This window comes from Picosynechococcus sp. NKBG042902, from assembly GCF_963864045.1.
Classification (GTDB): domain Bacteria; phylum Cyanobacteriota; class Cyanobacteriia; order Cyanobacteriales; family MRBY01; genus MRBY01.
In genome coordinates, this window is record NZ_CAWLTV010000068.1 from 1 (window position 1) to 57,671 (window position 57,671).

The following is a 57,671-nucleotide window of genomic DNA, read 5'->3' on the forward strand; positions in this document are numbered from 1 at the left end:
TTATAAAATTTTTACAGAATCAACTCGTTTGTTTGTGCCGCTCACTGTCATCCTAGAGTTGGAATGGGTGCTGCGAGCGTTTTATGGTTTCCAACGGGAAGATTTTGCCCGGGTCATTCGACATTTATTAGGATTAGAGCATGTGATCGTCGAGAGTTGGGAACGTGTTGATCTGGCTTTGCAGTGGCATTTACAAGGGCTGGATTTTGCTGATGCTCTCCATCTTGCGGCTAGTCGGGAGTGCCAGAGTTTTGTGAGCTTTGATGATAAACGTTTTGCGAAACGTGTCCAACGACTGGGTCTTCAGCCTTCTGTTGCGGTTCCAAAAAAACTTTGATCGTCGCTGTTTTCTGGTACTGACAGAGGCGATCGCCTACTATCGTTGTTAGCCTAAAATATCGCTTATTGTCTAAATCCCCCGACAAAACTCACCTTTCATTTATGCAGTAGTCTTTTGGTTGAGGATCTGTTGGTAGAGTTCAATATAGCGTTGGGCTTGCAGTTCAATAGGATATTCAGTTTCGGCAATGCGGCGACAATTTTGCGCCATCTTTTCCCTTAAGGCGTTGTCTTCGAGCAGTTGCACAATGCCATTGCAAAGGTCTTGGGGATCTTCGGGTTGGGCGAGATAACCAGTCACACCGGGACGCACTAAATCAGGCACACCACCAATATCAAAGGAGACTAAAGGTGTACCGCAGGCCATTGCTTCTTGTAAAACTAAACCAAAAATGTCAGCACGAGTAGGACAAATAAACAGATCAACAGCGGCGTAAAAAATTGCTTTCAGAGCGTCACCTTCAACATAACCGAGACTCAGGGCAGGAATATCAATATTTTGTAAAAAGCTTGTGGACTGGTTACCTAGAGTGAGAATTTGAAGGTTCTTTTTAAGGGATTGAGGTAGTTTTTGGAGAGCTTTTTGAAGTAGATCCGAGCCTTTACGAGGATCATTTAGATTTTGAGCAGCAAAGCCAATGATATATTTATCTTGGGGTAAGTCTAGTATAGTGCGACATAGTTTTGAATCTAAAGGTTTATAGAGTTGTATATCAAGACCATGAGGAATAAGGTGGATTTTTTTAGCTTTAAAAATACTTTTTTCGGCCTGTTGTTTTAGCCATTGGCTGGGGGTGACAATTGTTAGATTTGATTTGTCATAAACCCACTTTTTCAGTCGCCATTCGAGTTGAGTATTATCGATTTTAACGGCAGGATAGGTACTTAAATTTGGGCAGGAACCACAACCAAATTGCCATTTTTCACAGGTAAAACTATAGGCACAGTGTCCGGTAAAGCTCCACATATCATGGAGAGTATAGACGGCGGGAATATTTTCGGTTAATGCGGACAGGGCCAGATAATTAAAATATTCACCGTGGAGGTTGTGGAGATTCAGAATGTCAGCGGTTTGGTAGAAGGGGTGTTTTTTGATCTGCCAGGTATCGGCAATGGTCAGGTAGTGGAGACCAAAGCTTGCGCTAATACGGGAAAGGGCTTTATTAACATAGCGACGTTTGCTGATCTGATCTACATGGCGATCGCCACTTTGTTTGTTTCCGACTAAGATTTTGGAACCAATGCCTGCTTGACGTAAGCCTTGGTGGAGTCGATATGCGGCAATGGAAGCCCCACCGGAAATATCACTGGTACTAATTTGGAGAATTTTCATTCAAAAAGCTTTTTAATTTATCTTGGATTTTTATAATGCCTTTCTGGGGGTTTTTGATAAAATTTATTGTTTTTCTCAACCAACGATAAAAGTATTTTTCTTTGATCTGGTTGAGCTGGAAGTTTTGTCGTGATTTTTCTTCTTGCTCCCGGATTTTATCCCAGTCAAAAGGTTTGTTGGAAATTTTTTGATAAATAGTCGCATGACTACCTTCGCACAGTCCAATTTTTCTTAAACCCATCTGACGAGCAAAAGAGTCAAAAGTATAACGAAAATGAAAGGTAGAAGGTAAATGACATTTAATACAAGGATAAAAATGGTTAGCAATCAAAAGGTATCCATCTAACTTCACTGCTTCAATCATTTCTCCAAAGCTCTTTAGGGGGTCAGGAATATGCTCAAGAACATCTGTGGCAATGAGGCAATCATAGTTAGAATGGAGGTGATCAACAAATCGGATATTGTTAAAGCTTTGAAGTCTTTTGATAGCATACTGACTGGGTGTTGGTTCATAAAGATCAATATTCATCTCCGGGGCAACCTGCGTAATCATAATTGCCAAGTTTCCCATCCCTCCACCAAAGTCAAGGATGTTATCAAAATCGTTTTCTGCAATCCATTGGGCAATAGAAGATCGATGTTGCAAAGATGTTGGATCTTGCTCAATAAACAAGGAATTTAAAATCCAAACCGGATGTTGATAATATAGAGACAGCTTTTGCCAGTCAATATTTTCACTATCACAGTTTAATTCATCCCATACTTGATCCATCGCTTGCCAAATATCTTCAAGTTTAGGTGAATTGTTATCGGCATCTTTTAAAAGTCTTTTAATTTCCGAAAATTCATATTCAGAAAGGTCAACTTTAGATAACATCATGCTTTATTTAAAACCAAGTGTCGATTTTACTTTCTTTGGGATACGCTTTACTTTACTTGCCCAAGAGTTGTTATAAAAACAGCTTTTAAAAGTATATAAGTCCGCTTCCTGATGTCTAACAATAAATGGGGGATGAAGAATTTTCCAGATATCCTGAGTAGGGAGGTTAGCTACTAAGCTTTCCGAACCGTGAGTATGAGTAGCATCAGACCTAAAACCGATATTAGAGACTAAGTTGTGATTGGGCAAGATACTTAATCCCCCCTGTGCCCAGCAAGCAAAAGTCCAGGCATAATCCCAGGAATTGGGTTTCCCTTCGAGAAAGAGGCGATCAAAAATTTGCTGCCAATATTTTGTTTCTACTGAGTCCTCGAAAAGCTGTTCTAGTAATCTCTCTTGCTTAAATTTCAACCATTTTTCTGCATGAAAATCATAATATTTCCACGCTCTTTTCCAAGTTGCCCAACCCCAACAGTGATTATATCGAGAAAAATAGTAGCTGTAGCTTGTGCGTTGAATGCCATTTTGAAAGTTATTACCACTGATCACCATAATTCGTTCATCATGGTGATAGTAATCTAATAAGGTTTCACAAAACGAAAAAAAGAAGGGGCAGGCACACAGTCATCTTCCAAAATAATGGCTTCTTCAACCTGCTCAAAAACCCAGGTAATACCGCTGGAAACTCTTTCTCGGCAACCCAAATTCACATCGGCATAATTACAAAAAACTTCGCAATCCCAATCCACTTGTTTAATGACATCCCGTGCCGCTTGACATTTTTCTTGTTCTTCTGGGGTGCGCGGCCCATCAGCGATGACAAAAAGTTGCTTTGGCTGTGCTTTTCGGATCTCATTAAACACAATCTGCGTCAGATCCGGACGATTAAAGATAATGAAAGCAACGGGGGTTTTGAGCATCGTTATGGAGTAGGGAGTCTGTGACCATCGGGAATGGGCTGCACTATAAAAGTATAAACCTGAGTGACCAAGGCGATCGCCTTTTTTACTTCCCCCTAAAGTCAGAACAAAGTTATTATAATATTTCTGGCGAGGCTAGGCGATCGCCTTTCATTCAAGTAAATATCGCTATTGCCCAATTTGAGAGATTTGCGTCACACTTAAACTCAGTTCAGGAAAAAGATTTGACCGTAGGGTATCTTGACCCTGAAACAAGGCAAAAGTGTATTCTCCCTCTACTAGATGATAAATAGAAACGGTCGGCTGCTTGGGACTGCCAATATAACGTCTACCACCCAATCCTAAGTAGTCCACAATCCAATATTCAGCAATGCCTAACTTTTCGTATTCTCCTAATTTCATTAAATAATCATCTTGCCAGTTGGTACTGACGACCTCGATTGCTAACCGAACGGTTTCTCCCTGGGTAATGGTTGACCGCTTTTTCCACATTGGCTCCTTGTCTTGTATAGCAGCACTATCTAACACCATCACATCAGGAATATAGGCGGTTTTGTCGGTATCTATCGCTTTAATTAAGCCTTGGCGCGGAATACACAAGGGTAAGCCTAACCGTTTAATTTCAAACCCAATTTCCATTGCCAAAAAACCAGCAACCTGCTCATGGGTTCCAGTAGGCTGCATTTTGACAATCACTCCATTATGTAATTCAAATCGGCCCTCATAACCATCGGGATACCAATCCCAAAATTCCTCTAAGGTCAGTAACCTTGATTCTTGTGGCAAGTCAATATCAATTTTTTCTTTGATAAACATATTTTTGACCTCGGTATAGAGTGCCACAATCTATTTACTACTCTTTCCTAATTATAGGCGATCGCCTTTTCTATTCTCTAAATATAGAACGCAACTATTACACTTGCTGCGAGTTACTCAGGTGAGGTGATCGCTTATCTATAGACAACAGAAGTCAAGTGACTTCATATGTGTTTTTCGAAGGTTATCAAGAACAGTTCTTGAGTTTAAATTAATTAAAAACAGAGAAAATATCAGTCATAAAAGCCTTCGATTGAAGCTTAAAAATCGGACGAGTCGCTGGTGTTAATCCATTACTCAGGTATGAAGCAATTGCTTGTGAAATGACAGTTGCCGAGGCTGCCCCTATAGCCGCATAGGATGGGATCAGTAAATAATTTAAAAGTAAATTAATTAATGCCCCTAAAAATGTTCTTACAAAAGACAAGTGCGTTAAGTTTTCCGCAATAAACCAAGGTGAGCTAGCCACTCCCATAAAGACGAATACTGCAGCCCAAATATGAATAGCTAGTATTATTCCCGCACCAATATACGCTTGTCCATAAATCAATGCAACGATCCACATAGATAAAATAGAAATTGGGATGGCAAAAACCAAAGATATCTGCACTAAAAAACGAATTAATTTCTTGACTTTAGCATAATAAAGAGACTGATCATTTTTTTTGGCTGCATAAATCGAAGGAGCAACAGAAGCAGTGATCGCTGTTGGGATAAAATACCAAATCTCAGAAAGCTTAGTCGCTGCTGCATATAGGCCTACGGCCTTGTCACTTACCATTTCTCCAAGCATGATTAGATCAATTTTCATATAGATCATGATGCTTAAGCCCGACAGAATTAACGGCCAGCTTTCCTTTAAAAGTTGGTTTGCTACTTCTAGGCTCCATACTAATGAAAAACGACAACCTCGAAAACGGTACATCATCAACAAGGTGAACGCCCCTAAACCAGCCTCTGCAAACATCACCCAAGCAAAAGTGACCAGCGGTGCCTGCCATAAAACCAGCAGCACTTTAATCCCTGTGACCAATAGGAAGACACTATTCTTGGCAATAACTGTAAACTTAGATTGAACCTGGGAACGAAACCAAAAATCAACAACATCAAACGCTTGAAAAATACTTGCTGTTGCCAATATTGCTACCACTCGCAAAGTCACTGCATCCCCAGAGCGGACTTGAAAAATCACTCCCATAATCAAACCACAACACAGCAGAGAAGCCACCAACTTTAGCCAAAATGTTGTCCCTAAAATCTGATCTTTTAATTCCGGCTCATGGACAATCGAGCGAATCACCAACGAATCTAAACCAAGACCTGCTAAAGGACTAAACAAACCAATAAAGGCTGTGGCATAACTTAAAATTCCAAATTGTCCAGCACCAAGATAGCGGGCAACCCAAGCCCCGACGAAAAGGCCAAACACCATTCGAGAAATATGCTCAAAAAATAACCAAGCAACATTCTGAAAAATGTTTCCTCGCTCACCACTAATATATTGCCGAGCAACTTCCTTCGCTTGTTGGTACTTACTGAGCATTAGAGCTTCCCGTCTCCCTGTTGCCCCTGGTGGCCGATGATGTACTTTTTCTCTAAATTTTCAACCCGGATAATGGTGTCCGACATAAACACGAAACAAAACCAATGCTTACATAGCCTACCCGATCAGAGCCCCCAGGCGATCACTCCCGACAAACCGTTACCCCGAGCACTACTGGGGAATCGCAGAGAGAATTGCTCTCAAAGCTTTATTTACTGATTCGGAAGTCGTAAAAACTTGCGCGACATCAGGCTCTAACACAACCGTAACCCCGCTTTTGCGTTGTTTTGCCACGAAACGATTAGGGTGCGCCTTACTGTAATCAAAGTTGTACTCAGGAAGTAAGTCATCATCAGGCATCATTTTAGAATTTTTGGTCTCGTTCATAATCTTTTCTTTCTTTGATAGTTGCAGGACGGGCACTAATCAATCGTATCCTCTGATCACGTTCAGTAAAACTGATGACGAGAAGAGTACCCTGGGCATTATAACCATGGAGAATTTTGATCCGAAAATCTCCCCCAGACTGGGGGCCAGGGGGCTCTATAAATCAGCTCTAATGATCAAATTTTAGGGAGCCAATTCGGGTCGAGGATTTGCTCAATACTGTAGGGACAACTGATGGGAAAGGTTTCGGGAGAAAGCCGGGACTTGCGAATCGCGCTTTTCCGCGCCTTTTGGTAGTCTTTTTCTAAGACTGTCTCTAAATAATTAGATAAGACTTTCGATTCTAGAAGTAAATCCAATTCCAAGCGAAAGTTATCGATTTCTTTCTCCCAACCTCTGCCCGACCATTCTCTTTCGGTATGCCAATGTTGATAGAGCAGTAAATGGATTAAAAGTCGAAGTAGATAGCTCTCGACTTTGCGGCGTTGTTCCCGTCCCAATGCTTCAATTTCCTCGGTCAGATTTTGCCAATCAAGATGATCTAGATCATGTTTTTTGAGTTGCTCTAGGGTGATATCTAACCAAGCAACATAATCATCATCGTAAAGTGTCGGACTAAGAGAGATAGCCATGAAAGTATCGATTTTAGAAAATTAGAAAAATATAGAGATTTCCGAATCCCCTAATCCACCTGCGCCAAAAATCCATCCAAATCAGCCACCGCCGCAAAATCCAATAGCGCCTCTCCCAGTTCCTCCAGTTGCCGCACAGATAAACACCGGATTTTTTTGCTCTGTGACTCCGATAGTTCCCCAAAGCGCCGTTTTAACTGACGAATTACCAAATTTGCTGCTTCCTCCTGGCGACCTTCCTGGCGGCCTTCTTGAAGACCTTTGGTCATGATCTCTTGGTAAAAGCGAGAACGAGTAATATCTGTCTGTTTCAGATCGAGAATTTCCATAATCATCTTCTGGGTCAAATCTGGGTATTTATTTGTCAGTATAGTCTCAATAACCTTGCTGCATTTTACGGGTTTACACAATCATCAGGCGATCGCCACGCTAATTTAGATTGCTGATTCAGGGCGTGGGCCTTGACGAATTGTTAGGATTGGATTTTTGTCAGATGGCAGCCAGTTTTACCCTTAAGTTTGGGATGCCCAAGAGAATGTAGGCAAGACCCAGGATCTTTGGTAGGCTTAGTATCGCTTTAAAACTCTATGCTTTAACTATATATACTAACTATGCGTACTCATTACTGCGGGGATTTGCGCTCCGAGCACATTGACCAGACCGTAACCCTGTATGGCTGGGTCGATCGCCGTCGGGATCATGGTGGCGTAATTTTTATTGATCTACGCGATCGCACGGGCATTGTCCAGATTGTCAGTGACCCCCAGCGAACCCCAGATTCCTACAATGATGCCGATGCTAGCCGTAGTGAGTACGTCGTAAAAATTGTTGGGAAAGTCAGCGCCCGCCAAGAAGGGGCGAAAAACCCCAAATTGCCCACTGGCGAAGTGGAGATCTACGCTGACACCATCGAGATCCTAAATGGCGTCCATAAACAGCTGCCGATCCTCGTTTCTAGTAGTGCCGACGGCGATCAAGTCAAAGAAGACCTCCGACTAAAATATCGCTACCTCGACCTGCGCCGGGAAACCATGGCGAAAAACCTCCAACTGCGCCACACCGTCGTCAAATCAATGCGCCGCTTCCTGGAAGACGATGAAAATTTCATGGAGGTGGAAACGCCAATCTTGACTCGGTCTACCCCCGAAGGGGCGCGGGATTATCTGGTGCCGTCCCGGGTGAACCCAGGCGATTGGTATGCCCTGCCCCAGTCGCCCCAGCTCTTTAAACAATTGCTGATGGTGGCCGGCTGCGATCGCTACTATCAAATTGCCCGCTGCTTCCGGGACGAAGACCTCCGGGCCGACCGTCAACCGGAGTTTACCCAGTTGGATATGGAAATGAGCTTCATGTCCTTCGACGAAATCATTGACCTCAACGAACGCCTAATTTGCCGGATTTTCCAGGAGGCCCAGGGCATTGAACTAGAGCGCCCCTTCCCCCGCATCACCTACGCCGAGTCTATGGAAAAATACGGCTGCGATCGCCCCGATACGCGCTTTGGCCTGGAGCTGGTCAACGTCTCTGATATTGTTGCGGACATGGGCTTTAAAGTCTTTTCTGGCGCGGTTAAGAGCGGTGGCCAAGTGAAAGTCCTCCCGATTCCCAACGGAAACGATGCTATTTCCAATGTACGGATCAAGCCCGGTGGCGATCTGTTTAATGCCGCCGTCGAAATGGGAGCCAAAGGGCTTGCCTTTATTCGGGTGCGGGAAGACGGGGCGATCGATACCATCGGCGCGATCAAGGACAACCTCAGTGACGCCCAAAAACAAGAACTTCTCAGTCGTACTGGGGCTGAAGCGGGCACGCTCCTCCTCTTTGGGGCCGGGGCGACGGATATTGTCAATAAGTCCCTAGACCGAGTGCGACAGTTGGTCGGTGCCGAGATGGGCTTGATCAATGAAAATCAGCTCAATTTTGTTTGGGTTACAGATTTTCCGATGTTTGAATATAATAGCGACGAAAAACGCCTCGAAGCCTTACACCATCCCTTTACTGCACCGAATCCAGAAGATCTAGAGGATCTGGCAACGGCCCGCGCCCTCGCCTACGACATCGTCTTAAATGGCATTGAAATCGGTGGCGGCAGTCTACGGATTTACCAGCGGGAAGTCCAAGAAAAAGTCTTCCAGACCATTGGCTTATCAGAAACCGAGGCCCAAGAAAAATTTGGTTTTCTGCTCGAAGCCTTTGAATATGGCACCCCGCCCCATGGTGGTATTGCCTATGGTTTAGATCGTTTGGTGATGCTTATGGCCCAGGAGGATTCCATTCGCGATGTGATTGCCTTCCCGAAAACACAACAGGCAAGCTGCCTGTTAACCGATGCACCGGCGGGAGTCGATCAAAAGCAATTGAAGGAACTTTTTGTCGCTTCTACGGCCCCAGAAAAAGACTAGGCCATTGGCTTTCGAGACAACTGAAATTGTTTTCAAAAAGAATAATGGGGGATGATCGTGCAATTTCGGCGATCGCCCCTGTTTTTTTATGCTCTAAATCGTTTGGGAAAGGGCGGCTGTTTTCGGCTTCAGGAAAGAGAATGATCTTTGGGGCCAAACATCATGTGAATCGCCATGGTGGGTTTGCCCCGTTGGTGATATTTTTTCGCCCAGTGCCGCATTAATTCATGCAGTTCTGTCTGGGCCTCGGACAAATCGGCGGGGGCAATATCAAGGGATTCAAAAATGCGCATGACGTTGTGTTGTTGCTTTGTCCAGGCATGGCTGAGACGAAGAAAGTGGGCGGCGTCTTCGAGGAGGGAATGGGGGGCTTTTGTTGGGCTGTCGGGGCCGCCATAGGTAGAACTCAAAAGGATGTAATAGGGCATTCCCCAGGGGTTATCGAGGCGCATAACCGTTTCGGCGTGGAGCAAACGGCGTTTGATATGTTCGGCGAGGGCTTCACTGAGGGGCAATGGGCGATCGCCTGGGGCTTTTTCCTGGGCCTGTTGGTGTAAAAAAGCAATGAGATCGGCAAATTCGGCGGAGGAGATCCCCTGGGCCGCTGGTAGATCTGGGGGCAGTTTCGCCTCGAGGTAAGTCTGTTGGTCTTCGCTGAGGCGATCGCCCGTTAACCGGGGTTGGGAGCGATGCCAGGGATACTGCCCTAACCAAACCTGGGGCAATTCAGTGAGGTAAGTGGGTTCCTGGAACGCACCATGCTGCAGCCGTTGGCCCGCCTGGAGACCCTGCTCAATTTCTTGGACAATGGCCTTGACCCGTTTTGGTTCGATATGGTGCAAATGCCCAGTCATGCGTAGATTTCCCCCCTGCTCCACATAGGTGGTATAGACTGCACATTTGGCCGCCGTTGCCGCCGCATCCAAAAAAGCCCCATGGCGATAACTGCTTTGCCGGAGCGCAAAAAAAGCCAAGGACAACAACACTTGATCAAAGGCACTTGGATTTAGGGCTTGGAGCAGTTCTAGTTCCGGTTGTGCCATCGATGAAAAAGCCCCAGAGGAATTGGTCAATTTTCAGAGTTCCCCAAACGAATCAACTGGCAAGTTAAACAAGAATAATGAAGTTTCGATGATCCCTTTAGGGGCTAAATTCTACTTGGCTTTTGGCCATTGGCTATGGTTTGTCCCCTGAAAATAGGGAAAATCTGACATTTGGCTGAGTTTAATAACCCGTTTTGGCGACGAATCGGCCCCACGAAAATTTAATGGTTATTGACAGGCTAAATGCATCCGCCAATATGCGCAAAGATCAAAATCAAGTTTCCCAAAGACGACGGCGCGGTTTTCCGTTCAAGCGCTGGTGGGCCTCCTGGAGCAGTTGGGGGATGGGCAGTTGGCTGGGGCAACGGGGTAAACAGTCGCCACATTCTGTACAGGCATTGCCTTTTTTGCCTGGGAACCAATGACCCGCATTTTCGAGCATCTGATAGCGGTATTCGCCGTAACTTTGCATATCGTAGGCGATCGCCAAATTTCTGAGGCGGAGAATTTCGGGGATTGCAATCGCTTCAGGGCAGGGTAAGCAGTCGTAACATTGGTGGCATTCTGTCCCCTGGAGGCGTTGGTGTTGGTGCTGACTCAGGTTCGTGAGGCGCTGTTGTTCCTGGGGGGTGAGGGGTTGATCTTGGTCAACGAGGGGCCCCAAAATAGCCAATTCAGCGGGATTGGCTGCCCCAAAACTGAGGGTCGTAATCCGGCGATCGCCCAACAAAAAACGGTAGGTGAGTGCTAGGGGCGTGTCTGGTTGGCAGAGGGTCTGGAGGGTCTGGGGTGGGGTAAACAGTTGGCCTCCTTTATCGCCAGGGGAAATGATAAAAATCCCTAAATCTCGTGCCGCAGCGAGGGCGATCACCTCGGCATTACGCTGAAAAAAATAATAGTAATGGAGGTTAACAAATTCAAAATAGCCCGTTTCGATGGCCGTGAGAATTAAAGGCAGGGGGCCGTGGGTCGAAAAACCAAGGTGGCGAAATTTGCCTTGCCGTTGCAATTGTTGGAGCGGCCCCAGACCCGTTTCTAAAAACCACTGGAGATGTTCCGCTGTATTAATCCCGTGGATCGCCAGACAATCTAAATAATCGATACCTAAATTTTCGAGGGAAACCGTGATGGTCTGCTCAATTTCCGCCGCTGTCCCCTTGGGTAATAGTTTGCTCGTGAGAAAAAAATTTGACCGGGGGAGACCCAATTTGCAAAAAGCTTGCCCCAACAAACGCTCGCTCACCCCGTAGCTCGGCGCTGTTTCAAAATGATTAATCCCCAACTGCCAAGCCCGCTGCACCGTTGCCGTCATGGTTGCGCTGCTTTCTAAGGCTCGCATTGTCCCCAGGGAAAAAATTGAGATGTCTAATTCTGTTTTCCCAAACCGTCGGTAACGCATGGTGATCGTGACTGGTGCGGTGCCTAACCCTCTTCGATGGCCGCCATGAGAGATTCCGTAATATTAACCCCCCGGCGATCGCCCCGTTGTTGGTAGAGATCCCGCGCCATTTTCAGAGCTTCGAGGGCTTCGCGGGAACGCCGCCGCCCCTGGAGGGCCACCGCAAAATTGTAAAAGGCCGCCGGATCTGTGGGGGACAATTCCGTCAGGGCGCGGTAGGCAATAATGGCGTTGATATAATCCTCGGTCTTCATCGCCGCCGATCCGTACAAGGCAAAGGCTTCGCGGGATTGGGGATCGACAAAACTAGCCTGTTCATAGGCGGCGATCGCCTGGGGTAATAAATTTTGGGTTTCGTAGATCTTGCCGACCCGAATTTGCATCGCACTGTCGCGGGTGCTGAGGCGGCGGGCTTCTTCCAAGAAGGCGATCGCCTGGTCACGATCATTGAGGCCAAACCACGTCACCGCTGCTTTAATGCGGAGTTCCGCGTCATTGGGCCGTTGGCGCAGCAAATCAGGAAACAGCACTGCCGCCTCTTGGTTCCGTCCCAATTGCAACAAACTGGTTAAACTATTTTGCAGCGCTATGGTGTTGTTGCTGTCTTTAGCCAAAACTTTACGGTACGCGACCAGAGCTTGATCGTAGTCCCCGGCCCGAAATTGCACGGTCGCTAAACCCAGACTGTAGGCCAGGTTATTCGGCTGCAGTTGGGTGGCTCGCTGGTAGGCGTTGATGGCACTGCGGTTATCGCCACTTTGGGCCAAATTAAAACCCAGGGCATTGAAAAACTCTGCATTGTCATCTTCTAATTCCGTAGCCCGGCGGTAGGCCGTCACCGCTTCTGAATAATTGCCCAGTTGAGAGAGGGCATAACCGAGGGCACCATGGATCCGGGCGTTGTTGGCTTCTAGGGTGAGAGCCTGGCGATAATGCTGCACTGCTTGGGCAAAATTCCGATTGGTCAGCTGTTCATTTCCCTGTTCGAGGAGGGCATTGAGTTGGGGATTAGCCCAAGTGACTGAAGGGGACAATACACCGAAGGCGATCGCCACACCGCAACCCACTAACCAACGAGAGAAACGAATACCCATAGTGAACGTAACGTTTTTTTCAAAATGACGCATCCGATTCTAGCACGCCGCAAATTATGCTGTTGTCTGGTGTCTGTTCCCCTAACTTTCAAGAAACTCAAGAAAAAAGAGGCTTAAATTCGCCCCTTGTCTCACCAGCTTGCATTGGATCAGGAATATTTGCTGCCACGGAAACGCTTATTCTTCTTCGGTGGTGTGGTGCTCATCCCCGAAACCCATGGAACTCATATCCAGATTTTCCCGGACTTTTTGGGTGACGATCGCCGCAACGTCCGGATTTTCCTCTAGATACTTCACGGCATTATCGCGACCCTGGGCAATGTTATCCCCTTCGTAGCTGTACCAGGCACCTTTACGGGTAATAACCCCCGTTTGTTCAGCGAGGTCTAGCATACAGCCCACACGAGAGATTCCTTTCCCAAAGATGATGTCAAATTCGGCAATGCGGAACGGTGGGGCAACTTTATTTTTGGCTACCTTAACCTTGGCGCGGATGCCAAATTCCCCTTCGCTCCCTTTCTTGAGGGTTTGGATGCGTCGGATATCGAGGCGCACGGAAGCATAGAATTTGAGGGCTGTCCCGCCAGTCGTCACTTCTGGATTACCGTAACTAATGCCAATTTTTTGGCGCAATTGATTGAGGAAGATTACTGTACAACCCGAACGCCCCATATTCCCGGCAATTTTACGGAGGGCTTTACTCATGAGACGGGCCTGGAGACCCACCTGCACATCGCCCATTTCTCCTTCAATCTCTGCCCTGGGCACGAGGGCCGCCACCGAGTCAATCACGATTAGATCCACAGCCGCCGAGCGAACCAATTGGTCGGCAATTTCTAAAGCAGATTCGCCGTTATCGGGTTGGGCCACCAGCAGGTTTTCAATATCAACTCCCAAGGCGGCGGAATAGGTGGGATCCAGGGCATGTTCAGCGTCAATAAAAGCAGCGACGCCACCCGCTTTTTGGACTTCGGCGATCGCATGGAGAGCAACCGTCGTTTTCCCAGAACTCTCCGGGCCGTAGATTTCCACAATTCGCCCACGTGGGAACCCACCCCCCATCGCCTGATCTAGGGTCAAAGCCCCACTGGGGATTGTTTCGACCTTCATCTGGGCGGCATCCCCCAACCGCATAATTGCCCCTTTACCGAAGTTGCGCTCGATTTGGTTGAGTACTAGGTTTAGGGCTTTTTCTTTGTCGGGATTATTGGTGATGGCTGACATGGTTACCTCGATCGCCGTGGCGTAATGGGTCAAAGGTGATTGGATTTCTGAGTTCAATCGTACTTATGGTATCGCAATTTTTCCGGAAAGCGACCAGAGGATTTTTACAATCCGACAAAAGGCAGATCCAGGCGAGATTTCGGCGACAAACAACCCTCACCGGGATGATTATTTGGGCTGCTGGAAGTGGTAGATAGTCTGGGTTTTGACAGGGGCCGCTTGGATAAAGGTGGGTAGCTGGAGCCAGGTCAAAAATTCACGGTCGAGTTGAATTTGTAACCCCGTCATCGGGTCATCCCCTGTGGCAATCATAAACTCCAATTCCGTGAGATCGTCCCATTGGGCAATGTCACCAAGGAGGGAGGCGATCGCCTGGAGATAAGGATGTTGCGTATCGGTGTACCAATCTGCGCGGGCTAACTTGGCCTGGTCGAAGCCTAGATGAACGATTAAGGGTGCATTGGAAAAGACCGCACTAGCGACCGGACGGGCTTCCTCCCGCACGAGTAAATGTTGTTTTTGGGTCAAGTGGCGGAGCCGTTCTAAATGTTCATAGCGCTGGGTGACATTATCTTTCCCTTGCCAACGGAGGGCAATGGTCGCCAGGTGGGTTTGCAGGAGCATATGTCCCAACTTTTGGGCCTTGGTATTGAGATAACGGGTATTAAAATCATTACTCTCAATCAGAAGCGGCACCCGATCGACTACCTCTAGGCCGTAGCCCTTCAGGCCCGCAATTTTGCGGGGATTATTGGTAATTAGACGAATCGCATGGACGCCCAGGTCATTGAGCATTTGCGCCCCCATGCCGTAGTCCCGGAGATCCGCCGGAAAGCCGAGCCGTTCGTTAGCTTCTACTGTATCCAAACCCATATCCTGCAAGGAATAGGCCTTGAGTTTATTAATCAAGCCAATGCCGCGCCCTTCCTGACGTAGATAGACCACCACCCCTTGACCGGCATTTTCGATCATCTTGAGGGCGGCAATCAGTTGCATCCGACAATCACAGCGCAGGGAACCGAGGGCATCCCCCGTCAAGCATTCTGAGTGAACGCGCACCATCACAGGCTGGTCGGCAAAATTCTTCGGATCACCTTTCACAATGGCCACGTGCTCCGTGCCGTCCATGGTGTTGCGGTAGGCATAGATTTCAAACTGACCAAACTCCGTAGGGAGCTTTGTCACGGTCTCACGGTAAACAAAGCGGTCATTTTCGAGGCGATAGGAAATCAAGTCGGCAATGCTAATAATTTTGAGGTCAAACTTTCGGGCATATTCAATCAGTTCCGGCAGCCGCGCCATGGAGCCATCGTTATTTTGAATTTCGCAAATGACCCCCGCTGGGTATAAACCCGCCAAACGGGACAGATCCACCGCAGCTTCGGTGTGGCCAGCGCGCTTGAGGACACCACCGCTCCGGGCTCGGAGGGGGAAAATATGGCCGGGGCGATTGAGGTCTTCGGGGCGGGAGGTGGGGTCAATGGCTACCTGGATCGTGCGGGAACGGTCTTCGGCAGAAATCCCCGTGGTAACGCCCAGGCGGGGATGGGCATCAATGCTGATCGTAAAGGCGGTTTGGTTGCTGTCGGTATTTTTGTGAACCATCAAAGGCAGATCTAAGGCATCGAGGCGATCGCCAGTCATGGCCAAACAAATCAAGCCCCGTGCTTCCACGGCCATGAAGTTAATCATGTCTGGGGTGGCATGTTGGGCCGCACAGATGATGTCCCCCTCATTTTCACGATTTTCATCGTCTACGACAACGATGGCCCGTCCGGCTTTGATGTCGCCCAATGCCGCTTCAATCGAATCAAACTGCCAAGCTGTATCCACGTATTTTCCGGTCTGCTAAATGTAATGTTTCTTTAATATTTAGTCTCTATTGTAACGTTTTGCCGGGGTCGGTGCGGCCTAGATAATCACTTGGGGATCCTGGTGCTTGGGCTGTTTGAGCACGGGTTTTTGCTGGAGAAGTACCGAGAAAGTGACCGTTGATCCTAAGCCTTCGCCCATACTGTAGAAAGAGATTTTGCCGCCACAGGCTTCGACCAGTTTCTTGGAAATGGCGAGGCCCAACCCCGTACCGCCATATTTGCGGGTATGGCCACCCCGCACCTGGGAAAAGTTTTGAAAGAGCTTAGATTGCATATCCAAAGCCACGCCAATCCCGGTATCAATCACACTGATTTTGACCATCCCTGGAAACTGTTGATCGTCGTGGATGACGGGTTTGAAAACTAGCTCAACATTGATCGTAATACCACCAGCATTGGTGAATTTGATCGCATTGCCCACGAGGTTCAAGAGCACCTGAAAAAGACGCTGGTAGTCGCCGTAGAGGATGATATCGTCGTGGCTTTCGGGCACTAAAATTTCCCAGGTGAGATTTTTGGTTTGTAACTGGGGCCGGGCAAAGTTATTGAGGTTATCGAGCAGTTCCCCTAGGCTAATGGGCTGGAGATCGAGGTCGAGTTTGCCTGATTCAATTTTGGCAATGTCGAGGATATCGTTGATCAGGTTCAGCAGGTGGAGGGCGCTTTCGTGGGCGGCGGCAATGAAATCTAACTCTTCGGCGCGGCCGTCGGCCATTTCATCGAGGACGAGGGTCAGAAAACCGATGATGCCATTGAGGGGGGTGCGGAGTTCGTGGGTGGTATTGGCGAGGAAGTCGTTTTTGAGGCGGGCGGCTTCGGTGGCGGCTTGGTGGAGTTGTTCAAGTTCTTGGTAGAGGGTGGCATGGGCGATCGCCGTTCCCAGTTGTTCGGCGAGCTCCTGGGCAAATTCTTGCTCAACTTCCTGCCAAATCCTGGGGCGATCGCACTGTTGCAGACAGATAAAACCATTGACACTACCTTGGTAGAGGGTAGGCAAGATAAGCACCGCTTGACTGTCGGCCAGGGCCGGGCAAAGGGTTGTTAAAGATTGGGAAACTTGAGTTTGATAAATTTCTTCGAGGACTGGGCTATCGGGCGATCGCCAACTGGCCCCAAGACAGGAGGGAACCGAGCTGCAACGATATTCTGCTTCGACCTGAAATCGGCTTTGGGTTGCATCGGCGGTCAACAATAAACAACGACTCACCTGTAGAGTTTTACCTAGGCCATTCATCGCCTCTTGACGAATCACCGTCAGGTCAAAGGTATTGCGGATCTTGCGAGCAATGCGACTGAGGGCTTTTTGGGAGGACAGGGGAGAGAGGGAACTGGGGGCAACGGCCTGGGGGAAACCCACCACCAACAGTTGGCCCGCGCCGATGGCAGTGACCAAAAGCTTGAGGGGAAAAGTCTGATCGGCCCATTGAAAAGTACCGTCTAGGGTTTCGGGGAGGCCCCCCTGACCCACCCGTTGCAGGGCAGTTGTGTAGATGGCGTTGTCTACCGTGATCCATTGCTGAAAAATTTCTGTTGCCACCATCGCCTGGGGTTGGCAGCCAAAGGTTTCTGCCCATTGCCAAAAAAAAGCGGTACAAACCCCCATATTGTCCTGGAGCCAGATAATTTCTGCGTTGAGGGCTTGCCAATAGGCGAAGTGCTGCCGTTGATCTGCTGGTAGTTGAGGCGGAAAACAACCCATGGAGGCATTGAATGAATATTGTCGAGATTAAGTCCGGGTATTTGATGACTAGCCCAGGCGATCGCAACGAGATCCGCTGCGCGGTGCGCTTTTGAGAAAATCAAACCCTATTGGGGATTTTATTGGACTTTTTCTTGATGGCTGACAAAGGCCCATTATGACTAACAATTTTGGGGATAAAGGCCAGCTTAACAACAATATACTTACCTTTCTTAATCGTTCCATTCCCCCTTGGGCGGAACTGGCGGATTGCGCCGAAACCGTCGGGTCAGTTCATCATCGCGGACCCGTTCGCCCCGGAGCCACTGCTTAACGGCAGTTTCGATCACTTTGCTGGGGTCGTTAGTAAGATGTTTGATCTGATCGAGGACTTCTGGATCGATGTGAATCGAAATCTGGGTTTTTTCGGGCTGTCGTTGGGGGTCGGTGGGGTGATTTTCCATAGAAATGGCGGCCATTGGATGAGCTACATTCTATCAAAGGGCGTTTGCGTCTCTGTATCAAGGGGCTTGGGTAATTTCCCTAATCGAGGTTGTTATCTTTTGCGCCATCACAAGCTCTCTAAGAGGATGCTAAAGACTTTTAATGTAGGGTCTGCGGAGGCGATCGCCTTTGGTTAAGACCATGATGAAGGATTCATTTAGACAGCCAAAATTGTGACGGTTTCTTGATGGGACTGCCATTTTGTTGCCCAAAAACAAGGAACCCCTCTGGTCTGGGGGACATAGAGGGGCATCTAAACTTATTGAGTTATTCAGTAATAACTGGACTGCCGGAGAGGTTCAATTTCGCCCTGGAGCAGTCGTTAGATTATTTAGGCGATCGCCGCAGCCATGGAGGGCACCAAAATTTCTTTGGGGAAACCGCGATCAAATTCGGTCATTTTACATTCCGTTGCCTGTAGCGCCTGCTGGAGGAATTTCATGGCTTCAACGGGTTTGCCGCGACCACAAAAGAAAAGATCAGCCGCAAAGTACCCATATTCGGGCCAGGTATGAATGGCAATGTGGGACTCAGCAAGGGTTGCGGTGGCTGTTACACCGTGGGGACTGAATTGATGGACACAGAGATCAATTAGAGTCGCTTCTCCGGCGGCGATCGCTTCGATCATGGCCCGACGGATACCTTCGGGATCATTGAGGAGGTTCGCAGGGGAACCCCAACCATCCACCACAAGGTGAGTACCCAATTTTTTCATTCTTTTTATCCTTACACTCCGAGTAAAGGGGATAAACTTTGCGTTCATATCACAAAGAAGATCTCAGTTTCAATGATTTTCTGAGGAAAATAAATCCGTATTTTTACCTAAATTTGGATCGGGGAAATTTTCGCACCGCCCCCAAGGGACAATCAGCAACTTGTTATACTGTGCTGATAAAAACCGTTAACGCCAAAACAAACTACTGATGCAGCCCACTGATTCCAGCAAATTCACCGAACAAGCTTGGGATGCGATCGTCAAGTCACAGGAGATCGCCCGTCGCTACAGACACCAAAATCTTGAGGTGGAACATCTACTCTTGTCATTGCTAGAACAGGAGCAGGAACAGGGATTGGCCCAAACGATTTTGACCCAGACAGGTGTCGATGGGATCAGGCTCCAGCAACAGTTAGAACGGTTTGCCCAGCAACAGCCCAAACTAATGCGGGGCGATCAGCTCTATCTCGGTCAAGGTTTAGACGTGATGTTAGACCGGGCCGAAGCCTGTCGTAACAGTTGGCAGGATGATTTTATTTCTGTTGAGCATTTGCTGGTGGGCTTTGCGGAGGATGAGCGGATCGGGCGGCGATCGCTGAAAAGTTTTAACCTCGACCCCCAGGATCTCGAACTCAAGATCAAAGCCCTCAAAGGTAGCCAAAAGGTCACCGCCCAGAACCAAGAGGAAACTGGTAGCGCCTATGGCGGCAGTCCTCTAAGTAAATATGGCCGCGATCTCACCGAACAGGCAAAGGACGGTAAACTTGATCCGGTGATTGGGCGGGATGATGAGATTCGACGCGTGATTCAGGTACTTTCTCGGCGCTCGAAAAATAATCCAGTTTTGATCGGCGAACCAGGGGTTGGGAAAACGGCGATCGCCGAAGGTTTAGCCCAACGAATCGTCAATGGCGACGTGCCCGAATCCCTCAAAAATCGGCAGTTGATGTCCCTCGACATGGGTTCTCTAATCGCCGGGGCAAAATACAGAGGGGAATTCGAAGCCCGTCTGCGGTCTGTGCTTAAAGAAGTGACCCAGTCCGACGGACAAATTATTCTCTTTATTGATGAAGTCCACACCGTCGTCGGTGCAGGTTCCGCCAACGGTTCCATGGATGCCGGAAATCTCCTCAAACCGATGTTGGCACGGGGCGAATTGCGCTGTATTGGGGCGACCACCCTCGACGAATTCCGCAAACATATCGAAAAAGATCCTGCCCTCGAACGGCGTTTCCAGCAGGTACTTGTCCAACAGCCCACCGTGGAAGATACCGTTTCCATTCTGCGGGGCTTAAAAGAACGCTATGAACTACACCACGGCGTCAATATTACCGACTCCGCCCTCGTTGCCGCTGCCACTCTCTCCAACCGTTACATCACCGACCGTTTTCTCCCCGATAAGGCGATCGATCTAGTAGACGAAGCCGCCGCCAAACTGAAAATGGAGATTACCTCCAAACCCGTTGAACTCGAAGCGATTGATCGTCGCCTAATGCAGCTACAAATGGAGCAGCTTTCCCTCAAAGGTGAAGAACAACTCGGCGCGACTTCCCCGGCCTATCTCGCTTCCAAGGAACGCTTAGATCGGATCGACGAAGAAATTAAAAGCCTTGAAATCCAACAGAAAGACCTTTCTTCCCAGTGGCTCGCCGAGAAAAATCTCATCGATGAAATTAATTCCCTCAAGGAAGAGGAAGAACAACTGCGTCTCCAGGTGGAACAAGCCGAACGCGCCTATGACCTCAACAAAGCAGCCCAATTGAAATATGGCCGTCTCGAAGGTTTACAAGCAGAACTCAGTCAAAAAGAAGTCAAACTGCTGGAAATCCAAGCCGCCGGAGATGCCATGCTCCGGGAACAAGTTACGGAAGCTGACATTGCCGAAATTGTTGCCCGTTGGACAGGGATTCCCGTGAATCGCTTGATGGAATCCGAACGGCAAAAACTGCTGCAACTCGAAGGACATTTGCACGAGCGGGTGATCGGTCAGCAGGAAGCGGTGGAAGCGGTCTCCGCTGCCATTCGTCGCGCCCGGGCTGGGATGAAGGATCCCAGTCGTCCGATTGGCTCGTTTATGTTTATGGGGCCGACAGGGGTCGGAAAAACAGAATTAGCGCGGGCTTTGGCGGCTTTTCTTTTCGATAGCGAAGAGGCGATGGTGCGCATTGATATGTCCGAATACATGGAAAAACATGCGGTATCACGGCTCATTGGTGCGCCTCCAGGTTATGTGGGCTATGAGGAAGGGGGGCAACTGTCGGAGGCGGTGCGGCGGCGGCCCTATTCGGTGGTGCTGCTGGATGAAGTAGAAAAAGCCCATAAGGATGTGTTTAATATCCTGTTGCAGGTGCTGGATGATGGGCGGATCACCGATTCCCAAGGACGGGTCGTGGATTTCCGCAATACGATCATCGTGATGACGAGCAATATCGGCAGTGAATTTATCCTCAGTTTGTCGGGGGATGATGCGAACTATGACAAGATGCGGGACAAGGTGACGGGGGCGTTACGGAAAAATTTCCGCCCAGAATTTCTCAACCGGATTGATGAACTGATTATTTTCCATACTTTGAAACGGGATGAGTTGCGGGAAATTGTCAAACTGCAAATTCACCGCATCGAAAAGCTCCTGGCCGACCAAAAAATTACATTGTCGCTCACGGATGCGGCTCTCGATCATGTGGTGGAAGCGGGTTACGATCCGACCTTTGGGGCCAGACCTTTAAAACGGGCGATCCAACGGGAATTGGAAAACCCGATCGCCAATCGCATTTTAGAAACGGACTTTATGGAAGGCGATCGCATTTTAGTTGATTGCGTCGAGGGTGCCTTGGTTTTTGATCGGCAGCGACCTGAACGAGAAGTGCCAGAGGTGATTTCGGAAGAGGCGATCGCCCCAGCACCGGAAGAGCAACCCATAGAAACAGAAGAGGCATCTATAACAGAAGCAGAAATCCTTCCTGTCGTCGCACCGGATGAAATTGTGGTTGCAGAGGCTGAACTCGATGAACCCGATGATGATTGGGGTGAAGATGAGACGACTGTTTCCTTTGATGCCGAACAGCCCGATGATCAATGGTTTGGGACAGATGAGCCAGAGCAAACAGCTAATGGTTTAGAATCTCCGACCAGAGAAACAAATCCTCCAGCTTATGTTGGTGCTGATTCTGACTCAGAAGAAAATTGGTTAGATTCTATCTAGGTGTTGAGGCAAAAGGATAATGTCAAGCTTGAATTATTCTTGAGCGTTATGTACAAAGAAATACTTTGTAACTTGCTAAAGTTATCCTTTTAAAATTTATAAAACTTCAAAAAAACTGGTATCCATATAGGAGATAATGGGCGAAGAAACACAATGTTTTGAGTGCCGTGATTCCTGATCCCAGTTTATTTCGTAACGAAACAGAAGTCGAAAGTAAATTAATTGTCCATTACTTATTGCCAAAACTAGGTTATCCGCCTAACACTTGGTACCAAGAAGTTGCCTTTGGCAATATTCGTCTTGATTTTATGGCGTTTACCGCGACGGTAATGCCTTTCACTTGGGATAGTAGCTCTCCTCTAAATCTTATTATTGAAGCCAAAAGTCCGAGAGAAAATTTAGATCGTCATGTGCCTCGTCTAAGAACCTATTTGACCAGTTTAAAGTCCCCCTATGGAATATTAACGAATGGCAAAGATTTTCGTATTTACGAACGAGATGGCTCAAAAATAGATCTGTGTTTTCAATGCTCAGGATCAGAAATTAATGCTAACCTAGAAAAAATCAAGTTTTTAGTTGGTCGTGAAAGTTTAAAACCCGTTCCCAGTAGTCGAAAAAAGTCTGAAATTCAACCAGAAAAAAATTTAACCGCGCGAAAAAATCGTATGAAAATCATCGCTGTTTATCACAATAAAGGCGGAGTTGGCAAAACAACAACAGTAGTCAATCTCGCCGCCGCATTGCAGAAGCAAGGCAAACGGATTTTAATTGTTGATTTGGATAGCCAAGCAAATACGACTTATGCAACTGGTTTGGCAAAATTTCTTGATGAGAAAGACGATGACCTTAAAAATAACAATATTTTGCAACTCATTCAATCTAGAGAAAAATATCCAGTCAAAGCAGTTGCAAGACCCTCAACTTACGTATCCCAAGGTATTGATGTAATTCCATCTCATATTGAGATGATGAAATATGAATCGGAATTAACCCGGATTGAACCAGCCAAAACTCGACTATTATCTAAGCTAAAAGATGTCAAGAATGATTATGATATTGTTCTAATTGATACTCCTCCCTCACTTAATTTGTATGCTCGTATTGCTTTACTAAGTGCAGGTTATCTAATCATTCCTTCAGACCTTAAACCATTTGCTAATGAGGGTTTAAATAATGTCAAAGATTTTATCGCGGATATAAACGAAGCCAAAGATATGTTTGGTATGTCTCCTTTGAAAATTTTAGGTGTTTTACCGTCGAAGATTTCAACGAATGCTCGCTTTGTCCAGTATACATATCCCAAACGTCGCAGAATGGTCGAACAACGTTATGGTTTTCCCCTAATGTCTGCGGCAATTTATGAACGAGAAGATCTTGCCAAAGCGTTGGAAAATACCTTGGAGTATGGAGAAGAAGATATTCCGGATCCACTCTCTATTTTTGACTATAAATCAGATTCTGTATCAGCCCATGAATTTGCGATGCTAGCTAGTGAAGTATTAGAGAAAATCAATTAAATTATGCTAGAAAACCTTTTAAAAATTCAACTAATTGATATTCTATCTGTTGATAGCCCAGAACCCCGATCTGGTTTTTCTAAGGATAAAATTGAAACTTTGGCCAATAGTTTTTTAACAGTCGGTGGGAACTCTCAACCTATTCTTGTTCAACGCTTAGATTTTGATTCATTTACCGTTGTTTCTGGACATTTAGAATATTATGCAGCAGTCCGAGCCAGAGAAATCAATGATGATTTTGAGATGATTAACGCGATCATTATTACTCCTGAAAATGAAGCGCAGATCAAGCATCAATATGATTATTTAAATACTGTGCAAGAAAGTTCTGCGACTAACTCTTTGGAGCATAGTTTAAACAAAAATGAAATTGCTAATTTAGAAAAAAATCTTTTAGCTCACCTTCAAGATCAACTTAAATTTGAAGTTTCTCGCTTAGAAAATAATTTATCGAGAAATCTTGAGCAAAAATTTGATGGTGTCAAAATTCTTGTGCCTCGTGATGAGGATCACCTAGAAGCCTTTAATGCTTCTGATTTCAAAATTTTAGTCGATAAACTAGGTTCTGCTGGCTTTACTGGTAAGAAAGGTCAGAAAATGGCAACAGCAATTATTCAAGAGAGAAAAAAAAGTCGCTTTAGTTCTTTGGGAGAAATTATTAACAGAGTGCGGTTACAGAACAAAAATAGAGCTATTACTGAAACTTCAATGGTAAAAATTCTAGATGCTTGGAATCGATTTATTGATGTAGAAGAAACTAAATAAAAGAAAAAGCCTTTGGAATATTCCAAAAGCCTTTTTTTACGCTCATTTAAAGAATGGAGTTAAGCAGTTTGCAATAGACCACTATGGCGAAGCAAAGGTTCTGTTTGCGGTTCCCGACCCCGGAATTTCTTGAACACTTCCAATGGGTGGAGACTGCCGCCTAAACCGAGGATCGTTTCGCGGAATTTTTTGCCCACATCGGCGATCGCCACCGTATCTTCGAGACCAGCCTCTTCAAACGCCGCAAACGCATCCGCACTGAGCACTTCCGCCCACTTGTAGCTGTAATAGCCCGCCGCATAGCCCCCCGCAAAGATATGACCAAAGGCACAGAGGAACGAATCTTCTGGCAGCGGTTTCATGACGGTGGTGGTTTCAGCGAGGCGATCGCGCACCTGTTCCGGGGTTTCACCACTGGCCGGATCATATTTTGCGTGCAGTTCGATGTCGAGCAAACTAAAGTGCAACTGTCGTAACATTGCCGAGCCACTCATATAAGTGCGGGCAGCCAGGAGCTTTTGGTAATAGTGTTCTGGCAGCGTTTCTCCCGTTTCATAGTGCTTCGCCATGCCGAATAGCGTTTCCCGGTGGTAGCACCAATTTTCCATAAACTGGCTGGGCAATTCCACTGCATCCCACTCGACATTATTGATGCCTGCTGCCCCAGAGTAGTCAACATGGGTCAACATGTGCTGTAACCCATGGCCAAACTCATGAAACAGAGTTTCCACTTCCCCAAAGGTCATCAAACTGGGTTTACCGTCCACGGGAGGCGTCTGGTTACAAATCAGATAAGCCACAGGTAAACGGGTAACGGTGTGACCATTCACCACCAACTTCGCGCGACCGACGCAATCATTCATCCAAGCCCCACCGCGTTTTTCCGCCGGACGACTGTAGGGATCAAGGTAAAAACTGGCAATTTGTGCCCCAGACTCGTCGTTAATTTTGAAATAACGCACATCTTCATGCCATACGGGCGCGTCCCCATCGGCAGCGGTAATTTCGACGGAAAACAAGCGTTGCGCTAGGCCAAACAAACCCTCTAAGACCCGCCCTAGGGAAAAATAAGGGCGCAATTCTTCGGCGGTAAAGCCAAACTTTTCTTCCCGTTGTTTCTCCGACCAGTAAGCCACATCCCAATGGGCCAAGTCAGCCTGTCCCGAAAAGGTTTTCAGGGTCGCTAATTCTTGTTGAGCGGCCTCGAAACTCACTTGGCGCAACTCTTCCATAAGTTGTTCAACGGCGGCCACACTCGGGGCCATTTTCCGGGCTAGACTCAGTTCGGCGTAATTTTCAAAGCCTAAAATTTGGGCCTTTTGTTTACGCAACTCAAGGATGCGATCAATGTGGGGGTGATTATCAAATTCCCCAGAAGAAGCCTTCGAGACTGCTGCTTTGTAGACTTTTTCCCGCAGTTCCCGGTTTTCTGCATATTTCAAAAAGGGGAGGTAGCTGGGGTAATCAAGGGTAATGACCCAGGGGCCATTTTCTGGGGTCGCGTTTTCTTCCCCTTCACTGCGGGCGGTTTGGGCGGCGAGACTCAGGGCGCTATCGGGTAAACCGGCGATATCTTCTTTATCGGTCAGTTTGAGTTTAAAGGCCTTGGTCGCATCGAGGACATTATTTGAAAATTTCGTTGAAAGATCCGCTAATTCTAATTGGATCGCGTTGAATTTCTCCTTCGCTTCTCCTTCAAGGCTCACCCCAGCGAGTTCGGCTTCCTTGAGGGCGGTTTCGATAATGCGTTGCTGGGCAGGTTCTAGTTTGTCCCATTGGTCACTTTCGCGAATTGCTTTGTAACCTTCGTAGATGGGGCGACTTTGGCTCCAACGGTTAATAAACTGCACTACAGCAGGTTGCATTTTTTCGTAGGCGGCGCGCAGTTCTGTACTATTTTTGACACTCATGAGATGACCGATCACCCCCCAAGTCCACATCAGCTTTTCTTCGAGCTGGGTAAGGGGTTCGACAAAATCTGTCCAGGTGGGTTTGAGATTCGTCTCAAGATCACTGACCTGCTGCTCTAGTTCTGCTAAGAGGGTCGTCACAGCGGGTTCAACGTGCTCGGCTTTGATCTCGGCGAAGGGGGGCAGACCATGGCCGATGAGGAGGGGATTCTGGGTCATATGCGGTTAATTTTTCTGATGTTTACGCTATTTCCCATTATGACAGCAAGTTTTTGGGGAAGGCAGTGGGGATATCTGGGCATGGTTGGCTGGCCCATCAACGGGATTGTTATGATTTGAAACGAATGAATGTTATGGGCGGCGATCGCCTTTTGAGCCTGAGAATATGTCGAGCAAAATGTCTGGAATTAATTTTGAAGCGTTTGTGGATACAGAAACGACCCGTTCTTTTGAGTTGCCCGGCGCAAAACCCCACTACAACCCCGACCGTCCGGGACAGGTGGAGCATATCTATTTGGATTTGGATCTCGACATTACGGGGCGATCGCTCTTTGGGACTTGCACGATTACTTTAGCTCCGGTGCGTTCTGGGGTGACGTCCCTGACCCTTGATGCGGTAGACATGGCCATTGAATCGGTGTGCATCGGGGGTGTCCATCAACCCTTTGACTATGATGGCGAAACCCTGAATATTCGCTTACTGAAACCCACCACCACGGAAAAAATTGAGTTGGCGATCGCCTACCGGTTGACGGAACCCCAACGGGGGATTTATTTTATCCAACCAGATGAATATTATCCCGATAAGCCTGTGCAGGTGTGGACCCAGGGGGAAGATGAAGATTCCCGCTTTTGGTTTCCCTGTTTCGACTATCCCGGTCAGCTTGCCACTTCCGAACTAAAAATCCGTGTACCAAAGCCCTACCGTGCTATCTCTAATGGTGAATTGATCAGCAGTGAGGAACAAGGAGAAAAAACGGAATATCACTGGTATCAAAAGGAAATTCACCCGTCATATCTGATCACCTTGGCCGTAGGCGATTTCGCTGAAACAAAAACCGAATGGCAAGGTATCCCCGTCCTCTACTACGTCGAAAAAGGGCGCGAAGCCGATGGCGATCGCAGCATGGGCAAAACGCCCCAGATGATGGATTTTCTCAGTCAAACCTACGGCTACCAATACCCATTCCCGAAATATGCCCAAGTGTGCGTCGATGACTTTATCTTCGGCGGCATGGAAAACACATCTACCACCCTTTTAACGGATCGCTGTTTACTCGACGAACGGGCGAGCCTCGACGATCAGCGCACGGAAACCCTCGTGTTACACGAATTAGCCCACCAATGGTTTGGCGATCTGGTGGTGATTAAACATTGGAGCCACGCCTGGATCAAAGAAGGGATGGCCACCTACGCCGAGGTGCTCTGGACGGAACATGAATATGGCAAAGAGGAAGCTGCCTATTATCTCCTCGAACAGATGCGGAACTATCTCGACGAAGACAGCAGCCGTTACCGTCGCCCCATCGTCACCCATGTTTATCGCGCCCCCATTGAACTCTATGACCGCCACCTCTACGAAAAAGGCGCTTGCGTCTACCACATGATCCGCACGGTGCTTGGCGATGAGTTGTTCTCAAAAGCAATTCAAAAGTTTGTCCAAAAACACGCCCACCAAACCGTCGAAACCGTTGATCTACTGCGGGCGATTGAGGAATCCACTGGGTTTAACCTTGCGCCTTTGTTTGATCAATATGTTTTTCGGGGTGGGCATCCGGATTTTGAGGTGGCTTACAGTTGGGACGGGGAAAATGGTTTAGCTAAATTGACCGTGAAACAGACCCAGGGGCAAAAAGACGAAAAAGCCCTGTTTGATCTCAAAATTCCCGTTGCTTTTAACTATCTCGATGGGGAAACAGTCAGCCAAAAAACCTTTACCTTTAGGCTCAACGAGGCGGAACATACCTTTTATATTCCCCTCGACCGCAAACCGGATTTTGTCAGCTTCGATGTGGGCAACCATTGGACAAAAACGGTGAAATTGTCCTACCCGATGGCAGAACTAAAAAATCAACTGACCCATGACCCCGATCCCATTTCCCGCGTTCAAGCAGCCGAGGCGATCGCCAAGGAAGGGAACCTCGAAGCGGTCAATACGTTGCAAACAGCTTTAACAACAGAAGCGTTTTGGGGTGTACGGGTAGAGATTGCCAAAGCCCTTGGGACGATCCAACTCAATCAAGCCGAGGATGCCCTGATGGCAGGGTTAAAAGATTCCCATCCCCGTGTGCGCCGGGCCACCCTATCTAGCCTCGGTAAGTTCAAAACCGAAAGCAGCTACGAGGCGATGAAAACTTTTCTCTTGGCAGGAGATGCCAGCTACTATACCGAAGCCGCCGCCGCCCGCACCCTAGGCGCAATGGTTTCTGTTGGTTTAACGGACAAAGCCGAGGCCACCCGTGACTTGCTTAACCAGATCCTCAAAACCCGCGCAGGCTGGAATGAAGTTGTCCGGGCCGGAGCAATTGGCGGACTCGCCGCGATGAAAACCTCCCCCGAAGCCGTGGACGCGATCCTGCCCTACACCGAACTGGGCATCCCCCAACCACTACGCCTTGCCGCAATCCGTGCTCTAGGTACCGTCGCCAGTGGCCAAACCAACGACAAATTAGCAGTCATTCTCAATCGCTTAGAGGCGATCGCCAGGGAGACCTTTTTCCTCACCCAAGTTGCCATTGTGAGCGCCCTCGGCCAGATCGAAAATCCCAAAGCTGTTACGCTCCTCCAAACCTTGGCCAACCAAGCCCCCGACAAGCGCGTCCGCCAGCGGGCCGAGGAAACCGTGAGCAGCCTCCAGAAAAAACTCAGCACCGATAAAGCGATTCAAGGATTGCGCGAAGACCTCGATAAACTGCGGGAAGACAACAAACAACTGCAAAGTCGCCTCGCCAAACTCGAAGCCCAGGGCAACCCTTAACTGCACTTTTGGGGCGAACTTTCCGGGGCGATTTTGCGTCGAAAAAAATGAGTTGAATAGCCCAGCAATTTGTCAACCACTTGGCGATCGCCCCAAGAATTATCCCAAGGCCGGATCCATTGGCGATCGCCCTCTGCCATTCCACAAAATCTACTTATCAATTCTTTAGACTCCGGACATCCGTGCTACCATCGGTAGTCAAAAAGGTGGCGAGGCAACATCATCCCTCATCATCTGCGGTGGAGGAGTTCAAGGAGTTTCCTAAATCTTATGGCCCAACTACAGTCCAGTCTATCCCCCAATACGAATCTCAGAATCGGCGTGATTGGCGTAGGCAACATGGGGCAACACCACACCCGTGTCCTTAGCCTCCTCAAAGATGTTGAACTCATTGGCGTCGCGGATCTCAACGTTGAACGCGGCTTAGACCTCGCCAGTAAATATCGCATCCGTTATTTTGAGGACTACCACGCCCTGCTTCCCCTCGTCGATGCGGTTTGCATTGCTGTCCCCACCAAGCTCCATTACCAAGTGGGCCTAGAGTGCATGGCAGCGGGCAAGCATGTGATGATCGAAAAACCCATTGCGGCGAGTATCAGTGAAGCCGAAGCCCTCGTTAATGCGGCCGCCGAACATAACGTGATCCTCCAAGTTGGTCACATCGAACGGTTTAATCCCGCCTTCCAAGAACTGAGTAAAGTGCTCAAAACCGAAAAGCTCTTGGCGATCGAGGCCCATCGCATGAGTCCCTATTCCCAACGGGCGAATGATGTTTCCGTCGTCTTGGATTTAATGATCCATGACATTGATCTGCTCTTAGAAATGGCAGCTTCTCCGGTGGTACAACTAACAGCCACGGGTTCAAAAAAAGACGATTCTAATCATTTGGATTACGTAACGGCCACCTTAAATTTCGCCAATGGCATTGTGGCCACCCTCACGGCAAGCAAAGTCACCCACCGCAAAATCCGCACGATCGCCGCCCACTGCCAGAATTCCCTCACCGAAGCGGATTTTCTCAATAACGAAATCGAAATTCACCGCCAAACCACCGCCAATTACACCACCGACTATGGCCAAGTTCTTTACCGTCAGGATGGTTTGATCGAGCAAGTTTACACCAGTAATATCGAACCGCTCCATGCCGAACTCGAACATTTCGTTCAATGTGTCCGGGGGGGCGAACAACCTTCCGTTGGGGGAGAACAGGCGTTAAAAGCCCTCCGCCTTGCGAGCTTGATTGAACAAAGCGCCCTGGATGGCAAGGTTTGGAAAGAGGCTGATCGCCATTACCAACATCTTAATAAGCCGAAAACCATTGTCACGCCCCTCTCCGTTTCTTGATATTTTGCGTTTTTGATGCGTGAAGGAGCGCAGTTTTCGCTACCCTTAATAGATAAACAATCATCCTTTGACTTTAGCGGGTAAGGAGCCGCTGCACTGACTATGTCTGATCTCAATCGTGGCATCATGAAATTTGACGGCGCAGATAAACCCATCGTCGTCGCCGTTTCTGCTGTTTTAGTTTTAGGGGCGATCGCCGCCCTGGTGATCTGGGGTCTCACAACCGCCTATTCGTTCTAAACTAATCCAGTCACCTCTAGCTCCTACGACACACTTTGAATTTCTTGTTTGCGATCGCCGCCGCTGAATCTAGCAAACCAAGCCCCCTGTTGGGGGAAGTCTGGCTTGATCTCGCTGTTTTGGTGGTCATGATTGGCCTTTCTGCCTTTTTCTCTGGCTCCGAGACCGCCATTACCGCCTTTGATAACCTCAAACTCGAAGGACTGATTAAGCGCCAAGGCGATCCCCAGGGCATCTTCCGGATCGTCCTCAAAAATCGGACGCGATTTATCACGACCCTGCTGCTGGGGAACAATCTCGTTAATAATTTCTCAGCGATTCTCACCAGTAACCTCTTCGCGATTTGGTTAGGGAACGCCGGGATCGGGATTGCGACGGCTGTCGTCACCATCGTCGTCCTCATTTTTGCAGAGATTACCCCCAAGTCCCTCGCCATCCTCAACGTGCGCTCGGCCTTTACCTTCGTTGTGCCGCCCATCTATTGGCTGTCGCGTATTCTGTCGTCCTTGGGGATCATTTATATCTTTGAAACCATCACCGAAAAAACGATCAAGATCTTTGAAGGCCGCCAGAATAAAAATTCTCCCACCAGCGAAACCCTCACTGAACTGCAACTGATGATCGAAATCCTGGGGGGGAAAGGCAAGCTTGATCTGCAACGCCGCCGCATTTTAGGAAATGCTCTCCTCCTCGATGAAATGATGGTCAAAGATGTGGTTAAACCACGCATCGATATGCAAACCATCGCCCACGATGCCACCCTCCAGGAGTTGGTCAACCTCTGCCTCGAAACGGGCTACACCCGCATTCCTGTCCAGGAACAATCCAAAGACCACATCATCGGCATTGTTAACCTCAAGCAAGCTCTCAAGGGTCTCCATTCTCCAGAATCTCCCCAGACCCAGACCCCAGCCATTGTCCGTTCTGTGATGGATACGCCCGTTTATATCCCTGAAACGAAGCGGGTAGCCGATTTGCTCAAAGAAATGCTCCAACAACGCCTCCACATCGCCATTGTCGTTGATGAGTATGGGGGCACGGTGGGCCTCGTCACCCTAGAGGACTTACTCGAAGAGCTGGTGGGAGAAATTTATGATGAGAGCGATTATGCTCCCCGTGAGCCGGGTTTACCAGGTCGTTTTTCTGATCGATAAAAATTGAATTGGGGATCTGTCAGAAAAAAAATTGGCGATCGCCTTGCAATATTTTATTTTTATGCTAGGATTGATAACTGTGAAAACAAAAAAACGTGGGTCGGTGCCCGAGTGGTTAATGGGGGCGGACTGTAAATCCGCTGACTATGTCTACGCTGGTTCGAATCCAGCTCGGCCCACCACATTGCCCATATGGCTCAGGGGTAGAGCACTCCCTTGGTAAGGGAGAGGTCACGAGTTCAAATCTCGTTATGGGCTTCTTAGAACAGTTAATTGTTAACCAGTATAAAAGCGTTTGAATATTCGCTTAGACTATTATTCCTGCGGATATCTGCCGTTGCCGCAATCTTTTGTTTTTCTTTAGGATTAATGGAGGCGCACTGGGTTTCCCCATTGCCTTTGTAAAACTGAATTATCCTAAGCATCTATGACTGAGAAAAAAAAGACCCAGCCAGCACCCGCCCAGGGAACCACAACAACATCAGAAAAGGTGCTGTGTCCCCACTGCAAGCGCACTGCGACCAATGGCATCAAATGTAAGGGAATCTGTGTTGCTGATAGTGATTATTAATCGGTTGCAGCTCAAATCATAAAGGAAATGCCATTTAAACTAATTAGCAGCAATAATAAACCAAAATTTACCCACAATTCTTTTTTATAGGTATTCATCTTTTCCCCAAGAATGCGGGCTGTTTTTTGTTGTAAATAATGGCGCAATTTTAGGGGCAGTTTTTCGTAATATTGCCGATATTCCAGGGCCGTTAGCAGGACATTCCCAACGTTGTAGAGGGTGATGCCGAGGAGAATCCAGCGGTAAAGGTTATAGAAATTCATGGCTTACAAAAATCTATGGCAGCCGGAGAACTAATCTGAAGTTGATGGCTGAGGGAAAAGAAATAGCAGGTAAAACCCCACTCGGTGATGTTCGGTTGTACTGCTTCTATTTTGGAAAAAATCCTTTTAGTATCAATATAACCTAGGGTCAGAAGAGAGCAATACTGTGGTGGATTTAAAGAAACTAGAAGAACTCAATATTCAGCAAACGGTGGCCGGCATTCTCCAGGACTTTAACCCGATTTTTTCGTCTACTTCTTCTTCTGGACAAACTGGGCAGTGGCGCGCGGCGATCGCCGCCTTAACGGATTTACTCCTGCGCTCCGGGGGCGAAACCCGTGGTGTTATTTTATCGAGCCCTAGCCCAGTGTTTGATGCGCCCCAAATCACCCGCCACCACCATCATTACGTTTTAACGCCGAAAAATCTCCAGGACATTGCCCTGAGTCATCTGCAATTGCCGGGGGCCGGCTTGAATCAAAGCATTCGGCACCACAATAATCAAATCGTTGAGTTTCCAATTCTGCCCAATGATCCGTTGGCCCAGGAACAATTTTGTTTGATTTTGACGGCAAAGTTCAATTTTGCGATGGCCCTGTCTCCCCAGGGATTGCTCTTTTCGTTTGACCCAGAGGCGATCGCCGCCATTTGGCAAATTTTGCAGTGGCGCATGGCCCTAACGCAACCATTCCAGTTCCAAACCCTCGCCCAACTTTGGCCCCGCTTTGCTGAGGTTGTTCCGGACTACCGGCTTGTCTCCCGGTTTAGCCAGTTAATGGTGCGATCGCTGACGGTTAATTTACCCCAGGCTGATTCCCTACCATCTCCAGAACCCCACCAAACCCCTGAACCAACCGCCCAAGCTCAACCGGAATTAGAGCTATTGCAGGCTCTCACCCATGAAATTCGCACGCCTTTGACAACAATCCGTACCATGACAAAGTTGTTGTTAAAAAAGAAAACCCAACTGACCCAAGACATTGTCAAACGCATCGAAACCATTGAGCAAGAGTGCAACGAACAAATCCGGCGCATGGAACTTATTTTTCGGGCGGCCGAATTGGAAACTCCATCCCATCACCCGAAGCAAACCCTGCAACTGGTACCCATTTCCCTAGAACAAATTTTCCAGGAGGGAACACCCCGTTGGCAAAAACAGGCCCAACGGCGCAATGTCAACCTAGAGGTCGCCTTGCCCCCATACCTGCCCCAGGTGGTAAGTGATCCAGCGATGCTTGACCAAATGCTGTCCGGGTTAATCGAGACCCTCACGCGACGCCTACCGACGGGAGCAGAGGTACAAATCCAAGTCAGCACCGCCGGCAGCCAACTGAAGTTAGAAGTCCAGTCCCACGGCCTAGGTCAAAAATGCCTTGAAAAGGCGATTGGCCAGTTGCTCATTTTCCAACCAGAAACGGGCAGCTTGAGTCTGAATTTAGATGTGACCAAAAATCTCTTTCAACAGTTAGGCGGCAAACTGGCAATTCGACGTCGGGCTTCCGGGGAAGAAGTCTTTGCTATTTTCTTACCCCTCGGCAATAGCTTCGCTGTGCCCCTCTAGATCTCGTAAGGGCATGGTAAAGCACCCATAAATTCCCCTTGGGAATGTCTCTACTAACCAAACGCTGAATTCCACCATTGATGCAAAAAAAGATGGGCCACACTAGAGGAGCCCATCTCTACTAATTTTTGATTTAGTTTTTATCGCGTGCCGACAGTTTAAGCACCAGGAGCCGCTGGCTCAGAGGGAGGTGCGTCGGCTTCGAGGGCAATGGGTTCTGCATCTAGCTTCATGGTGAGGTAGCGAATAACCATTTCCCCTAAGCGCATATCCCGCTCGACGGCTTTGATTTGGCTGCCATCGGCTTTGTAGTTTACTTGGATGTAGATTCCATCGTTGAAGTTCTGGATCGGATAGGCGAGGTGGCGCTTGCCCCGTACTTGAACCTGAAGGTCGCTTGCCCCAGAGTCTTGGAGCATGGTCTTGTATTTGCTAGAGACTTCCTGCACCTGCTCTTCGCTGAGGTCGGGGCGCAGGATGTACATCATTTCGTAGTTGTTGCTCATTACTGTTTGATATAAATCCTTCTGGACAATAAGGCCGCTCGATGTGTGGAAATTTCGGATTTCTTTTACGATTCGAGAAGCAAGGATATAAAATTCTACTACACCTTGCCCCCTTTTAGGGAGTGTTGGCTGGATCTGAAACTGATGAAAAACAGATCATGACTTGGGTCTGAGGGTCTGTCATCGATTGGCGATCGCCACCTTGAGGTGGAGCTCTGTTCTGTGTTTAGTTGATCAAAATTCATTTATGGCGCAACGATATGTTCGGGTTCAAACTCCCCAAGGGCAAGTATTATACGGACTGCTAAAGCTCAACCGTGAAGTGCAGGTGATCGATGCACCGGCTTGGTTGGGGGGACAACCGACGGGGGAAAGTCTCGCGCCGGATGAGTACCAATTATTGGCCCCCTGCGCCCCGTCAAAAATTGTTGCGGTGGGTCATAATTATGCCGCCCATGCGGCGGAACTCCAGCAGCCGATTCCGTCGGAACCAGTCTTATTTTTGAAACCTCCCAGTGCGATTGTGGCCCACCAACAGGGCATTGTGTATCCGGCCCAATGTCAACAGTTGGAGTTTGAGGGGGAATTGGCCCTTGTGATTGGCGATCGCACCCGCCATTGCTCTGAAGAAGAGGCCCACCGAAAAATTTGGGGCTATACCATCGCCAATGATGTGACGGCGCGGGATCTCCAACGGCAAGATGCCCAGTGGACGCGGGCAAAGGGATTTGATACGTTCTGTCCCCTCGGCCCTTGGATTGTGCGCGAGCTTAGCCCCGATGCCAAATTGCGCACCTATGTAACGCCCCTGGGGGAAGAACTCCCTGAACAACCAGACCCAGCCCAGGCCGCCTCGGTGCAGGATATGGTTTTTTCCGTGGCCAAATTGGTGAGCTACATCTCCGAAATTATGACCCTGTTGCCCGGTGATGTGATTTTGACGGGGACTCCCGCCGGAGTTCACCCTGTCCGCATTGGCGATCGCCTATTGATCACCATCGAAGGGATCGGCGAGCTCGAAAATCCCATCATCGCCCCCTAAGACCCGTCCCCGTCCTCCATTGCTTGTTGTTGACTACCCGTTACCATGTCCATTGCCAAACGTTTTTTGACCCGTACCTGTGCTGCTGCCGCCTGTCTCCTGCTTGTGGGTTGTGGTACCACCAATAACATTACGCCCCCAAATCCCAGCGAACCGACGTTGCTCCGCCTACTGTACTGGCAAGGGCCAACCATTTTAAATCCCCATCTTTCTACGGGTTTTAAGGACTGGGAAGCCAGCCGAATTACCCTCGAACCCTTGGCAACCTTTAATCCTGATAGCGAGTTGGTGCCTGTGTTAGCCGCAGAAATTCCCAGCCTCGAAAATGGGGGTCTTAGTGACGATGGACGCTCCGTAACCTGGAAACTCAAACCAGATTTGCGTTGGTCTGATGGGGAGCCGTTCACGGCGGCGGATGTGGTTTTTACCTATGAATTCATTACAAACCCGGCGGCGGGGGCGACCAATGCGGGGGTTTTTCAGGGGGTAGAAACCGTAGAAGCCATCGACGAAACAACGGTGAAGGTTACTTTTAAAGATGTGACCCCTGCCTGGTTTGGGGTTTTTGTCGGGGCCGAGGGGATGATTTTACCCCGTCACAAATTTGTCGATTACCAAGGAGAACAGGCCAGAACTGCGCCAGCAAATCTGTTACCGGTGGGCACAGGGCCATACCGGGTGGTGGAATTTAAACCGGGGGATGTAGTGGTTTACGAAAAGAATCCCCATTATCGGGATGTCGAGCAGTTAGGTTTTGAGCGACTAGAGCTAAAAGGGGGTGGGGATGCCACCGCAGCGGCGCGGGCTGTCCTCCAAACAGGGGAGGCAGATTTTGCCTACAATCTCCAGGTGGAAACCAAGGTTTTGACGGAACTGAGTGCAGGGGGGCAGGGGCAAGTTTTAGCGAACTTTGGGTCTTTAAGTGAACGGCTGGTCCTCAACTTCACCGACCCCAACCAAGAAACCCCCAGTGGTGAACGGTCGAGTTTGGCTTTTCCCCATCCTTTCTTGACGGATCGGCGCGTGCGGGAGGCGATCGCCACGGCCATTGATCGCGAGACCATTGCCCAGGAACTGTATGGTGTCACGGGCAAACCCACCAGTAATTTTGTAGTGAATCCCCCTGAGTTCGTCTCCCCCAATACCAGCTATCGCTTCAACCCAGAACAGGCCAAGGCCCTCCTCGACCAAGCGGGCTGGGTTGATACCAACGGCGATGGGACCCGTGATCAAGACGGCGTGGAGATGCGGTTGCTGTTCCAGACCTCTGTGAATCCGCTCCGCCAGAAAACCCAAGCGATTATTAAGCAAAATTTGGCCGAAATTGGGATGGCCGTTGAGCTAAAAAGCATTGACGCCAGCATTTACTTTTCCGGCGATCCGGCCAATGTGGACACCACAGAACGCTTTACGGCAGATTTGCAGATGTTTACGACGGGCAATACTAATCCTGATCCCCTGCCCTATTTCAAACGTTACACCTGCGCTGAAATTCCGACCCAGGCCAACAACTGGACAGGGGATAACTATGCCCGTTATTGCAACCCCGATTATGACGAACTCTGGGCCGCAACCACCCAAGCCCTCGATCCAGAAGAGCGGCAAGCCTCGTTGATTCGCCTCAATGATTTGCTGATTCAAGAGGTTGCGGTCATTCCCCTCATTCACCGGGCAGAGACCGCCGGGATTGGCGATCGCCTTACGGGGGTCAGCCTCACGCCCTGGGATATGAATACTTGGAATATTGCCGCCTGGCGCAAGGAAGCCTAGGAATGACGGCCCTAAAATAGACCCCGCCGACCATTCGGCATGATAGTGGCCCAGTTCGTTTTAGCGGTTTTGAGTTGCTGGTCTGTGATTTTGGCGTTGCGCAAATTCGCGCCACAGAGATTCGCCCCGTCCAGCAGAGCGTAGTTTAAATAGGCCTGTTCTAGGTTAGCTCCCCGCAGATCGGCTTGGCTGAGGTTGGTATAGCTCAGGTAAGCCTGTTCTAGATTTGCGTCCCGGAGATTCGCTTGGTGTAAGTTAGCTTTGCCAAAATCAGCACGACTGAGATTTGCCCCCTGGAAATTGGCTTGAATCATTTGGGATTGGTGGAAAATACAGCCTGATAAATTCATGCGCGGCAGGCTGAGACCTAACAGTTGTAGTTGAGCAAAGTTTCGGCGACCTTGGCCATAGGCACTCAACATATCCTGGGCGGTCAACTTAGTTTCCATCGGATTTGCCCGATTAGCTTTGTTCGGCTCGATCCGCATGGTTTTGCCCATGGTAGAACGGGGTTTGTTGCGTCCTGCGGTCAATCGATTAATACGTTGGGCAGAGGCAGAGGGGTGATAGGTGTCTGTCTGGGAAGGGGCACCATAGGGTTTCTTTTGGCGATCGCGTCTTGCTCGGATGGCCATCGCTAACTGAGAATTAGCCAGGGTGGAAGGGCCGCCCGTCAGTTCCCCATCGTCATCGCTTGAGGCGGTGGAAGAGACTTGGCCCCCAGTGGTTCCCGTAAAGGATTCTGCGCCACTCAAATCTGCCATGCCCTGGGCCAGGCTTTCCATATAGGGTTCCATTTCGAGGGCATCAAGCACATCCTGGGCGGATTGATAGCGGTGCTTGACTGAACTCTCCAGCATTTTGTGGAGGACACTCGCGAGGCTGTTGCTGATATTGACGTGGGACTCCCACAGCAGCTCTCCCGTTTTGGAGTCGTAGTCGAGGTCCTTGGGGGGTTTCCCGGTGAGCAAATAAAGACAGGTGATCCCCACCGCATAGATGTCACTGGCATAGACGGGACGCATGGCCATTTGCTCTGGGGGAGCGTAACCTGGGGTACCAACGGCGAAGGAGGTGAGGGCCGTTTGTTCTGATGTCGAGGCGATCGCCTCGACGTTAATTTGATTTTTTACCGCGCCAAAATCAATCAAAACTAATTTTTTATCTTGGTCACGGCGAATCAGGTTGGCGGGCTTAATATCCCGGTGGATTACCTGTTGGGAGTGAATGTATTGGATGACAGGTAAAACTTCGCTGAGGAATTGCCGCGCTCCGGCTTCGCTAAATGGCCCATTTTTTTTACTTCCTGCTGCAGGTTATTGCCTTTGACATATTCCTGAACTAGATAAAAATGATTGTCGTCTTCAAAGTAATCCAGGAGGCGAGGCACCTGGGGATGATTGCCGATGCGACCGAGGGTCTCCGCCTCCCGTTCAAAAAGTTCGCGGGCCATCTGGAACAGGTGCGGCACGTTGCTCGCAAGACGCAGTTGCTTGATCACACAGGATGGTTTGCCGGGGAGGTTCAAATCTACCGCGAGAAAGGTGGCACCAAAACCACCATGGCCTAAGCTTTTGAGGGGTTTATAGCGTTGGCGCAGGATTAGGCTACTGCCACAGGTTCCGCAGACTCGCGCCTTGAGGGGATTTTTGGGGTTGGAACATTTGGGATTGATACAGTAGCTCATCCAGAGTCACCTTAATGGGAGAGGCGATCGCCTCTGCAAGGAAAGAGTTTTGGTCGCCTATTTTGTTACCGTGAGCAAGCATGGCGTTGTGATCTGACGCACCAACGGGGATGACCTGTGATGGTGTGTTCACCTCAAGCTCCATCATATCCCACCACCTTAACGTACTGGGATGGTGTCTGGGGGTTTGCTAGGCGTGCTCTTAGCGTTCCCTAAAAGGGCGCGTTTCGGCTCAGGGCTTGGGTCTTTCTGTCAGGATCTATGGGATATCATCTATGGCGATCGCCCCCAATATTTTCCCCGGTAAGGGGAGGGAAACGTTTAAAATAAACTCCTTGAAACTAGTGTAATGCCCCAAAAAGTCAATGCGGATTTCCCTGAATTGGTTAAAAGAGTTTGTTGAGATCACCCTATCGCCAGAAGAATTAGCCAAAACCCTAACCATTGCTGGGTTTGAAGTAGAAGAAATCGAAGATCGCCGCCGCCTGGCCGATGGTGTCGTTGTTGGTAAAGTTGTGAGCCGCGAACCCCATCCCGACGCCGACAAACTGAGCGTCTGTCAAGTCGATATTGGTGCAGACGAACTTTCAACCATTGTCTGTGGGGCGAAAAATGTCCGGGCCGATATCTTTGTCCCCGTCGCTACCCTAGGCACCTACTTACCCACCATTGACCTCAAACTAAAACCCACCAAACTCCGGGGTGTAAAATCCTCCGGGATGATTTGCTCCCTCTCCGAATTGGGCTTAGAAAAAGACTCCGAAGGCATTCACATTTTTGAACAACCAGACCTAAAGCCGGGGATGGATGTGCGCCCCCTCCTCGGCTTAGATGATGTGGTATTGGATTTAACCGCCACCGCTAACCGAGCCGATGCCCTCAGTATGGTCGGCGTCGCGCGGGAAGTGGCGGCCCTCACGGGGGTAGATGTCAAACTCCCAGAAATTCCGGCCATGGATACCGCCCCAGAAACGTTGACCATCACCGTGGCCGATCCTGTCGCCTGTCCCGCCTATCTCGGTACGGTGATCGAAGGTGTGACGACAGCGCCTTCTCCTGATTGGCTAAAATTCCGGCTCCAAGCGGCTGGCACTCGCCCGATTAATAATGTTGTTGATATCACCAACTATGTACTCCTCGAATGGGGACAGCCCCTCCATGCCTTTGACCGGGAGCGCCTCGCCCAGGTGGCAGGATCTGAAACCGTTGCCCTTGGGGTGCGGTTTGCCAAAGCCGGGGAAATGTTAACGACCCTCGATGGTCAAGAGCGCAAGCTAGCTGAGAAAAATTTGGTGATTACCGCCAATGATGTCCCTGTCGCTTTGGCGGGAGTAATGGGTGGTGAAAGTACGGAAGTTCACAATGGCACCCAGAATATTGTTTTAGAAGCAGCCCTATTTGAACCGGTCACTATCCGACGGTCTTCCCGGGCCGTGGGTCTGCGCAGCGAATCTTCGACTCGCTATGAACGGGGCGTCAACCAAGTGGAATTAGACCGGGCGGCCCAACGGGCGATCGCCCTCCTCCAAGAACTCACCGGAGGCACTGTAGTTCAGCGTGGTCTCACGGATACCCGACCCGATCCCAACGCCCGCCCCAAAATCCCGCTGCGCTTACAACGGCTCCACGAAGTCCTCGGCCATGTCCACAAGGACGGCAAAATTTTTGACGTGCCCCTCGCCGATGTGGAACGCATTTTGGCGGACCTCGGCTGCACCCTCGAATCCACAGGAGAAGGGGTCTGGGAAGTGGCTGTGCCCCCCTACCGTTATCGCGATTTAGAGCGTGAAATTGACCTCATCGAAGAAGTGGCCCGTCTCTATGGCTATGACAATTTCTGCGATACCCTGCCGAGTCAATCCGCCGCTGGTTTCTTGTCCCCAGCCGAAAAAGTAAATCGTCAATTGCGGGGCAGCTTCCGGGCGATTGGCCTGACCGAAGTAGTGCATTACTCCTTGGTTAAGCCAGAACTTGCTGACATCAAACTCAGTAACCCCCTGTTTGTGGAATATTCTGCCCTACGAAAGGAGCTGCTCACAGGGTTAATTGATGCCTTTGCTTACAATCAATCCCAAGGGAATGGTGCCCTCAATGCCTTTGAATTGGGTCGCGTTTTTTGGCTAGACGACAACGAAAACTATGCTGAAGCCGATTATCTGGCTGGAATTTTAGGGGGCAATCTCAATCCCGATGGCAGTTGGGCTGTTGGTGGCAAAGGTCAACCGATGTCTTGGTATGAAGCGAAAGGGTTCCTCGATGCCGCCTTCCGGCAACTGGGCTTGGAGGTGAGCTATCGGGCAGATACTAGCAACGAAAAATTGCATCCTGGTCGGACAGCGTCTCTCTGGCTTCAGGGGCGTCAACTGGGGATTTTCGGGCAACTTCATCCCCAATTGCGTCAGGAAAAAGATTTGATCGATGCAGTGTATGTTTTTGAGCTGAAACTTGATCTGCTGCAAACGGTACTGAGTCGTCCATCCCAACAGGTGCCCATTTTTAAGGCCTTTTCTACTTACCCCGCAGTCACCCGCGATTTGGCGTTCTTTGCCCCCCTCGAAACGTCTGTAGCCGACCTGGAGCAGGCCATGCAGAAAACAGCAAAAAAACTGTTGGCTGGGGTGGAACTCTTTGATGAATATCGCGGTGAGCACGCCCCTGAAGGCCAGCGCAGTTTGGCTTTCAGTTTGCAGTATCGAGCTGCGGATAAAACCCTAACGGACGAGGAGATTGATCCAGTCCACCAAAAGGTGCGGGATGCGCTGGTTAAACAGTTTGCCGTGACCTTGAGAAGCTAACCACCCCCCTCTAACTCCCCTCAAGGGGAGAGCACCCTCCGCCTTCAGCCACCTCTTTTGGGGGAGGTTTTTTGTTTATCGGAGGAATTGGGAGAGGGTTGTTCTAGCGGCGGGCAACACCATCTTGGCGGGCGGCTTGACCCACGGCGGCAGCGACGGCGGCGGCGACCCGCTGATCGAAAACCGAGGGAATAATATGCTCTCGATCCAACTGGGCCGGGCTAACCAAGGAGGCGATCGCCTGGGCTGCTTGGAGACACATATTGGTGGTAATGCTGGAGGCGCGACAATCAAGGGCACCCCGGAATACCCCCGGAAACGCGAGGACATTATTAATTTGGTTTGGGTAATCACTCCGGCCAGTGGCCACCACCGCGACTTTATCCATGATCAGTTCCGGCTGAATTTCGGGGATCGGGTTAGCCATCGCAAAGACGATTGGGTCTTTCGCCATGGATGTCACCATTGCGGGGGTCACCACACCGGGCGCACTTACCCCAAGGAAAATATCTGCATCCTGCATCGCCTCAGCGAGGGTACCAGAGGCGGCCACGGCAAAGGCTTGCTTTTCGGGGGTGAGATTATCCCGCTGGCTGGAAATAATGCCTTTGGAATCACACATCCAAATATCCGTTGCCCCTGCTTGCCGGAGTAATTTGGCGATCGCCACCCCCGCAGCCCCTGCCCCGTTAATCACGATTTTGACGCTTTGTAGGTCTTTTTTGACCAATTTCAGAGCATTAAATAGGGCGGCAAGGGAAACAATCGCTGTACCATGCTGATCGTCGTGGAAGATGGGAATATCGGTTTCTGCCTTTAGCCGTTGTTCAATCTCAAAACAGCGGGGCGCCGCAATATCTTCTAAATTCACGCCGCCAAAAACCGGGGCGAGATACTTTACCGTACGGACAATTTCTTCGACATCCTGGGTCGCCAGGCAAATGGGAAACGCATTCACCCCAGCAAACTCCTTAAAGAGCATCGCTTTCCCTTCCATCACAGGCATTGCGGCTTCCGGCCCCAAATTGCCTAACCCCAAAACAGCACTGCCGTCGGTGACGATCGCCACCATATTGCTTTTCACGGTCAAATCATAGACCTGTTCCGGTTTCTCGGCGATCGCCTGACAAACGCGACCCACCCCCGGCGTATAGGCCATGGCCAGATCCGACTGTACTGTCAGGGGAATGCGACTTTCGACGGTAATTTTCCCACCCTGGTGAATCGCAAAAGTCCGGTCTAAAACCTTAAGGATTTCAATCTCTGGCACCGCTTTGACAGCATCGACAATGTCCCCAGCGTGTTTTTCGCTGGATGCATCTACGGTGATATTGCGAATTAAAAACTTCAGATCCCGTTCTACCAACTCAATATTGCCGAGGCTGCCTCCCACGTTGGCGATCGCCTGGGTCACATTGGCCAAAGTGCCCGCCCGGTTAGGGATACGTAGCTGGATCGTGACACTGTAGCTGGGATTGGGGGGTGAGGGCAACCATAGAATTTGCGTTAAATTTTACTTGCTGAAAAAACGAAGAGAGGAAAAATTCCCATCTCATTTAACCCTACTTTTCCCCTTTCCTAAAGTATTGCGGCTTACGAAATGGCTTGGGACGATCTCAGGAAGAGACACTTTAATCTTGCCCGGAGCTGACCTGGATCAAATCGCGAATCATTGCCTTTGGGGATGCCACTCCGTAAATTCTTGGCAAAATGGAAGGGAATGTCACCTAATTGTTGAAAACATCATGGTTGCCCTCACTTCAGATCAGTACCTCAGTCCCGAAGAATATTTAGAGTTAGAGAAACATAGCGACATTAAGCATGAATATATGCATGGAGAAGCTTATGCTATGGCTGGGGCAACGCGTGCCCACAATACTGTGAGCTTAAATTTGGCGATCGCCTGCCGTAACCATTTAGGCGATTCCCCTTGCCGCACCTATATGGCTGATGTGAAAGTGCGTTTATCAGCAGGAAAAAAGTTTTTCTATCCAGATTTAGTTGTCAGTTGTGATGATGACGATGATTTGAGCTTGTCCTATGTGACCCAACCTAGGGTAATCATCGAAGTCTTGTCAGAATCGACGGAAGGCTTTGACCGGGGTGATAAGTTTAAGTTTTACCGCACGATTCCCAGCTTGCAGGAATACATTTTGGTCAGCACAACCCATTACTCAGTAGACTGCTTTCGGCGTAGCGAAGGGAAGCTCTGGATTCTAGAAAGTTATCAAGGCCAAGAGGCAACGCTTAAACTGCAATCCCTAGACCTCGAAATTCCCCTGGTTGATATCTATGCCACTGTCGATTTGCCGGAAATTGAGCCGGAATTCCCCAGTGAGATAGACGAATAAATAAAGGCGATCGCCACCCAAGCCTCACCCCAGGTTTTTAAACCAGACACCATTGATACCAATCCCTGATAAAAGCGGCCCCATAGTGGTCAGGACAAATCAATCACTGATATCGTTGTGTCTGTATGTTGTGAGGAGCAAAACCCATGATGATCATGCCAGAGGAAGGACATCCCCTGAGTCGTATGTTGGCGAGCTATCCGCCCCAAGCCCTACGGTGTGATTTACCCGCAGGTTCATTATTTGGGACTGACGGGATTCGGGGTAAAGCGGGGGATCTGCTGACGGCTCCCTTTGCGCTCCAAGTTGGCTACTGGGCTGGACAAGTGCTCCAGGAAACAGCGGCACGACGCGCCCCCGTGATCATTGGGCAAGATTCTCGCAACTCCAGTGATATGTTAGCGATGGCGATCGCCGCTGGTTTGACCGCCTCTGGATTAGAAGTGTGGCATGTGGGCCTTTGTCCAACGCCCTGTGTTTCCTATCTGGCCCGCACCACGGACGCCATCGGCGGCATCATGATTTCCGCCAGCCACAACCCCCCCGAAGATAATGGCATTAAGTTTTTTAGTGACGCTGGGACGAAACTCCTCAAGGATCTCAGTGCCAAGATTGAAGCGGGTCTGCGCGGCGATCGCCTAGAAAATATTCTGTCGCAAACCAATAACTGTGGTTCCTACCAACACCAAAAGGAACTGACCCAGCAATACCGGAATGCAGTTTTTGCGACACTTCCCCAAGGTTTATCCCTCGACGGCCTCAAAATTGTGCTCGATTTGGCCTGGGGCGCTTCTGTGCATTTGGCCCCCGAACTTTTCCAAGCCCTCGGTGCAGAAGTGATTGCCCTGCACCACCAACCAGACGGCAACAAAATTAACGTCAACTGCGGTTCTACCCACATCGACCAACTCCAAGGGGCGGTGCAGTTCCACAACGCGGATCTCGGCTTTGCCTTTGATGGGGATGCCGACCGGGTGATTGCCGTGGATAACACAGGCCGGATCGTTGATGGGGATTATATCCTCTACCTTTGGGGGAAACAACTCCAGGCAGCGGGTCAACTGCCGAACAATTTAATTGTCGGTACCGTAATGGCAAATCTGGGCTTTGAGCGGGCCTGGGAAAAACTAGGAGGACAACTTCATCGGACTGCCGTTGGCGATCAGTATGTCCAAGCGGCCATGTGGCAGACGGGGGCGATGCTCGGTGGCGAACAATCGGGTCATATTCTTTGCCATCACCACAGCGTTTCTGGGGACGGGATCCAAACGGCATTGCATTTAGCGGCCCTCGTCCGGGAGGCAGGGGTTCCCCTCAATGAGTTAATTGATCGAAGTTTCCAAACCTATCCCCAGTTCCTGAAAAATGTGCGGGTCGAAGATCGCGATCGCCGTTTAAATTGGCAGAACTGCGACGTGCTCCAAACGGAAATTGATAAGGCCGAAGCGGCCATGGGTGATAAAGGACGGGTGCTGGTGCGAGCTTCGGGGACGGAACCTGTCATTCGGGTGATGGTCGAGGCCGAGGAACAATACCTCGCGGAATATTGGACACAACACCTAGTCAATGTGGTGCAAAGCCATTTGGGCTAGGCTTGGGTCATTTTGCTGCCCGCCTTGAGGGTTTGGGCCTGGACTAAGAGGGATTCAGCAAAGGAAATGGCTTCCTCGGCGGCATGACCCCCCGTCAACTGGGCTAATTCATCGCGACGTTTCTGATGGTGCTGTAGGGATTCTACGGCGACAAGGGTGCGATCACCTTTTTGATTTTTTGCCTGGGATTGCACTTGTTTTGTCACGCGAAAATGCCCATCAGCCATGGCGGCAATGAGGGGTTGGTGAGTGACGCAAAGCACCTGATGATACTGGCTGAGGTGGTGGAGTTTGGTGGCGATCGCCTGGGCCACTTTCCCCGAAACTCCGGCGTCAATTTCATCAAACACCAAAGTTTTCGGCGTCGTCTGCTGCTGGGTAAAACAGGCTTTGAGGGCGAGGAGAAAGCGACTCATTTCCCCACCAGAAGCAATTTCGGCGAGGGGTTGAGCCACCTCTCCAGGGTTCGGGCTGAAATAAAACGTCACCTGATCGGCTCCGGCGGCAGTAGGCGAGATGGGACTAAGGCGACATTCAAAACTCACCTTTGCCATCGCCAGGGGTTTCAGTTCTTTAATCAGTTGCTTCTCTAATTTTTGGGCTGCTTTTTGGCGTAATTGGCTTAATTTTTGGCAATGGACTTCTAAGTCTTGATATTTAATTCTACAGTCTTGCTCTAGGGCTTCAAGGGACTGATCCGCAGCGGTGAGGACATCTAGTTCCCCCTGAAGTTTGTCCCGGTAGGCGATCGCCTCGCTGAGGGTCGGGCCATACTTACGGCAAATTTGCTTTAGCACCCGCATTCGGGCCTCAATGTCAGCCAATTGTTTTGGGTCAGCTTCAAGATTGTTGTTGTAGGTGCTGATTTGGTGGCCTGCTTCTACTACTTCTGTAAGGGCATTGCGCACCATGTCGAGAATGCCATTTAACTGGGTATCATAGTCCACCATTTCTTTGAGCAGATTCTCAGCCTCCCCCAAAAGATCTGCCACCGCCGGGGTTTCGGGATCGTCATTTTGGTACAAAATTTGGTGTGCCTGGTAACTGAGCTGTTGCAATTCCACCACATGGGAAAGGCGATCGCCTTCCTGTTGCAAGGTTTCTAGCTCTTCAGAATCCTCTAAATGGGCGTCACATAGCTCCTGGAGTTGATATTGCAGTAAATCTAGCCGTTGGAGCCGTTCTTGCTCCGAAGTGCGCCGACTTTCGAGTAATTGCTTTGCTTTGAGATAAATTTGATAGGTGGCAGTCACAAGTTGCCGTTGCTGTTGCACCTGGGAGCCACCGTAGCTATCTAATAAAATCCGTTGCCGTTCAGGAATCAGGAGTTCAACCGTTTGACCCTGGGCGGTAATTTCTAGCAGTTGCGCCCGGAGTTCCGCCATCAAACCCTGATTGAGAATAATTCCGTTGACACGACTGCGCGATCGCAAACCAGTGCGGGTCAGACTCAACTCCCGACTACAAACCACCGTTTCTTCTTCTAGCAGATCAATGTCTTGGCTCTGTAACCATTGTTTGATGCTGGGGGTGAGGGTAAAGGTTGCTTCAATAAACGCCCGTTCCCCGGTGGCATCTCCTTGATCATTTTTCGCCCGAATTAACCGCGCCGTTGCTTTTCCGCCAAGGGCAAGATCGAGGGCATCCAGAATAATTGACTTTCCGGCCCCCGTTTCCCCGGTCAAAACCATCAACCCAGCCTGTAAATCGAGTTCTAGATGATCGATCAACGCAAAATTTTCAATGCGGAGGCAACACAGCATAAATGGTTGAGGAAAAGAAAAGTCGTTCGCTGTCTATTATGCCGGAGTTTTGGGGCGGCAGTGGCAGATTCTGGCCCTGGCAATTTTCACTAAAATGGCAGTAGCGCTCCACAGTTTTTATGCATCTTGACCAACTCAATCAACAATATGGCCTGCCTGAACTTTCCTTTGGCGATCGCCAACCGGGTTTTCCGGTGATCAAAATTAAGAATCGGTTTGCCACGGCAGAAATCTCTCTCTATGGCGGACAGGTGCTCTCTTTCCAACCAAGCAACGCCCAGGCCGATCTTTTATTTTTGAGCGATCGCAGTCATTACCGACCAGGAAAAGCGATCCGGGGTGGGATTCCCATCTGTTGGCCTTGGTTTGGGGCAGACCCGGACGGATTAGGGCGAGCAAACCATGGTTTTGCCCGCGATCGCCTCTGGACTGTCCGGCACACCAAAACCCTCGCCAATGGCGCAACCCGCGTTATTTTAAGCTTGCAAGATGACGAAGAGACCCACAAAATTTGGGATTATGCTTTTGAACAGGCGATCGCCATCACCGTAGGCGAAAGCTTAGATCTCGAACTCACGAGTCATAACCACGATCAAAGGCCGATGACCATTACCCAAGCCCTCCACACCTACTTCACCATCGGCGACATTCAACGGGTGAAAGTGCTGGGCCTCGCAGGTTTGGACTACATCGATAAGGCGGATCAAGAAAAACTCAAACAACAAATTGGCGAAGTCACTATTCAGGGGGAAGTAGACCGCATTTATCAAAATACCGCCCCGAAGCTGTTCATTGATGATCTTAGTCTTGAGCGCAAAATTGAGGTTTGTAACCGAAACAGTACCACGACCATCGTCTGGAATCCTGGCATGGAGAAAACTGCAACCATGGGTGATCTTTCTCCGGACGCCTATCAACGATTTCTCTGTGTTGAAACGGCCAATGCTGCCGCCGAGACTATCACCCTCGCTCCCGGCGAACGCTATACCCTCGGTGTTACTTACCGATTGTTGTGAGTTATGGATTATGAAAAATTTGGGCTAGTCGGCTTCAACCTGCACCAAAACTACGGTGACGTTATCGGAACCACCGTTATCTTTAGCCGTTTCAATTAAAGCCGCCGCTGCCTGGTCGAGGTCATCATTAGCACTCAGAATAAATTGGATTTCTGAATCGTCCACTTCTTCGGTCAGTCCATCGCTGCATAACAACAGGCGATCGCCACCGTGAATCTCTAGGGTAGCCAGGTCAATCAAGCTTAAATCTTTACGACCCAGACATTGGGAAAGGACATGACGCCAGGGATGCACCTTCGCCTGTTCTGCCGTAATATCTCCCGACTGCACTGCCTGGGATACCCAGGTATGATCGCCAGTTACTTGAATGAGGGTATCTTCCCGGAAACTATAGAGGCGAGAATCCCCCACGTGGGCGCGCCAAACATGATCGCCCCGAAATAGCACCATCACCGCTGTCGTGCCCATGTCTTGACGGGCTGGGTTGTCGAGTTGATCCGCGAGGATTGCCTCATTGGCTTTGATAAGGGCCGTTTCTAAAAGATCTTCTGAGCTTTCTGGGCTTTCCCAATTAGCCTCTAAATATTGCTGGATGGTTTCTACGGCAATCCGACTAGCTTCTTCTCCCCCTGCGTGTCCTCCCATGCCATCGGCAACGATGAAAAATCGCCCGTCGGGATCACAATAGTAGGAGTCTTGGTTAGCGGAGCGCACCAACCCGGGATCAGTTTGCCCCGTAAAGCGACATTTCATAAGCATGGTTTCGGGAAAATAGCTGGAAAAGTAGCGTACTAGATTAGAACTTATCTAAATTTAGCTAAAATTTGCGGTCGTAGCGATCTAGTTTTTTAAGGAGACGCCATAATGCCCAACCAGGCACCAAGGCGATCGCCCCCACCACCGCCGTCGGAATGAATGAGCCATTCACAAATAACAGGGTAGCAGACAAAATCAGCGCACAAAAAATCAACGTATAATTTGTCGCCAGTTGCATTCCTCCCAATTTGCGGAGCAGTCGGTCAGACTCCTGGGCCCGCACCCGGATGCGAATATCACCCCGGTCTAGCTTGTCAATAGTGTCTTCAATGCGCCGTGGCAAACCAAAGGTGGAAGTGCTCAGTTGTGCCGCCTGGCGTCCTAACTGGTCAATAATGTTGCTGCCGCTGGGTAAATTTTCACTCATAACCTGGAGGGCGAAGGGTTGAGCCACCGCCATAAAATTGAACTCTGGATCAAGACCTTTGCCGACCCCTTCTAAGGTAGAAAAAGCCCGCATTACGAAGGTAAAGGTTGCTGGAAACCGAAAGGGCTGGTCGTAGGCAATTTCGTAAAGGTCATCACTAATCGCCGTAATCGATTGGGCCTCAAAGGGCTTATCCATAAAATTATCCAACATAAATTGGATCGAGCGGCGTACCGGTGCCAAGTCTCCGGTTGCTTCCAAGGCCCCTAGGGTAACGAGGGAGTTCATCACCCGGTCGGCATCCTTTTCTGTAATTCCCAACATGGTTTCCATGAGGCCAGCTTTGACATTGGCTTTGATTTCTCCCATCATCCCAAAATCATAGAAAATGAGTGCCCCATCGGGACTCACCGCCAGATTACCGGGGTGGGGGTCAGCATGGAAAAAACCATCATTTAGTAATTGTTGTAAATAGGCCCGGGCGCTGAGTTTCGCCAATTGTTTGCGTTCTAGGCCGGCCGCTTCCAGGGCTTCGTAATGGCTAATTTTGATCCCCGGTACATACTCCAAGGTCAGCACTCGCGGTGAGGCATAACGCCAGTAGACCTTTGGTACTTTTACCCAGTCAATCCCCCGGAAGTTACGCCGGAAGGTATCGGCACTGCGTCCTTCCTGGAGGTAATCTACTTCCTGCCAGAGGATACGGCAACATTCAGCGTAGATTCCAAGCCAGTCACGGTTTTTGCCCCAACGGGGATGGTTTTGGAAATACCAGGCAATTTTTTTAAGGATCGCCAGATCAATGGTGAAAAGCTGTTTCAGGCCCGGTCGTTGGACTTTAACCACCACTTCTTCGCCGCTGTGGAGTTGGGCTTTGTGGACTTGGCCGAGACTCGCCGCCGCGAGGGGAACGGGGTCGAAACTGCGAAACAGGACATTAATCGGTTTACCGAGGTCTGCTTCGATTATTTGCTTCGTTTGTTCGTAGGAAAAGGCTGGGACGCGGTCTTGGAGCTTAGACAGTTCCTGGACGTATGCTTCGGGAAATAGGTCGGCGCGGGTTGAAAAGAGTTGACCGACTTTAATAAAAGTAGGCCCCAATTCGAGGAAGCTATCTTTGATCCACTGGGCTTGGATTTTTTGCCGGGCTGCGAGTTTCTCTTCGGTAAAACCACCCGCATAAGTCCATTTCTTGCCGTTGCGGATTAGTTTAAAAATCAGGGTGAGCACAAATACCCAAATGTCGAACCGTCGCCGATTTTTGGAGTAGTTTCCACGGTTCCAGCGATAGGTAGATTTAGCCCGCTCTAGGCGCGGTGCTGGGGTGGCGTTGGGATTAGAGACCCTGGAATTGACTTGGGAAGACAGAGCAGACACAAAGAATTTGCCTATCGAAATGGGTTTACGGAAAAGAAAAGTATGGTGTGGCTAGGGCGATCGCCTTGGGAGAAAAAGCTTAATTTTGGGTATCGCGATATTGCTTGAGTTCCGCTTTGAGGCTCGCAATTTCTGCCCGGAGATTGTCGATCATCTCCTGGAGGTCAGCGGGGCGATCATCGCCGTCAATGTCAATGGTGATCGGGCGGCTAGAATTACCTTGATTAGCCGCTTCCCGTTCGGCGCGGGCTTGGACTTCTTGGGCAAATTCCTGAAACCATTGATTGCGTTCTGCATCGAATTTACCAAGATCACTAAGCAGATCCGTCAAACTGTCTTCTACCCTCTCTTTGAGGACTTCTGCAAAGGCGCGGCCATAGGCCAGGGCTTGGAGGACGGGGTTGTTCATGGGACGCAACATTTCTTAATGGCTTTCGTAACAGATTATATCTATTAAACGAGGTTTCGTCTTTTGGCGATCGCCCCTGGGGTTTCCTTTTCACTGGGGCAATTGCCCCAGGAAAGTATGCTAAATTAGCAATCTCCCACTGGTCACCGATTCAAACGAGATATGAGCAGCGAAATCAAGCAAGTTTCTGGCACAGGGATCCCGCTCCGGGGCAACGACATCGACACAGACCGCATCATTCCCGCACGGTTTCTGAAGTGTGTCACCTTTGATGGCCTTGGGGAACAAGCTTTTGCGGACGATCGCCAGCAACTAGACGGCGAACATCCCTTTGATTTACCCCAGTATCAGAATGCGAATATCCTCGTGGTTAACGGCAATTTCGGCTGCGGCTCTTCACGGGAACACGCCCCCCAAGCCCTTTTGAAATGGGGTATTGAAGCCATTGTGGGTGAAAGTTTTGCGGAAATTTTCTTTGGGAACTGCCTCGCCAACGGCGTCCCCTGTGTGACGGCGGATCGGGCTACGGTCGAAGCATTACAAAGCCAGTTAGAAGCCAATCCCCAGGCGGCCACCAGCGTCGATCTAGAAAATTTGACAGTTTCCTGCGGTGATTGGTCGGGTCAAATCCAGCTAGGAGAAGGGGCTAGACAAGCATTGCTCGCTGGCACTTGGGATAGCTGCGGTCAATTGGTGGCAAACCAGGCGGAGATTGCCACAACGACGACAAAATTGCCTTACCTGGCCTGGGCCTAAACCATCATGGCCCAGTGGGAACTCTATAAGGAATTTCGCTTTGAGGCAGCCCACCAACTGCCCCACCACGATGGTAAATGTGCCCGTCTCCATGGCCATAGTTGGGTGATGCGAGTGTATCTGCGGGGCGATCGCCTCCAGGAAACGGGGCCAAAACAGGGGATGCTTTTCGATTTTGGCGAGATTAAAAAATACGTCCAGCCGCTACTAGATCAGTACCTGGATCACTACCATTTGAATGATTCCCTGGGGATGGAAAGTCCCACCAGCGAGGCGATCGCCCAATGGATTTACCAAGAACTAAAAAAGTGGATTTACCGGGTTTAGCGGCGGTAGAAATTAAAGAGACTTGCACCGCTGGCTGTATCTATACCGAAGATTGATGGTGACCCAGTTCTACCTTGGCCTTGATTTCGGGACTTCTGGGGCGCGGGCGATCGCCATTACAGGTGAGGGTGAAATTTCCCAGACAGTTAGTGTAAATCCCCTTGCACAAACGCCCCAGGGTTGGCGCGAGGCACTCTGGCATTTACTCGCCGCCCTCAATCTAGAGATTCGGCAAAATCTCCAGGCGATCGCCCTCAATGGCACCTCTGGCACAGTTCTACTCTGTGATGCCTCCGGAGAAGCGATTACAGAAGCCCTGCTTTACAACGATGACCGGGGCCAGACCGTTTTACCAATGCTCCGAGTCTTGGCACCGCCCCAACATCTCGTGCAATCGGCCACGGCCAGCCTCGCCAAATTACTCTGGTTTGAATCCCAGGGGTTAACCCAGGGGGCCAGCTATTTTTGCCATCAAGCGGATTGGTTAAGTTGCTTACTCCACGGCAACTTTGGCCTGAGCGATTACCACAACGCCCTCAAACTCGGCTATGACGTCGAAAATCTGGGTTATCCTTCCTGGTTACAACAGCATCCTCTGTTTCATTTACTGCCCCAAGTGCAAACCCCCGGTGCTGGGAAACAGAAGATTTTAGCGACGGTGGCTCGGCGGTTTGGGGTCAATCCCCACTGTCAAATTTGCGCCGGAACCACCGATAGCATTGCGGCCTTTATTGCCAGTGGTGCCCAGGAAATTGGGGAAGCAGTGACCTCCCTCGGCTCCACGTTGGTGCTGAAATTGTTAGGCGATCGCCCGATTCAAGACCTGGCCGCCGGGGTCTATAGTCACCGGTTTGGTCATCTGTGGCTCGTGGGTGGCGCTTCAAATACAGGCGGTGCTGTGCTCAAACATTATTTTGATGACACACAACTGCAACAACTCAGTGCCACTATTAATCCCCACCAGGACAGCGGCTTAAATTATTATCCGTTGCTACGGCCTGGTGATCGCTTTCCGATTAATGACCCAACTTTGCCACCAAAATTAACCCCACGGCCTGAAGACCCCCGCCAGTTTTTGCAAGGCCTCTTAGAAGGCATCGCCCGCATTGAAGCCCAGGGTTACCAAAAGTTACAGGCCCTAGGAGCGCCTCCCGTGAGCACTGTCTTTACCGCTGGTGGTGGGGCAAAAAACCCAATCTGGACACAAATTCGTGCCCGTTACCTCCGTTGTTCAGTGCTTATTTCACCCCAACCAGAAGCCGCCTATGGGAGCGCTCTCCTCGCCCAACGGGGACTGCCCAGAGCCTAATCGTGGAAGCCGGGATTCCAAATGCCGAGATAAAGGCGATCGCTATCGTTGCGTTTAATTTGGCCCCGGTGGTTGGCCGTGGTGAAGGATTGGGAACTGCTATCGCGGTTGTAGACACTAGCCACCGCTTGGTTCACTTCCGGGGGCACGCCTTCGGGCAAGAGGCCACCCAGGGTTTGTTGGATCACGCTGAGGTCAGTCCCCACGGGAAAAGTGATTTCCGTCTGGGCTAAGGTGCCCGTTGTGTTATCAACGATGTAGCCGAGGCTGACATTCGCCGGGCCATAGTTGCGATACAAAATCGCCGTACTATCACCCCAAAAGCCAGGCCGTTGATCGGTGGGGGGCACAGCAATAATTTGGGGAATGGCGGCGCCGGGAGTCCCCACGGGAATTAACGGAATTTCTCCGGGACTGGGAGTAGGTTCTGGGGTCGGTTCTGGCTCCGGCTCCGGCTCTGGAATGGGTTCGGGTTCTGGCTCTGGTTCTGGAATGGGTTCGGGTTCCGGTTCCGGCTCTGGGGTCGGTTCGGGTAGGGGAGTCTCAAGAACAGGCGAATTGCTCTCTGTGTTCAAGGCTGGATCTTCGGGGAAAGTTTGAGGTTCAGGCGATCGCCCGACAAGGGCAAAGGTCAACCAAATTCCCGCACTGATGCCAATACCGCTAAACAAAACCGTGAGAATCGCCAAACGCCAACAGCCACCATTTTCTGTTTCCTGGGGTTGGGCGGCGGTGGTGCTTGTCGGTAATGTGGTACGTCTTGCCACGGGGGGCGACCCCACAACCCGCGTGGCGGTGGTTTGATTGCCATTAACTACAGGAGCCGGAGCCGCCGCAGTGCCCACTGCATTCCGGAGAGCATTTAACATTGCCTGGGCCGTGGGAAAGCGATCGCGGGGATGGAATTTCACCGCCTTCGCAATGACTTGACCCAATGGCGTTTGCAGATAGGGAAAATCCTGCTGCCAAATCAATTCCCCCGTTTGGGGATCGTTGGGAAACTGTTGGGGAGATTGGCCAGTGAGGAGAAAAATCGCCGTAAACCCAAGGCCATACAAATCACTGGAATAGACGGGACGCCCGGTGCCCTGTTCGGGGGCCATGTAGCCGGGGGTGCCGATCGCCACAGAGACGGGCTGGCTCAAGTCCAGGTGAATGGCGGTGGTCAGGGCTTCCTTGACGGCCCCAAAGTCAATTAAAACAGGTTTGCGATCGCTACTGCGCAGAATAATATTTTCTGGCTTAATATCCCGGTGAATGATGTATTGGTCATGAACCAGTTGGAGGACAGGCAACAAGTCCAGCAAAATTTGTTGTACCTGGAGTGGGCTTAGGCTGCCCTGCTGTTTAACGATGTCCTGGAGTGTCAGCCCATCGATCCATTCTTGCACCAAATAAAATCGTCCCTGCTCCTCAAAGTAGGCGTAGAGCTTGGGGATCTGATTATGTTTTTCCCCCAGGCCTTCGAGGATGGCGGCTTCCCGTTGAAAGCGTCGCTGCATCTCCTGGACCGTTTGGGGGCTGGTGGCCTGTACCTTGAGGGATTTCAGCACACATTGCCGTTGGGAGGGCAGTTGTAGGTCTTTCACCAAAAAGGTATCCCCAAATCCACCCTGTCCGAGGGTCTTCACGATTTGGTAACGGCCATTGATCAAGGAAGATTGCATAGGGATTTGGTTACGAAAAGGCGTGAATTTTATTTTACATTCCCCGTTTCTGAGTTGGCGATCGCCGATTACCGTAGCAGCCACTACAATTGCAAGCAGTTTCTTTGCGCCCCCAAGCGGGCGTCCCTGCCATGACCCAGCCGTTCCATCCCCCATCAGAAAAACTCAACCTATCGACAAAAATTGCCTTTGGGGCGGGCGATATTGGGCCAGCTCTCACGGCAAATGTCTTGGTTTTCTTTCTGCTTTACTTTTTTACCCAGGTAGCGGGTTTACCACCGGGCCTGGCGGGGAGCATTTTGATGATCGGCAAAATTTCCGATGCCATCAATGATCCGATTGTGGGGGTTTTGAGCGATCGCACCCGTCATCCCTGGGGCCGACGCTTGCCCTGGATGCTGGGGGGAATTGTTCCCTTTGTCTTTGTCTTTTTTGGGCAGTGGTTGGTTCCCCAATTGAGCGAAATTGATCAAGTGAATGATTGGTTTTTGTTTGGCTACTACATCGTGATGGGGATTTTATTTAATCTGGCCTACACAGCGGTCAATTTGCCCTATGCCGCCCTCACTCCAGAGTTAACCCAGGATTACCACGAACGCACCAGCCTCAATAGTTTTCGGTTTAGTTTTTCCATTGGCTCTAGTATTTTTTCGCTGATTGTGGCGCGGTTAATCTTCCAAGCTTATCCCGATGATCCCCTAAAGCAATACAGTCTCCTGGGTCTGGTTTGTTCAGTGTTTGCGGGCTTGGCGCTGTTGTGGTGTACGTTGCGGCTCCAAGAGAAGGGGCGATCGCCAATCCTAAACCCTCGGCAACGACAGCGATTGGGTCAAGGGTTATGGGGAATGGCTGGGGTGAGTGGCCTGGCTGGGTTGGGGTTGCTCCAGGGGCCAATTTTATGGCCATTTTTGTTTATTTCTGCGGGGCTATTGCTGGCGGTGGCGGGTTGGACATTCGTGCGCTCTGTGCCGGAACCCCATTTAACAGTACCTTTGGCTGAACAAACGGATCTTGCGGCCCCGATTCCCTTCCGGGAGCAACTGAAAATTGCCTTTAGTAACAAACCCTTTCTCTTCGTGATTGGGATCTATCTGGCCTCTTGGCTGGCGATTCAATTAACCGCTTCGATCTTGCCCTATTTCGTGATCAATTGGATGGGCTTACCAGATGCGATGTTTCCCAATGTGGCTCTGGCGGTGCAGGGAACAGCCCTGGTGCTTTTATTTGTGGCCAGCGCCCTCAGTCAACACTTAGGGAAAAAAACGGTGTATTTTGGGGGCGTTTTCCTATGGATTATTGCCCAGGTGGGGTTATTTTTCCTACAACCGGGACAAATCGGTTTAATGTTTGCCTGTGCAATCTTGGCCGGCTGTGGGGTTTCGGTAAGCTATCTGATCCCCTGGTCGATGGTTCCCGATGTGATTGAACTAGATGAACTCACCACCGGACAACGGCGGGAGGGGGTCTTTTATGGTTTTATGGTGCTCCTCCAGAAAATTGGCTTGGCCATTAGTTTATTTCTGGTGGGTCAGGCCCTGGCCTGGGCTGGTTTTGTTGAATCTGTGCCGGGCCAAGCGCCCCCGGTGCAGCCTGATTCTGCTCTCTTGGCAATCCGCTTGGCGATCGCCCCCTTACCGACCCTTGCGCTTATCATTGGCTTAGGACTCGCTTACTTTTATCCCATCACCCAGCAATACCACGAAGAAATTCGTCTCAAACTCGCTGAACGACGCGTTGATCAAGCCTAGTTGCAGCGGCGATCGCCCCACAAAGTGCATCAGTAAATAGGCGGCACAACTAAGACTGGGCAACACACAAAAATTCCCACTTAAAA

49 protein-coding genes, 2 tRNA genes and 2 pseudogenes are annotated in these 57,671 nt (G+C 49.7%); 23 read left to right on the forward strand and 30 right to left on the reverse strand.

Annotated features, from left to right (window positions below; translation table 11 throughout):
* Positions 1–337 (forward strand): type II toxin-antitoxin system VapC family toxin (locus AACR41_RS07525; RefSeq protein ID WP_030007039.1); only part of this gene is annotated, 337 nt, incomplete at its 5' end.
* Positions 338–439: 102 nt separating this feature from the next.
* On the opposite strand, the gene AACR41_RS07530 is transcribed toward AACR41_RS07525, so the two are convergent.
* The 9 genes from AACR41_RS07530 to AACR41_RS07570 all read right to left on the reverse strand — a co-directional run bounded on the left by AACR41_RS07530 (position 440) and on the right by AACR41_RS07570 (position 7,179).
* Positions 440–1,672, reverse strand: coding sequence for a glycosyltransferase family 4 protein (locus tag AACR41_RS07530; RefSeq protein ID WP_030007040.1), 1,233 nt, complete (start codon positions 1,670–1,672; stop codon positions 440–442).
* Positions 1,653–2,552: a methyltransferase domain-containing protein gene (locus AACR41_RS07535; RefSeq protein ID WP_084150011.1), complete on the reverse strand. Its 900-nt coding sequence runs from the start codon at positions 2,550–2,552 to the stop codon at positions 1,653–1,655. The genes AACR41_RS07530 and AACR41_RS07535 overlap by 20 nt, the downstream gene beginning before the upstream one ends.
* A 3-nt stretch (positions 2,553–2,555) precedes the next feature.
* On the reverse strand, positions 2,556–3,104 hold the full coding sequence (locus AACR41_RS07540; RefSeq protein WP_223209915.1) for a hypothetical protein: 549 nt from the start codon (positions 3,102–3,104) through the stop codon (positions 2,556–2,558).
* Positions 3,105–3,130: 26 nt separating this feature from the next.
* Positions 3,131–3,472 (reverse strand): hypothetical protein, encoded by a 342-nt coding sequence (locus AACR41_RS07545; RefSeq protein WP_223209916.1) that lies wholly within the window; start codon positions 3,470–3,472, stop codon positions 3,131–3,133.
* Between the two features lie 168 nt (positions 3,473–3,640).
* Positions 3,641–4,288 (reverse strand): Uma2 family endonuclease, encoded by a 648-nt coding sequence (locus AACR41_RS07550; RefSeq protein ID WP_030007042.1) that lies wholly within the window; start codon positions 4,286–4,288, stop codon positions 3,641–3,643.
* Between the two features lie 211 nt (positions 4,289–4,499).
* On the reverse strand, positions 4,500–5,831 hold the full coding sequence (locus tag AACR41_RS07555; protein ID WP_030007043.1) for a flippase: 1,332 nt from the start codon (positions 5,829–5,831) through the stop codon (positions 4,500–4,502).
* Positions 5,832–6,002: 171 nt separating this feature from the next.
* Entirely contained in the window at positions 6,003–6,254 is a 252-nt protein-coding gene (locus AACR41_RS07560) for a hypothetical protein (protein WP_223209917.1), read from the reverse strand.
* A 140-nt stretch (positions 6,255–6,394) separates the two neighbouring features.
* Positions 6,395–6,850: a DUF29 domain-containing protein gene (locus AACR41_RS07565; RefSeq protein ID WP_030007045.1), complete on the reverse strand. Its 456-nt coding sequence runs from the start codon at positions 6,848–6,850 to the stop codon at positions 6,395–6,397.
* A 50-nt stretch (positions 6,851–6,900) separates the two neighbouring features.
* A complete protein-coding gene (locus tag AACR41_RS07570) occupies positions 6,901–7,179 on the reverse strand; it encodes a DUF4351 domain-containing protein (RefSeq protein WP_223209918.1) in 279 nt (92 codons plus the stop codon).
* A gap of 282 nt (positions 7,180–7,461) precedes the next feature.
* Between AACR41_RS07570 and aspS the strand changes: the two genes are divergently transcribed.
* A complete protein-coding gene (gene aspS / locus AACR41_RS07575; protein ID WP_030007047.1) occupies positions 7,462–9,252 on the forward strand; it encodes an aspartate--tRNA ligase in 1,791 nt (596 codons plus the stop codon).
* Positions 9,253–9,380: 128 nt separating this feature from the next.
* Here the strand turns inward: aspS and hetR are convergent, their stop codons facing one another.
* From hetR to speD, 8 genes are all read right to left on the reverse strand, one after another.
* Positions 9,381–10,295, reverse strand: coding sequence for a heterocyst differentiation master regulator HetR (hetR, locus tag AACR41_RS07580; protein WP_030007049.1), 915 nt, complete (start codon positions 10,293–10,295; stop codon positions 9,381–9,383).
* A gap of 274 nt (positions 10,296–10,569) precedes the next feature.
* Positions 10,570–11,694, reverse strand: a complete 1,125-nt coding sequence (locus tag AACR41_RS07585; protein WP_030007050.1) for an aldo/keto reductase — start codon at positions 11,692–11,694, stop codon at positions 10,570–10,572.
* Positions 11,695–11,717: 23 nt separating this feature from the next.
* Positions 11,718–12,788: a tetratricopeptide repeat protein gene (locus tag AACR41_RS07590; RefSeq protein WP_223209919.1), complete on the reverse strand. Its 1,071-nt coding sequence runs from the start codon at positions 12,786–12,788 to the stop codon at positions 11,718–11,720.
* Between the two features lie 177 nt (positions 12,789–12,965).
* On the reverse strand, positions 12,966–14,012 hold the full coding sequence (gene recA, locus AACR41_RS07595) for a recombinase RecA (protein WP_030007051.1): 1,047 nt from the start codon (positions 14,010–14,012) through the stop codon (positions 12,966–12,968).
* A 168-nt stretch (positions 14,013–14,180) separates the two neighbouring features.
* Entirely contained in the window at positions 14,181–15,845 is a 1,665-nt protein-coding gene (gene ribBA, locus AACR41_RS07600) for a bifunctional 3,4-dihydroxy-2-butanone-4-phosphate synthase/GTP cyclohydrolase II (protein WP_030007052.1), read from the reverse strand.
* Positions 15,846–15,923: 78 nt separating this feature from the next.
* Positions 15,924–17,585 (reverse strand): GAF domain-containing sensor histidine kinase, encoded by a 1,662-nt coding sequence (locus AACR41_RS07605; RefSeq protein WP_030007053.1) that lies wholly within the window; start codon positions 17,583–17,585, stop codon positions 15,924–15,926.
* Between the two features lie 212 nt (positions 17,586–17,797).
* Complete coding sequence (locus AACR41_RS07610) at positions 17,798–18,028, reverse strand: hypothetical protein (protein WP_030007054.1); 231 nt, start codon at positions 18,026–18,028, stop codon at positions 17,798–17,800.
* Between the two features lie 371 nt (positions 18,029–18,399).
* The gene (gene speD / locus AACR41_RS07615) at positions 18,400–18,783 is read right to left on the reverse strand and encodes an adenosylmethionine decarboxylase (protein ID WP_041443332.1); all 384 of its coding nucleotides are present in this window, start codon (positions 18,781–18,783) and stop codon (positions 18,400–18,402) included.
* 208 nt (positions 18,784–18,991) lie between these two features.
* On the opposite strand from speD, the gene clpB reads away from it, so the two are divergent.
* From clpB to AACR41_RS07630, 3 genes are all read left to right on the forward strand, one after another.
* Complete coding sequence (gene clpB, locus AACR41_RS07620) at positions 18,992–21,985, forward strand: ATP-dependent chaperone ClpB (RefSeq protein WP_030007056.1); 2,994 nt, start codon at positions 18,992–18,994, stop codon at positions 21,983–21,985.
* A 167-nt stretch (positions 21,986–22,152) separates the two neighbouring features.
* Complete coding sequence (locus AACR41_RS07625; protein WP_030007057.1) at positions 22,153–23,502, forward strand: AAA family ATPase; 1,350 nt, start codon at positions 22,153–22,155, stop codon at positions 23,500–23,502.
* A 3-nt stretch (positions 23,503–23,505) separates the two neighbouring features.
* The gene (locus tag AACR41_RS07630; protein ID WP_030007058.1) at positions 23,506–24,267 is read left to right on the forward strand and encodes a DUF655 domain-containing protein; all 762 of its coding nucleotides are present in this window, start codon (positions 23,506–23,508) and stop codon (positions 24,265–24,267) included.
* 59 nt (positions 24,268–24,326) lie between these two features.
* Here the strand turns inward: AACR41_RS07630 and AACR41_RS07635 are convergent, their stop codons facing one another.
* A complete protein-coding gene (locus tag AACR41_RS07635) occupies positions 24,327–26,396 on the reverse strand; it encodes a M3 family metallopeptidase (protein ID WP_030007059.1) in 2,070 nt (689 codons plus the stop codon).
* Positions 26,397–26,574: 178 nt separating this feature from the next.
* On the opposite strand from AACR41_RS07635, the gene AACR41_RS07640 reads away from it, so the two are divergent.
* Positions 26,575–29,154, forward strand: coding sequence for a M1 family metallopeptidase (locus tag AACR41_RS07640; RefSeq protein ID WP_030007060.1), 2,580 nt, complete (start codon positions 26,575–26,577; stop codon positions 29,152–29,154).
* Here AACR41_RS07640 and AACR41_RS07645 read toward each other — a convergent pair.
* Positions 29,151–29,294 (reverse strand): hypothetical protein, encoded by a 144-nt coding sequence (locus tag AACR41_RS07645; protein WP_157096820.1) that lies wholly within the window; start codon positions 29,292–29,294, stop codon positions 29,151–29,153. The genes AACR41_RS07640 and AACR41_RS07645 overlap by 4 nt on opposite strands.
* Before the next feature lie 130 nt (positions 29,295–29,424).
* On the opposite strand from AACR41_RS07645, the gene AACR41_RS07650 reads away from it, so the two are divergent.
* The 6 genes from AACR41_RS07650 to AACR41_RS07675 all read left to right on the forward strand — a co-directional run bounded on the left by AACR41_RS07650 (position 29,425) and on the right by AACR41_RS07675 (position 32,463).
* A complete protein-coding gene (locus tag AACR41_RS07650; protein ID WP_012306070.1) occupies positions 29,425–30,498 on the forward strand; it encodes a Gfo/Idh/MocA family protein in 1,074 nt (357 codons plus the stop codon).
* A gap of 102 nt (positions 30,499–30,600) precedes the next feature.
* Complete coding sequence (locus AACR41_RS07655; RefSeq protein WP_012306071.1) at positions 30,601–30,738, forward strand: hypothetical protein; 138 nt, start codon at positions 30,601–30,603, stop codon at positions 30,736–30,738.
* A 128-nt stretch (positions 30,739–30,866) separates the two neighbouring features.
* A complete protein-coding gene (locus AACR41_RS07660) occupies positions 30,867–31,892 on the forward strand; it encodes a hemolysin family protein (protein WP_315862029.1) in 1,026 nt (341 codons plus the stop codon).
* A 97-nt stretch (positions 31,893–31,989) separates the two neighbouring features.
* Positions 31,990–32,074 (forward strand) — tRNA-Tyr (locus AACR41_RS07665).
* Positions 32,075–32,078: 4 nt separating this feature from the next.
* Positions 32,079–32,150, forward strand: a tRNA-Thr gene (locus AACR41_RS07670).
* A 169-nt stretch (positions 32,151–32,319) separates the two neighbouring features.
* The gene (locus AACR41_RS07675; protein WP_168191125.1) at positions 32,320–32,463 is read left to right on the forward strand and encodes a hypothetical protein; all 144 of its coding nucleotides are present in this window, start codon (positions 32,320–32,322) and stop codon (positions 32,461–32,463) included.
* An 11-nt stretch (positions 32,464–32,474) separates the two neighbouring features.
* On the opposite strand, the gene AACR41_RS07680 is transcribed toward AACR41_RS07675, so the two are convergent.
* Entirely contained in the window at positions 32,475–32,726 is a 252-nt protein-coding gene (locus AACR41_RS07680) for a hypothetical protein (RefSeq protein WP_030007062.1), read from the reverse strand.
* Positions 32,727–32,895: 169 nt separating this feature from the next.
* On the opposite strand from AACR41_RS07680, the gene AACR41_RS07685 reads away from it, so the two are divergent.
* Positions 32,896–34,287, forward strand: coding sequence for a sensor histidine kinase (locus AACR41_RS07685; RefSeq protein WP_223209920.1), 1,392 nt, complete (start codon positions 32,896–32,898; stop codon positions 34,285–34,287).
* Positions 34,288–34,445: 158 nt separating this feature from the next.
* Here the strand turns inward: AACR41_RS07685 and rpsF are convergent, their stop codons facing one another.
* Positions 34,446–34,793, reverse strand: a complete 348-nt coding sequence (rpsF, locus tag AACR41_RS07690) for a 30S ribosomal protein S6 (RefSeq protein ID WP_012306075.1) — start codon at positions 34,791–34,793, stop codon at positions 34,446–34,448.
* Between the two features lie 247 nt (positions 34,794–35,040).
* On the opposite strand from rpsF, the gene AACR41_RS07695 reads away from it, so the two are divergent.
* A complete protein-coding gene (locus AACR41_RS07695; protein WP_030007064.1) occupies positions 35,041–35,835 on the forward strand; it encodes a fumarylacetoacetate hydrolase family protein in 795 nt (264 codons plus the stop codon).
* Positions 35,836–35,880: 45 nt separating this feature from the next.
* On the forward strand, positions 35,881–37,605 hold the full coding sequence (locus AACR41_RS07700; RefSeq protein ID WP_030007065.1) for a peptide ABC transporter substrate-binding protein: 1,725 nt from the start codon (positions 35,881–35,883) through the stop codon (positions 37,603–37,605).
* 11 nt (positions 37,606–37,616) lie between these two features.
* Here the strand turns inward: AACR41_RS07700 and AACR41_RS16540 are convergent, their stop codons facing one another.
* The 3 genes and pseudogenes from AACR41_RS16540 to AACR41_RS16545 form a co-directional block, all read right to left on the reverse strand.
* Positions 37,617–37,784, reverse strand: coding sequence for a pentapeptide repeat-containing protein (locus AACR41_RS16540; RefSeq protein ID WP_397427749.1), 168 nt, complete (start codon positions 37,782–37,784; stop codon positions 37,617–37,619).
* A 26-nt stretch (positions 37,785–37,810) separates the two neighbouring features.
* Positions 37,811–39,292: pseudogene (locus AACR41_RS07705) on the reverse strand (4-Cys prefix domain-containing protein).
* Positions 39,213–39,374 carry a hypothetical protein gene (locus AACR41_RS16545; protein WP_397427746.1) on the reverse strand — a complete coding sequence of 54 codons (162 nt, stop codon included), beginning with the start codon at positions 39,372–39,374 and terminating at the stop codon, positions 39,213–39,215. Before AACR41_RS16545 ends, AACR41_RS07705 begins: the two are co-directional and overlap by 80 nt.
* A 283-nt stretch (positions 39,375–39,657) precedes the next feature.
* Between AACR41_RS16545 and pheT the strand changes: the two genes are divergently transcribed.
* Positions 39,658–42,087 carry a phenylalanine--tRNA ligase subunit beta gene (gene pheT, locus AACR41_RS07710; protein WP_030007066.1) on the forward strand — a complete coding sequence of 810 codons (2,430 nt, stop codon included), beginning with the start codon at positions 39,658–39,660 and terminating at the stop codon, positions 42,085–42,087.
* A 103-nt stretch (positions 42,088–42,190) separates the two neighbouring features.
* Here the strand turns inward: pheT and AACR41_RS07715 are convergent, their stop codons facing one another.
* Positions 42,191–43,579: an NAD-dependent malic enzyme gene (locus tag AACR41_RS07715; RefSeq protein ID WP_030007067.1), complete on the reverse strand. Its 1,389-nt coding sequence runs from the start codon at positions 43,577–43,579 to the stop codon at positions 42,191–42,193.
* Positions 43,580–43,832: 253 nt separating this feature from the next.
* Between AACR41_RS07715 and AACR41_RS07720 the strand changes: the two genes are divergently transcribed.
* A complete protein-coding gene (locus AACR41_RS07720; protein ID WP_030007068.1) occupies positions 43,833–44,438 on the forward strand; it encodes a Uma2 family endonuclease in 606 nt (201 codons plus the stop codon).
* Positions 44,439–44,623: 185 nt separating this feature from the next.
* Complete coding sequence (gene glmM, locus AACR41_RS07725; RefSeq protein ID WP_045441981.1) at positions 44,624–46,030, forward strand: phosphoglucosamine mutase; 1,407 nt, start codon at positions 44,624–44,626, stop codon at positions 46,028–46,030.
* Here glmM and recN read toward each other — a convergent pair.
* On the reverse strand, positions 46,027–47,793 hold the full coding sequence (recN, locus tag AACR41_RS07730; protein ID WP_030007070.1) for a DNA repair protein RecN: 1,767 nt from the start codon (positions 47,791–47,793) through the stop codon (positions 46,027–46,029). The genes glmM and recN overlap by 4 nt on opposite strands.
* A 119-nt stretch (positions 47,794–47,912) precedes the next feature.
* Between recN and AACR41_RS07735 the strand changes: the two genes are divergently transcribed.
* Complete coding sequence (locus AACR41_RS07735; RefSeq protein ID WP_030007071.1) at positions 47,913–48,809, forward strand: D-hexose-6-phosphate mutarotase; 897 nt, start codon at positions 47,913–47,915, stop codon at positions 48,807–48,809.
* A gap of 24 nt (positions 48,810–48,833) precedes the next feature.
* Here AACR41_RS07735 and AACR41_RS07740 read toward each other — a convergent pair whose 3' ends face one another.
* The 3 genes from AACR41_RS07740 to AACR41_RS07750 form a co-directional block, all read right to left on the reverse strand.
* The gene (locus AACR41_RS07740) at positions 48,834–49,562 is read right to left on the reverse strand and encodes a Stp1/IreP family PP2C-type Ser/Thr phosphatase (RefSeq protein ID WP_030007072.1); all 729 of its coding nucleotides are present in this window, start codon (positions 49,560–49,562) and stop codon (positions 48,834–48,836) included.
* A gap of 64 nt (positions 49,563–49,626) precedes the next feature.
* Positions 49,627–51,369, reverse strand: a complete 1,743-nt coding sequence (locus AACR41_RS07745; protein ID WP_030007073.1) for an ABC1 kinase family protein — start codon at positions 51,367–51,369, stop codon at positions 49,627–49,629.
* Positions 51,370–51,448: 79 nt separating this feature from the next.
* Entirely contained in the window at positions 51,449–51,778 is a 330-nt protein-coding gene (locus AACR41_RS07750) for a DUF6825 family protein (protein WP_030007074.1), read from the reverse strand.
* A gap of 162 nt (positions 51,779–51,940) precedes the next feature.
* On the opposite strand from AACR41_RS07750, the gene leuD reads away from it, so the two are divergent.
* From leuD to AACR41_RS07765, 3 genes and pseudogenes are all read left to right on the forward strand, one after another.
* The gene (leuD, locus tag AACR41_RS07755) at positions 51,941–52,534 is read left to right on the forward strand and encodes a 3-isopropylmalate dehydratase small subunit (protein ID WP_030007075.1); all 594 of its coding nucleotides are present in this window, start codon (positions 51,941–51,943) and stop codon (positions 52,532–52,534) included.
* A gap of 6 nt (positions 52,535–52,540) precedes the next feature.
* Positions 52,541–52,917 (forward strand): annotated as a pseudogene (gene queD / locus AACR41_RS07760) (6-carboxytetrahydropterin synthase QueD).
* The gene (locus tag AACR41_RS07765; RefSeq protein ID WP_030007076.1) at positions 52,917–54,170 is read left to right on the forward strand and encodes an FGGY-family carbohydrate kinase; all 1,254 of its coding nucleotides are present in this window, start codon (positions 52,917–52,919) and stop codon (positions 54,168–54,170) included. The pseudogene queD and the gene AACR41_RS07765 overlap by 1 nt, the downstream one beginning before the upstream one ends.
* Here AACR41_RS07765 and AACR41_RS07770 read toward each other — a convergent pair.
* Positions 54,167–55,837 carry a serine/threonine-protein kinase gene (locus tag AACR41_RS07770; protein WP_030007077.1) on the reverse strand — a complete coding sequence of 557 codons (1,671 nt, stop codon included), beginning with the start codon at positions 55,835–55,837 and terminating at the stop codon, positions 54,167–54,169. The genes AACR41_RS07765 and AACR41_RS07770 overlap by 4 nt on opposite strands.
* A gap of 131 nt (positions 55,838–55,968) precedes the next feature.
* Here AACR41_RS07770 and AACR41_RS07775 point away from each other — a divergent pair, with 131 nt between their 5' ends.
* Positions 55,969–57,585 (forward strand): MFS transporter, encoded by a 1,617-nt coding sequence (locus AACR41_RS07775; RefSeq protein WP_030007078.1) that lies wholly within the window; start codon positions 55,969–55,971, stop codon positions 57,583–57,585.
* The last annotated feature ends 86 nt before the right edge of the window (positions 57,586–57,671 follow it).

What these genes read in the sequence shown, in the direction of transcription:
- AACR41_RS07650 (WP_012306070.1), top strand. Translation starts at nt 29,425, where the DNA reads ATGGCCCAACTACAGTCCAGTCTATCCCCCAATACGAATCTCAGAATC.
- AACR41_RS07660 (WP_315862029.1), top strand. Translation starts at nt 30,867, where the DNA reads ATGATTGGCCTTTCTGCCTTTTTCTCTGGCTCCGAGACCGCCATTACC.
- AACR41_RS07605 (WP_030007053.1), bottom strand. Translation starts at nt 17,585, where the DNA reads ATGGGTTGTTTTCCGCCTCAACTACCAGCAGATCAACGGCAGCACTTC.
- AACR41_RS07550 (WP_030007042.1), bottom strand. Translation starts at nt 4,288, where the DNA reads ATGTTTATCAAAGAAAAAATTGATATTGACTTGCCACAAGAATCAAGG.
- pheT (WP_030007066.1), top strand. Translation starts at nt 39,658, where the DNA reads ATGCGGATTTCCCTGAATTGGTTAAAAGAGTTTGTTGAGATCACCCTA.
- AACR41_RS07540 (WP_223209915.1), bottom strand. Translation starts at nt 3,104, where the DNA reads ATGGTGATCAGTGGTAATAACTTTCAAAATGGCATTCAACGCACAAGC.
- AACR41_RS07640 (WP_030007060.1), top strand. Translation starts at nt 26,575, where the DNA reads ATGTCTGGAATTAATTTTGAAGCGTTTGTGGATACAGAAACGACCCGT.
- recA (WP_030007051.1), bottom strand. Translation starts at nt 14,012, where the DNA reads ATGTCAGCCATCACCAATAATCCCGACAAAGAAAAAGCCCTAAACCTA.
- AACR41_RS07590 (WP_223209919.1), bottom strand. Translation starts at nt 12,788, where the DNA reads ATGGGTATTCGTTTCTCTCGTTGGTTAGTGGGTTGCGGTGTGGCGATC.
- AACR41_RS07630 (WP_030007058.1), top strand. Translation starts at nt 23,506, where the DNA reads ATGCTAGAAAACCTTTTAAAAATTCAACTAATTGATATTCTATCTGTT.
- AACR41_RS07555 (WP_030007043.1), bottom strand. Translation starts at nt 5,831, where the DNA reads ATGCTCAGTAAGTACCAACAAGCGAAGGAAGTTGCTCGGCAATATATT.
- AACR41_RS07565 (WP_030007045.1), bottom strand. Translation starts at nt 6,850, where the DNA reads ATGGCTATCTCTCTTAGTCCGACACTTTACGATGATGATTATGTTGCT.
- AACR41_RS07740 (WP_030007072.1), bottom strand. Translation starts at nt 49,562, where the DNA reads ATGAAATGTCGCTTTACGGGGCAAACTGATCCCGGGTTGGTGCGCTCC.
- AACR41_RS07585 (WP_030007050.1), bottom strand. Translation starts at nt 11,694, where the DNA reads ATGCGTTACCGACGGTTTGGGAAAACAGAATTAGACATCTCAATTTTT.
- AACR41_RS07535 (WP_084150011.1), bottom strand. Translation starts at nt 2,552, where the DNA reads ATGATGTTATCTAAAGTTGACCTTTCTGAATATGAATTTTCGGAAATT.
- AACR41_RS07680 (WP_030007062.1), bottom strand. Translation starts at nt 32,726, where the DNA reads ATGAATTTCTATAACCTTTACCGCTGGATTCTCCTCGGCATCACCCTC.
- AACR41_RS07545 (WP_223209916.1), bottom strand. Translation starts at nt 3,472, where the DNA reads ATGCTCAAAACCCCCGTTGCTTTCATTATCTTTAATCGTCCGGATCTG.
- AACR41_RS07655 (WP_012306071.1), top strand. Translation starts at nt 30,601, where the DNA reads ATGTCTGATCTCAATCGTGGCATCATGAAATTTGACGGCGCAGATAAA.
- AACR41_RS07700 (WP_030007065.1), top strand. Translation starts at nt 35,881, where the DNA reads ATGTCCATTGCCAAACGTTTTTTGACCCGTACCTGTGCTGCTGCCGCC.
- aspS (WP_030007047.1), top strand. Translation starts at nt 7,462, where the DNA reads ATGCGTACTCATTACTGCGGGGATTTGCGCTCCGAGCACATTGACCAG.
- rpsF (WP_012306075.1), bottom strand. Translation starts at nt 34,793, where the DNA reads ATGAGCAACAACTACGAAATGATGTACATCCTGCGCCCCGACCTCAGC.
- AACR41_RS07775 (WP_030007078.1), top strand. Translation starts at nt 55,969, where the DNA reads ATGACCCAGCCGTTCCATCCCCCATCAGAAAAACTCAACCTATCGACA.
- AACR41_RS07675 (WP_168191125.1), top strand. Translation starts at nt 32,320, where the DNA reads ATGACTGAGAAAAAAAAGACCCAGCCAGCACCCGCCCAGGGAACCACA.
- clpB (WP_030007056.1), top strand. Translation starts at nt 18,992, where the DNA reads ATGCAGCCCACTGATTCCAGCAAATTCACCGAACAAGCTTGGGATGCG.
- AACR41_RS07735 (WP_030007071.1), top strand. Translation starts at nt 47,913, where the DNA reads ATGCATCTTGACCAACTCAATCAACAATATGGCCTGCCTGAACTTTCC.
- AACR41_RS07765 (WP_030007076.1), top strand. Translation starts at nt 52,917, where the DNA reads ATGGTGACCCAGTTCTACCTTGGCCTTGATTTCGGGACTTCTGGGGCG.
- recN (WP_030007070.1), bottom strand. Translation starts at nt 47,793, where the DNA reads ATGCTGTGTTGCCTCCGCATTGAAAATTTTGCGTTGATCGATCATCTA.
- hetR (WP_030007049.1), bottom strand. Translation starts at nt 10,295, where the DNA reads ATGGCACAACCGGAACTAGAACTGCTCCAAGCCCTAAATCCAAGTGCC.
- AACR41_RS07750 (WP_030007074.1), bottom strand. Translation starts at nt 51,778, where the DNA reads ATGAACAACCCCGTCCTCCAAGCCCTGGCCTATGGCCGCGCCTTTGCA.
- AACR41_RS07645 (WP_157096820.1), bottom strand. Translation starts at nt 29,294, where the DNA reads ATGGCAGAGGGCGATCGCCAATGGATCCGGCCTTGGGATAATTCTTGG.
- AACR41_RS07720 (WP_030007068.1), top strand. Translation starts at nt 43,833, where the DNA reads ATGGTTGCCCTCACTTCAGATCAGTACCTCAGTCCCGAAGAATATTTA.
- leuD (WP_030007075.1), top strand. Translation starts at nt 51,941, where the DNA reads ATGAGCAGCGAAATCAAGCAAGTTTCTGGCACAGGGATCCCGCTCCGG.
- speD (WP_041443332.1), bottom strand. Translation starts at nt 18,783, where the DNA reads ATGAAAAAATTGGGTACTCACCTTGTGGTGGATGGTTGGGGTTCCCCT.
- AACR41_RS07770 (WP_030007077.1), bottom strand. Translation starts at nt 55,837, where the DNA reads ATGCAATCTTCCTTGATCAATGGCCGTTACCAAATCGTGAAGACCCTC.
- AACR41_RS07635 (WP_030007059.1), bottom strand. Translation starts at nt 26,396, where the DNA reads ATGACCCAGAATCCCCTCCTCATCGGCCATGGTCTGCCCCCCTTCGCC.
- AACR41_RS07695 (WP_030007064.1), top strand. Translation starts at nt 35,041, where the DNA reads ATGGCGCAACGATATGTTCGGGTTCAAACTCCCCAAGGGCAAGTATTA.
- glmM (WP_045441981.1), top strand. Translation starts at nt 44,624, where the DNA reads ATGTTGGCGAGCTATCCGCCCCAAGCCCTACGGTGTGATTTACCCGCA.
- AACR41_RS07530 (WP_030007040.1), bottom strand. Translation starts at nt 1,672, where the DNA reads ATGAAAATTCTCCAAATTAGTACCAGTGATATTTCCGGTGGGGCTTCC.
- AACR41_RS16545 (WP_397427746.1), bottom strand. Translation starts at nt 39,374, where the DNA reads ATGCTTGCTCACGGTAACAAAATAGGCGACCAAAACTCTTTCCTTGCA.
- AACR41_RS07570 (WP_223209918.1), bottom strand. Translation starts at nt 7,179, where the DNA reads ATGGAAATTCTCGATCTGAAACAGACAGATATTACTCGTTCTCGCTTT.
- AACR41_RS07610 (WP_030007054.1), bottom strand. Translation starts at nt 18,028, where the DNA reads ATGGAAAATCACCCCACCGACCCCCAACGACAGCCCGAAAAAACCCAG.